This is a genomic window from Parazoarcus communis (genome assembly GCF_003111665.1).
In the GTDB taxonomy this organism is placed as follows: Bacteria; Pseudomonadota; Gammaproteobacteria; order Burkholderiales; family Rhodocyclaceae; genus Parazoarcus; species Parazoarcus communis_B.
Genome location: NZ_CP022188.1, coordinates 1532751 through 1590421, shown reverse-complemented (window position 1 = coordinate 1590421; position 57671 = coordinate 1532751). Strand labels below are relative to the sequence as shown.

At 58.9% G+C, this 57671-nt stretch carries 43 protein-coding genes, 4 pseudogenes and 2 CRISPR repeat arrays (2 of these 49 cut by a window edge); of the genes and pseudogenes, 21 read left to right on the top strand and 26 right to left on the bottom strand.

What is annotated here, in order from left to right; all coding sequences use genetic code 11:
- Together CEW87_RS07205 and CEW87_RS07200 are read left to right on the top strand one after the other, a co-directional pair.
- Positions 1-167: the end of an Arm DNA-binding domain-containing protein gene (locus tag CEW87_RS07205; RefSeq protein WP_108972073.1), read on the top strand. Its footprint begins 1078 nt before the window's first position; only the last 167 of its 1245 coding nucleotides appear in the window; its start codon lies beyond the left edge, outside the window; the stop codon is at positions 165-167.
- A complete protein-coding gene (locus CEW87_RS07200; RefSeq protein WP_108972072.1) occupies positions 160-1134 on the top strand; it encodes an HD domain-containing protein in 975 nt (324 codons plus the stop codon). The genes CEW87_RS07205 and CEW87_RS07200 overlap by 8 nt, the downstream gene beginning before the upstream one ends.
- Before the next feature lie 310 nt (positions 1135-1444).
- On the opposite strand, the gene CEW87_RS07195 is transcribed toward CEW87_RS07200, so the two are convergent.
- Positions 1445-2619 (bottom strand): IS3 family transposase gene (locus CEW87_RS07195; RefSeq protein WP_108971792.1). Its coding sequence is split into 2 segments (ribosomal slippage): positions 1445-2358 and positions 2358-2619, totalling 1176 coding nucleotides; the frame shifts between segments, so codons are not numbered across the junction.
- Between the two features lie 83 nt (positions 2620-2702).
- Positions 2703-3263: a CRISPR direct-repeat array (repeat unit 32 nt; unit sequence GTTTCAATCCACGCGCCCACGCGGGGCGCGAC).
- 91 nt (positions 3264-3354) lie between these two features.
- Between CEW87_RS07195 and CEW87_RS07190 the strand changes: the two genes are divergently transcribed.
- A protein-coding gene (locus CEW87_RS07190; RefSeq protein WP_108971792.1) for an IS3 family transposase occupies positions 3355-4529 on the top strand; the annotation gives its coding sequence in 2 pieces (ribosomal slippage) (positions 3355-3616 and positions 3616-4529; 1176 coding nt in all).
- Positions 4530-4568: 39 nt separating this feature from the next.
- A CRISPR array of direct repeats spans positions 4569-5795; the repeat unit is 32 nt; unit sequence GTTTCAATCCACGCGCCCACGCGGGGCGCGAC.
- Positions 5796-5979: 184 nt separating this feature from the next.
- On the opposite strand, the gene cas2 is transcribed toward CEW87_RS07190, so the two are convergent.
- The 8 genes and pseudogenes from cas2 to CEW87_RS07150 all read right to left on the bottom strand — a co-directional run bounded on the left by cas2 (position 5980) and on the right by CEW87_RS07150 (position 15014).
- Positions 5980-6270 (bottom strand): CRISPR-associated endonuclease Cas2, encoded by a 291-nt coding sequence (gene cas2, locus CEW87_RS07185; protein ID WP_108972071.1) that lies wholly within the window; start codon positions 6268-6270, stop codon positions 5980-5982.
- A 9-nt stretch (positions 6271-6279) separates the two neighbouring features.
- On the bottom strand, positions 6280-7320 hold the full coding sequence (cas1c, locus tag CEW87_RS07180; protein ID WP_108972070.1) for a type I-C CRISPR-associated endonuclease Cas1c: 1041 nt from the start codon (positions 7318-7320) through the stop codon (positions 6280-6282).
- Between the two features lie 3 nt (positions 7321-7323).
- On the bottom strand, positions 7324-7959 hold the full coding sequence (gene cas4, locus CEW87_RS07175) for a CRISPR-associated protein Cas4 (RefSeq protein WP_108972069.1): 636 nt from the start codon (positions 7957-7959) through the stop codon (positions 7324-7326).
- Positions 7960-7984: 25 nt separating this feature from the next.
- The gene (cas7c, locus tag CEW87_RS07170) at positions 7985-8878 is read right to left on the bottom strand and encodes a type I-C CRISPR-associated protein Cas7/Csd2 (protein WP_108972068.1); all 894 of its coding nucleotides are present in this window, start codon (positions 8876-8878) and stop codon (positions 7985-7987) included.
- A complete protein-coding gene (gene cas8c / locus CEW87_RS07165; RefSeq protein WP_108972067.1) occupies positions 8875-10710 on the bottom strand; it encodes a type I-C CRISPR-associated protein Cas8c/Csd1 in 1836 nt (611 codons plus the stop codon). Before cas8c ends, cas7c begins: the two co-directional genes overlap by 4 nt.
- Positions 10707-11381, bottom strand: coding sequence for a type I-C CRISPR-associated protein Cas5c (cas5c, locus tag CEW87_RS07160; RefSeq protein WP_108972066.1), 675 nt, complete (start codon positions 11379-11381; stop codon positions 10707-10709). Before cas5c ends, cas8c begins: the two co-directional genes overlap by 4 nt.
- A gap of 497 nt (positions 11382-11878) precedes the next feature.
- Positions 11879-14131, bottom strand: a complete 2253-nt coding sequence (locus CEW87_RS07155; RefSeq protein ID WP_108972065.1) for a CRISPR-associated endonuclease Cas3'' — start codon at positions 14129-14131, stop codon at positions 11879-11881.
- Positions 14132-14335: 204 nt separating this feature from the next.
- Positions 14336-15014, bottom strand: a pseudogene (locus tag CEW87_RS07150) (integrase core domain-containing protein).
- Between the two features lie 379 nt (positions 15015-15393).
- On the opposite strand from CEW87_RS07150, the pseudogene CEW87_RS07145 reads away from it, so the two are divergent.
- A pseudogene (locus tag CEW87_RS07145) lies at positions 15394-15681 on the top strand (IS3 family transposase); the annotation flags it as partial.
- A gap of 126 nt (positions 15682-15807) precedes the next feature.
- Entirely contained in the window at positions 15808-18381 is a 2574-nt protein-coding gene (locus CEW87_RS07140; RefSeq protein ID WP_108977010.1) for a mechanosensitive ion channel domain-containing protein, read from the top strand.
- A gap of 27 nt (positions 18382-18408) precedes the next feature.
- Here the strand turns inward: CEW87_RS07140 and CEW87_RS07135 are convergent, their stop codons facing one another.
- Positions 18409-18630 carry a hypothetical protein gene (locus CEW87_RS07135; protein WP_159098110.1) on the bottom strand — a complete coding sequence of 74 codons (222 nt, stop codon included), beginning with the start codon at positions 18628-18630 and terminating at the stop codon, positions 18409-18411.
- A 502-nt stretch (positions 18631-19132) separates the two neighbouring features.
- Here CEW87_RS07135 and CEW87_RS07130 point away from each other — a divergent pair.
- The 4 genes and pseudogenes from CEW87_RS07130 (at position 19133) to CEW87_RS22370 (ending at position 24387) form a co-directional block, all read left to right on the top strand.
- Positions 19133-20179 carry a DUF4105 domain-containing protein gene (locus CEW87_RS07130; protein WP_108972063.1) on the top strand — a complete coding sequence of 349 codons (1047 nt, stop codon included), beginning with the start codon at positions 19133-19135 and terminating at the stop codon, positions 20177-20179.
- Positions 20180-20182: 3 nt separating this feature from the next.
- Positions 20183-22447, top strand: coding sequence for a patatin-like phospholipase family protein (locus CEW87_RS07125; RefSeq protein WP_199917141.1), 2265 nt, complete (start codon positions 20183-20185; stop codon positions 22445-22447).
- Between the two features lie 160 nt (positions 22448-22607).
- Positions 22608-23575 (top strand): annotated as a pseudogene (locus tag CEW87_RS07120) (IS5 family transposase).
- Between the two features lie 548 nt (positions 23576-24123).
- Positions 24124-24387 (top strand): hypothetical protein, encoded by a 264-nt coding sequence (locus CEW87_RS22370; protein WP_159098109.1) that lies wholly within the window; start codon positions 24124-24126, stop codon positions 24385-24387.
- A gap of 202 nt (positions 24388-24589) precedes the next feature.
- Here the strand turns inward: CEW87_RS22370 and CEW87_RS07115 are convergent, their stop codons facing one another.
- Positions 24590-25675, bottom strand: a complete 1086-nt coding sequence (locus CEW87_RS07115; RefSeq protein ID WP_075146924.1) for an IS5 family transposase — start codon at positions 25673-25675, stop codon at positions 24590-24592.
- A 235-nt stretch (positions 25676-25910) separates the two neighbouring features.
- Here CEW87_RS07115 and CEW87_RS07110 point away from each other — a divergent pair, with 235 nt between their 5' ends.
- The 6 genes and pseudogenes from CEW87_RS07110 (at position 25911) to CEW87_RS07090 (ending at position 31619) form a co-directional block, all read left to right on the top strand.
- Positions 25911-26270: a hypothetical protein gene (locus CEW87_RS07110; RefSeq protein WP_159098108.1), complete on the top strand. Its 360-nt coding sequence runs from the start codon at positions 25911-25913 to the stop codon at positions 26268-26270.
- A gap of 1096 nt (positions 26271-27366) precedes the next feature.
- Positions 27367-27681: an HdeA/HdeB family chaperone gene (locus CEW87_RS07105; protein WP_108972061.1), complete on the top strand. Its 315-nt coding sequence runs from the start codon at positions 27367-27369 to the stop codon at positions 27679-27681.
- A gap of 24 nt (positions 27682-27705) precedes the next feature.
- Positions 27706-29364 (top strand): mechanosensitive ion channel family protein, encoded by a 1659-nt coding sequence (locus tag CEW87_RS07100; RefSeq protein WP_108972060.1) that lies wholly within the window; start codon positions 27706-27708, stop codon positions 29362-29364.
- Positions 29365-29509: 145 nt separating this feature from the next.
- Positions 29510-29941, top strand: a complete 432-nt coding sequence (locus CEW87_RS22365) for a hypothetical protein (protein WP_159098107.1) — start codon at positions 29510-29512, stop codon at positions 29939-29941.
- Positions 29942-29978: 37 nt separating this feature from the next.
- A pseudogene (locus CEW87_RS07095) lies at positions 29979-30143 on the top strand (IS5/IS1182 family transposase); the annotation flags it as partial.
- A 423-nt stretch (positions 30144-30566) separates the two neighbouring features.
- Positions 30567-31619 (top strand): phospholipase A, encoded by a 1053-nt coding sequence (locus CEW87_RS07090; RefSeq protein ID WP_108972059.1) that lies wholly within the window; start codon positions 30567-30569, stop codon positions 31617-31619.
- A gap of 230 nt (positions 31620-31849) precedes the next feature.
- On the opposite strand, the gene CEW87_RS07085 is transcribed toward CEW87_RS07090, so the two are convergent.
- From CEW87_RS07085 to CEW87_RS07060, 6 genes are all read right to left on the bottom strand, one after another.
- Positions 31850-32047 carry a hypothetical protein gene (locus CEW87_RS07085; RefSeq protein WP_108972058.1) on the bottom strand — a complete coding sequence of 66 codons (198 nt, stop codon included), beginning with the start codon at positions 32045-32047 and terminating at the stop codon, positions 31850-31852.
- A gap of 124 nt (positions 32048-32171) precedes the next feature.
- Complete coding sequence (locus CEW87_RS07080) at positions 32172-35159, bottom strand: tyrosine-type recombinase/integrase (protein WP_159098106.1); 2988 nt, start codon at positions 35157-35159, stop codon at positions 32172-32174.
- A 116-nt stretch (positions 35160-35275) separates the two neighbouring features.
- Positions 35276-37786 (bottom strand): site-specific integrase, encoded by a 2511-nt coding sequence (locus CEW87_RS07075; RefSeq protein WP_108972056.1) that lies wholly within the window; start codon positions 37784-37786, stop codon positions 35276-35278.
- Entirely contained in the window at positions 37779-38321 is a 543-nt protein-coding gene (locus CEW87_RS07070) for a hypothetical protein (RefSeq protein ID WP_159098105.1), read from the bottom strand. Before CEW87_RS07070 ends, CEW87_RS07075 begins: the two co-directional genes overlap by 8 nt.
- A gap of 172 nt (positions 38322-38493) precedes the next feature.
- Positions 38494-39888, bottom strand: a complete 1395-nt coding sequence (locus CEW87_RS07065; protein ID WP_108972054.1) for a Fic family protein — start codon at positions 39886-39888, stop codon at positions 38494-38496.
- A 950-nt stretch (positions 39889-40838) separates the two neighbouring features.
- Complete coding sequence (locus CEW87_RS07060; protein ID WP_108972053.1) at positions 40839-41762, bottom strand: LysR family transcriptional regulator; 924 nt, start codon at positions 41760-41762, stop codon at positions 40839-40841.
- Between the two features lie 344 nt (positions 41763-42106).
- Here CEW87_RS07060 and CEW87_RS07055 point away from each other — a divergent pair, with 344 nt between their 5' ends.
- The 5 genes from CEW87_RS07055 (at position 42107) to CEW87_RS07035 (ending at position 48148) form a co-directional block, all read left to right on the top strand.
- Positions 42107-43267 (top strand): iron-containing alcohol dehydrogenase, encoded by a 1161-nt coding sequence (locus CEW87_RS07055; protein WP_108977006.1) that lies wholly within the window; start codon positions 42107-42109, stop codon positions 43265-43267.
- 159 nt (positions 43268-43426) lie between these two features.
- Complete coding sequence (locus tag CEW87_RS07050; protein WP_108972052.1) at positions 43427-44653, top strand: TRAP transporter substrate-binding protein; 1227 nt, start codon at positions 43427-43429, stop codon at positions 44651-44653.
- A gap of 84 nt (positions 44654-44737) precedes the next feature.
- Positions 44738-45271, top strand: coding sequence for a TRAP transporter small permease (locus CEW87_RS07045; protein WP_108972051.1), 534 nt, complete (start codon positions 44738-44740; stop codon positions 45269-45271).
- A gap of 9 nt (positions 45272-45280) precedes the next feature.
- A complete protein-coding gene (locus CEW87_RS07040; protein WP_108972050.1) occupies positions 45281-46561 on the top strand; it encodes a TRAP transporter large permease in 1281 nt (426 codons plus the stop codon).
- Positions 46562-46678: 117 nt separating this feature from the next.
- Entirely contained in the window at positions 46679-48148 is a 1470-nt protein-coding gene (locus CEW87_RS07035) for an NAD-dependent succinate-semialdehyde dehydrogenase (RefSeq protein ID WP_108977004.1), read from the top strand.
- A gap of 118 nt (positions 48149-48266) precedes the next feature.
- On the opposite strand, the gene CEW87_RS07030 is transcribed toward CEW87_RS07035, so the two are convergent.
- From CEW87_RS07030 to CEW87_RS06990, 9 genes are all read right to left on the bottom strand, one after another.
- Positions 48267-49007 (bottom strand): sulfite exporter TauE/SafE family protein, encoded by a 741-nt coding sequence (locus CEW87_RS07030; protein ID WP_108972049.1) that lies wholly within the window; start codon positions 49005-49007, stop codon positions 48267-48269.
- A gap of 51 nt (positions 49008-49058) precedes the next feature.
- A complete protein-coding gene (locus tag CEW87_RS07025) occupies positions 49059-50777 on the bottom strand; it encodes an L-aspartate oxidase (protein WP_108972048.1) in 1719 nt (572 codons plus the stop codon).
- Positions 50774-51388 (bottom strand): fumarate hydratase C-terminal domain-containing protein, encoded by a 615-nt coding sequence (locus tag CEW87_RS07020; RefSeq protein ID WP_108972047.1) that lies wholly within the window; start codon positions 51386-51388, stop codon positions 50774-50776. Before CEW87_RS07020 ends, CEW87_RS07025 begins: the two co-directional genes overlap by 4 nt.
- A gap of 2 nt (positions 51389-51390) precedes the next feature.
- Entirely contained in the window at positions 51391-52266 is an 876-nt protein-coding gene (locus CEW87_RS07015; RefSeq protein WP_108972046.1) for a fumarate hydratase, read from the bottom strand.
- Positions 52267-52298: 32 nt separating this feature from the next.
- Positions 52299-52655 carry a succinate dehydrogenase, cytochrome b556 subunit gene (sdhC, locus tag CEW87_RS07010; protein WP_108950153.1) on the bottom strand — a complete coding sequence of 119 codons (357 nt, stop codon included), beginning with the start codon at positions 52653-52655 and terminating at the stop codon, positions 52299-52301.
- Positions 52652-52996 carry a succinate dehydrogenase gene (locus CEW87_RS07005; RefSeq protein ID WP_108972045.1) on the bottom strand — a complete coding sequence of 115 codons (345 nt, stop codon included), beginning with the start codon at positions 52994-52996 and terminating at the stop codon, positions 52652-52654. The genes sdhC and CEW87_RS07005 overlap by 4 nt, the downstream gene beginning before the upstream one ends.
- Complete coding sequence (locus CEW87_RS07000; RefSeq protein WP_108972044.1) at positions 52996-53709, bottom strand: succinate dehydrogenase/fumarate reductase iron-sulfur subunit; 714 nt, start codon at positions 53707-53709, stop codon at positions 52996-52998. Before CEW87_RS07000 ends, CEW87_RS07005 begins: the two co-directional genes overlap by 1 nt.
- Positions 53710-54226: 517 nt before the next feature.
- Positions 54227-55696 carry an anion permease gene (locus tag CEW87_RS06995; protein ID WP_108972043.1) on the bottom strand — a complete coding sequence of 490 codons (1470 nt, stop codon included), beginning with the start codon at positions 55694-55696 and terminating at the stop codon, positions 54227-54229.
- Between the two features lie 186 nt (positions 55697-55882).
- Positions 55883-56500 (bottom strand): SOS response-associated peptidase, encoded by a 618-nt coding sequence (locus CEW87_RS06990; protein WP_108972042.1) that lies wholly within the window; start codon positions 56498-56500, stop codon positions 55883-55885.
- 354 nt (positions 56501-56854) lie between these two features.
- Here CEW87_RS06990 and CEW87_RS06985 point away from each other — a divergent pair, with 354 nt between their 5' ends.
- On the top strand, positions 56855-57671 hold the 5' portion of the coding sequence (locus CEW87_RS06985) for an NAD(P)/FAD-dependent oxidoreductase (protein WP_108972041.1). The gene runs 560 nt beyond the window's last position; only the first 817 of its 1377 coding nucleotides appear in the window; the start codon lies at positions 56855-56857; its stop codon lies off the right edge, out of view.

Sequence of the window (57671 nt, the reverse complement as noted above, 5' to 3'; positions counted from 1 at the left end):
AGCTCGGACACACGACGACCGAGATGCTCTTTCGCGTCTACAGCCGGTATGTCCCGAACCTCACGCGCCGGGATGGCTCGGCCTTCGAGCGACTGATCACGGGCGCCATCGCCGAGCATCCGCTGGATGTCACTGTGGCGGCAAACGGAGGGGGCGACCATGAGTGATCACTACTTCCCGGTGCCCAGCGCTTCCGAAGATCTGGTCGTCCAGAAGCTGCCGCCCGCCTTCCGTGTCTGCTCGATCGAGCGATACCCCCACGGAGACGCTGGCGTGCTGTCACGTGCCGCGCTTTATCATGATGCAGCTTCGCTCTCGGTCGAATGGTCCGATCGCCACGCGGACAACCGGATTGTGGCGGGCGCACTGGTCTCAATCCGCTGGCGCGGTCGCCCAACCTCCATTGGTGGTGCGGTGAACATTGCTCGCCTCGCGGTGCTTGAGCGGCCCATGCCCTCATTGAATCTCTTCGCGACAGTGCTCCCGAGCTGGGTGCGCGATCGTGCATTGCTTAAGCGTGCTGCCAAGTTGTGGGAAGCGCTTCCACTGCCGTATCGGCATCTGCTGAACGCGATCTTCTGGGACGACAACCGCTTTCATCGCTTCGTCATGGGACCAAGCTCGCTCAACGGTCATCATAACGACCGTGAAGGCAACCTCCGGCACAGCGTTGAGGTTGCCGAGCGAGCCCTCGCACTGGCCGCCGGTGATCCCGTTGTCTGCGAAGAAGCACTTATTCTTGCAGCTCTACTTCACGATGCAGGCAAAGCCGATGAATACCGCCTGGCCAACCGACGGCTTGTGCTTTCGGACCGCGGGCGTCTCATCGGGCATCGCACCACGGTGATCGAGTGGGTCGCCGCAGCGTGTGCAAAGCACAACGTGGATATTCCCCATGATCACCGGTTGGCACTGATTCATATCCTGTCGAGCGCCAAGGGCGCGCCGCTCTGGCTCGGCCTGCGGGAACCGCAAAGCCTTGAGGCGAAATTGCTCTCAATGGCAGACAGGGCATCTGGAGAGGGCGAATTGATCCGACGGCACGCGCCAAAGAGCACGGGGTTTGGGCAGTACCATCGGCATCTTGGCATGCAGCCGTATGTGATTGTGAGCGGGGCAAGTGAGCACTTGTGAGACATCGAGCGAGGAGTATGCCTAGAGGCCCGGGCCACTGAGAGGTGAGCACGGGCTTTTTTGTATTCGGCATCGGAGGATAAGTCAGGAAAGTTCAATCCACGCGCACCCCGTGAGAGGTGCGCGACCAAGCTGCGCCTCATAGCCGATCTTGCCGCTGATGTTTCAATCCACGCGCCCACGCGGGGCGCGACCAGAGAACATCGAAGTGCTCAAGCGACAACTGGACGTTTCAATCCACGCGCCCACGCGGGGCGCGACTCAGTCCAAGGCAAAATGAGGTAGGTCGTCAATCGTGGAGTCCAACGGATTAAGCTGCCATCTGTTTTGCATAGTACTGCTGACTGAAAGCGGCAGGTGAGAGATAGCCAAGGCGTGCCTGCTTGCGTATGCGGTTGTAAAAGATCTCGATGTATTCGGTGATCTCACGCCTCGCCTGCTCGCGGGTGGCATAGGATTGGTGATGGACCAGTTCGTTCTTCAGAGAACCCCAGAAGCTTTCCATCGGGGCATTGTCCCAGCAGTCCGCCTTGCGACTCATTGATGCGCGCATGCCGAATTGCCGCAGCGATGTCTGATAGGTGTACGCGCAATACTGACTGCCGCGATCCGAATGGTGAATCAGCCCTTTGGTCGGTCGCTTCGCGACGACTGCTCGGAATAATGCTTTCGTAACCAGCTCTTTGGTCATCCGCTCAGCCATGGCGTAGCCGACCAATTCGCCGTTGAACAAATCCTTGACGCCAGCAAGGTATAGCCAGCCCTCATCGGTCGCAATGTAGGTGATGTCGGCCACCCAAGCCCGATTGGGCGCTGCCACATCAAATTGACGATCCAGCAGATTAGGCGCCAGCGGCAGTGAATGATTCGAATTCGTTGTCGCCTTGAATTTGCGTTTCTGCTTGCAACGCAGTCCCAGCTTTGTGCGTAACCTTTTGATGCGATACACGCTGGCCGGGATGCCGTGATCCGCAAGATCTGATTGCAGGCGTTGTGGCCCGTAGGTTTCTCGTGTGCGTCGATGCGCAACCTTGATCTCGGTCTCCAGGTGCGCATTCTCTTGCGCCCGTAACGAGGGTGGGCGTTGGCGCCAGGCGTGATAGCCGCTCTCCGAAACACTCAGCAGCCGGCACATCACCGCCACAGGGTGGTGTAGTCGCAGTTGGTCAATCTGTGCGTACTTCACCGCGACTCCTTCGCGAAATACGCCGCACATTTTTTTAGCAGATCGCGCTCCAGCTTCACTTCCGCCAATTCCTTGCGCAATCGCGCCAGCTCAACTTCCGTCTCTGTCGGCAACCGTTGGCCTTGCCCCACTTTGGCAAGCTTGCCCGCACGCGAGGCCCTGACCCAGTTGCCAAGACTGCTCTTCGGCACCGAAAGGCGCTTGGCCGCTGCATCCACCGAAAGCCCTTCTGCCTCCACCAACTTCACTGCTTCCGCCCGAAATTCCGGCGTGTAAATCCCTTTCGGCATCCGTTCCATGTGCGTCCTCCGTTCGTGCAATTTTACAAAACGTTGGACTCCATTTTTTTCAGCCTACCTCAAAACGCGATACCGCACGTCAACGTTTCAATCCACGCGCCCACGCGGGGCGCGACCAGTCCAACCCCAGCACTGCGCCCGATCGTTTGTCGTTTCAATCCACGCGCCCACGCGGGGCGCGACGTCGTTGCCCCGGCTGCCGTGGCGGCCTATGGATTGTTTCAATCCACGCGCCCACGCGGGGCGCGACTCACCACAGCATCCGGTGGAGATGCGCTGCAATGTTTCAATCCACGCGCCCACGCGGGGCGCGACGTTTCACCCGCAGCGCAGGCTTGGACGTTATACCGTTTCAATCCACGCGCCCACGCGGGGCGCGACTTTATCAGGTTCTTGAGACGCAGATTCGCGGGAAGTTTCAATCCACGCGCCCACGCGGGGCGCGACCACTGCAAAAAAATCCAGATCAACGCACCAAGCAGTTTCAATCCACGCGCCCACGCGGGGCGCGACGCCCTGCGCCGTCGCCGAGCATCCCTCAACGCAGTTTCAATCCACGCGCCCACGCGGGGCGCGACATGATCCCGCTGTAGCGCCTGACAAATTGAACTGGTTTCAATCCACGCGCCCACGCGGGGCGCGACTAATGCCCATCAGATGCGCACCTGCAGTTTGAGGTAGGCTGAAAAAAATGGAGTCCAACGTTTTGTAAAATTGCACGAACGGAGGACGCACATGGAACGGATGCCGAAAGGGATTTACACGCCGGAATTTCGGGCGGAAGCAGTGAAGTTGGTGGAGGCAGAAGGGCTTTCGGTGGATGCAGCGGCCAAGCGCCTTTCGGTGCCGAAGAGCAGTCTTGGCAACTGGGTCAGGGCCTCGCGTGCGGGCAAGCTTGCCAAAGTGGGGCAAGGCCAACGGTTGCCGACAGAGACGGAAGTTGAGCTGGCGCGATTGCGCAAGGAATTGGCGGAAGTGAAGCTGGAGCGCGATCTGCTAAAAAAATGTGCGGCGTATTTCGCGAAGGAGTCGCGGTGAAGTACGCACAGATTGACCAACTGCGACTACACCACCCTGTGGCGGTGATGTGCCGGCTGCTGAGTGTTTCGGAGAGCGGCTATCACGCCTGGCGCCAACGCCCACCCTCGTTACGGGCGCAAGAGAATGCGCACCTGGAGACCGAGATCAAGGTTGCGCATCGACGCACACGAGAAACCTACGGGCCACAACGCCTGCAATCAGATCTTGCGGATCACGGCATCCCGGCCAGCGTGTATCGCATCAAAAGGTTACGCACAAAGCTGGGACTGCGTTGCAAGCAGAAACGCAAATTCAAGGCGACAACGAATTCGAATCATTCACTGCCGCTGGCGCCTAATCTGCTGGATCGTCAATTTGATGTGGCAGCGCCCAATCGGGCTTGGGTGGCCGACATCACCTACATTGCGACCGATGAGGGCTGGCTATACCTTGCTGGCGTCAAGGATTTGTTCAACGGCGAATTGGTCGGCTACGCCATGGCTGAGCGGATGACCAAAGAGCTGGTTACGAAAGCATTATTCCGAGCAGTCGTCGCGAAGCGACCGACCAAAGGGCTGATTCACCATTCGGATCGCGGCAGTCAGTATTGCGCGTACACCTATCAGACATCGCTGCGGCAATTCGGCATGCGCGCATCAATGAGTCGCAAGGCGGACTGCTGGGACAATGCCCCGATGGAAAGCTTCTGGGGTTCTCTGAAGAACGAACTGGTCCATCACCAATCCTATGCCACCCGCGAGCAGGCGAGGCGTGAGATCACCGAATACATCGAGATCTTTTACAACCGCATACGCAAGCAGGCACGCCTTGGCTATCTCTCACCTGCCGCTTTCAGTCAGCAGTACTATGCAAAACAGATGGCAGCTTAATCCGTTGGACTCCACGATTGACGACCTACCTCAGTTTGTTGTTTCAATCCACGCGCCCACGCGGGGCGCGACTCACCCAACCCGGCAACTTGGCCACGTGACCGAGGTTTCAATCCACGCGCCCACGCGGGGCGCGACGTGATCAAGGGCTATGAGGGCGATCTCAAGGGCGCAGTTTCAATCCACGCGCCCACGCGGGGCGCGACTTCGAACAGGATGCGGTTGGCCTTTCGCATGGCCTCGTTTCAATCCACGCGCCCACGCGGGGCGCGACGACACCACACTCAACCGCGATGCGACCAGCGGAGTGTTTCAATCCACGCGCCCACGCGGGGCGCGACACATGGCCGAGATTGATCTGAGACTCCCTCAGAGGTTTCAATCCACGCGCCCACGCGGGGCGCGACCTTCTGCCCGTACCGGATGGCTTGCTCGGATGCGTTTCAATCCACGCGCCCACGCGGGGCGCGACTGTGCTCGCCTATGACTTTGATGCGCTGCTTGTGTTTCAATCCACGCGCCCACGCGGGGCGCGACGACGGTCAAGCGCAACGCCATCGGCTATCTGATGTTTCAATCCACGCGCCCACGCGGGGCGCGACCTATGTATATGTCATTCGTGATGCACATTGGGATGTTTCAATCCACGCGCCCACGCGGGGCGCGACGCCCTGTTGCGTGTAACAAACGCAACGTGTAGCTGTTTCAATCCACGCGCCCACGCGGGGCGCGACCCGTACTGGATGTTTGTAGCGGGGTTGCTCACGATGTTTCAATCCACGCGCCCACGCGGGGCGCGACCTGAGCTTCTGTGCATGACGTTTCGCGTTGCAGATGTTTCAATCCACGCGCCCACGCGGGGCGCGACTTGCAGACGTGTTGAACGCTCTGTCGCAGCATATGTTTCAATCCACGCGCCCACGCGGGGCGCGACGCGTCCGTGCCGCGCACTTGCGCCAGATCGCCTTGTTTCAATCCACGCGCCCACGCGGGGCGCGACTCCATCTTTGAGATGTACCTGCGCACATCGGTGTGTTTCAATCCACGCGCCCACGCGGGGCGCGACATGGTTCAAAAGGTCGCCTCGGAACTGCGGCTGGTGTTTCAATCCACGCGCCCACGCGGGGCGCGACCTGGCGGGCGGGCGAGCGTGATGCCATCGGCCGGGTTTCAATCCACGCGCCCACGCGGGGCGCGACATGCGCGCAACGCGCGCGGTGCAACGACCGACCACGTTTCAATCCACGCGCCCACGCGGGGCGCGACAGTGCCCTCACAACTCCATGAGAACAATACGAAAAATACCGGATATCTGCGAACTCTGGTGAGAGTTACCGTAAAGCAGGAGTAAAAGGCTGACATCTGCAGCCAGATACTCGAAGAATGGGAGACTTTGACCTATTGCGAACCTCCCGGGGTTTTCCCGGACGCTTCAGGTTCGCGCCGTTATTCAGAGAATGAGCGGACCATTCAAGTCAAGAACCGGTTTTGCACCGACATGCTCAACCTTTGTCTGCCAATTTTTACCAAGATAATAGAAGCGCAGACTGTCCTGCTCTGGGTCGATCAGCTCACACAACTTGCTCTTGAGAAAGGTCCACTGGGCAAAATCCACTTCGATCTCGAACACGGAATATTGCACGCGCTGGCCGTAATCGCGACACGCCTTGGCCAGTCGCCGTAGGCGTTTCTGTCCGCTCGCTGTGATCGTACTCACGTCGTAGCTAACGAGGACCATCATGATGAAACCCTACTTCCAGAGAAAAGGAGGGTAAGCATCAAGATCGCCTCGCAGGTGCCTAGCAAGCAACTGTGCCTGGATAGCGGGAAACAGCCCGATGTCGATTTTTTCGTCGATAAAGGCGTGGCGCAATTGCTCTCTCTTACGCTCCTGGTAGGCGGTGAGAACGGTCTTGCGCGCGTCCTCCTTAAGCAGGACAGCGCCATTGTCCATACGCGTGAAATCACGCGCGGACACCTGTTTACGATTGATCAGCGACAAGACCAGACGATCAGCAAACACGGGGCGGAACTCCTCAACAAGATCCAGTGCGAGACTAGGGCGACCGGGGCGGTCTCGGTGGAGGAAACCCACGGCGGGATCAAGCCCCACTGTTTCGAGCGCCGACCGGCAATCGTGGGTCAATAATGTGTACAGGAAGGACAGCAGCGCATTCGCCGAATCAGTGGGAGGACGGCGGCTACGCCCGCCAAAACGCATCGCCGCATCAGGTACTCGTATCAAGTGGTCAAGCACTCCGAAATAGGCCTGTGCTGCTTCTCCTTCCAGGCCACGCAGAACGTCGACCGGCGCATCGGCAAGCAGTCGCACGCCGATCCGCTTCAAGCGCTTATCGGTATGCAATAGCGCTGCGCGTGCCTCCGGCGGCAGAACTTCGCCGTAATCACGCAGTCCGCGTGACACCACGGCGCGCTGGTTATGCACCTTGCCCACAAGAACGTTGCGCACGATGGCGGCACAACGCGGCCCGTCGTCGCTTCGTCGGTACTGCTCGCGGCGCAGCAACACATTGCCGGAAACCGGCCCTTCCACGCGGGCGAGGAACTTGCCGTTGGGGCTCAGATAGCTCACGCAGATCCCCTGCTCGGCGCAGTAGCCGAGCAACGGCGGGGAAACTAGGACGCGGCCGAAGCACACCAGGCTGTCGAGCATGTGTGCCGGCAGGCGGGCGCGGGTTTCGCCTTCCACCTCCATGACGATGTTTTCGCCATCCTTGCGCAGCCACGCGCCTTCGGTAGTTACATACACGGTGTTGAGCTGGCGACGCATGCGTTAGGGTTCCTCAGCAATCTGCTCGCGTAGCCAGGCTTCGACATCCCGCCCCTTGTCGAGCAGCTTGGGTTGGCACAGTTCGATGAGCGAACAGGCGTCGCAGCGTTTCGCCAGATAGCTCGCCGTTGGTGTTTGCCCCGCGCGGATCATCTCGCGCGTGGCCTGTATGGTTTCCAGAGTCAGCTGACGAAGCGCGTCGTCAAACACCACAGTCTGCCGGCGACGTGTCTGACCGTAGAACAAGACGCCCTCCGCCACCCGGCAGCCGAACATCGCTTCCAGGCACAGCGCCTGCGCGCACAGCTGTACCTCGTCGGCACGGTGGGCTTTGGGACGGCCGCGCTTGTACTCGACCGGCACGGGATGCTCGCCTCCCTCTTCCGCCCGAAACTCGACGACATCCGCCACCCCGGCGATGCCCAGTTCCGCTCTGGACAGCGGCATCGCGGTAATCGTGCGCACGCCGTGGCGGCGCTCGATCTGCGGGGTGTCGGCGCGGTCGTGCAGCAAGCGCCCTTCCGCGGTCTGGCGGTTCTCGGCCCACAGGCGCTCGACATGGATCAACGCGCACTGCCGCGGGCAGTAGAGATAGTGCTGCAGCGCGGACAGGGGAACGAGGTCGTCGGATTCGTCCATGCTTCGCCCCCCTTCGCCCGCTGCCTTACAGCAGCTCGCGCACGCTCACGCCCTTGGGCATAGCTCCGGCATCGACGCGGACGCGATAGTCCGCAAAGTTGCGCGCGGGTCGGTCTTCCGTGCCCTCGGCGCGCTGCACCTTGACCGCGTCGAACAGCACGTGCGCCGGGGCGTTGCCCATGGCGTTTTCGTGTTCGAACACGATCAGTTTGCGCGCCGCCATCTCACCCCGCGCAGCGGAGCGGTCGTGCTCGAACATGTTGATGAGCGCGTTCCACAGCAGTCGCAGGTCGTCGTCGGAAAAGCCGGTGCGCTCGGCCAGCTTGGCGGAGACAAAGCCGTGCGCGCGATACAACCCATAGGGCAGGATGTGCTTGCGGCCCATGGTGCGGTTGTCGCCCGACTGCTTCTCCGCTTCCTCCGCAGTCGTCACTGCCATACGGGTAATTGAGATTTCCAACGGAAGGACTGGCTCGACTGATGTCGCAAACGCCAGTTGTACCGGCCCCCGTACTTGGCCGGCATTGACACCCGTAGTCATCACCGCGCCGAAGGTGCGCACGTCGAAGAAGTTCGCGCACATCCACGCGGTGATTTCGCGTGCCTTGGCCTCGTCTTTCGGCAGCTTCTTCAGTTCTTCCTTGGTTTCATTCGTTAGACCGACGCCTTCGCGGCCCAGAAGGTGCTGTGCGTTGAGAATGGCCTTTTCTTGCATATAAATCGCGTAGCCCGATCCGCCGTTTCTATCCAAAGCGACGAAGTTGCGGATCTTGCGCTTGAGCGCGACGTCGGTCACCAGGCCGCAGTTGGTTTCCGGGTCCAGGCGCGGCAGGTTGCCGGCGTCCGGGTCGCCGTTGGGGTTGCCGTTGATGACGTCGAACAGATAGACGAACTCGTAGCGGTGGGCGATGGCGGTCATTGGTCGGCTCCTTCGGTTTCGATGTCGGTGGGTTCGGCGGATTCGTCGGCGGGCGCGTCCCCGACCGCGTCGCGGCGCGTGAAGTAGGACTGCGACTGGTGGTAGTAGCCGATGGCGAAGCGGCCCTGGTCTTCGATCTTGAGGCTGCGCGGGAACTGCTCGGGCAGGCCGCCGACGATCTCGCGGATGTCCTTCTCCAGGTTCACCGCCTGGCCCATGCGTTCCTTGCGCAGTTTGCCGAGGTGGTTCTGGGTGTTGCGCAACAGCACCGGAAAGATCGAGGCCGGCGTTGCCGATGCCGCGCCGTAGAAGCGGTCGCGAATCGTGGCGTTGACCTGGCCGCCCAGGGCGGCGCGCTGCACGTTTTCCAGCACTGCGAACAGCCGCCCGAGCAGGTAGCCGGGTTTGGTGGATTGCTTGTCGAGACTCACGGGGATTTCCTCCTCGGATGTACGAATGTCCCGGCGCCGTTCACGCGCCAGAACGCCCTTGCACAAGGCCACGCGCAGGCCGGAAATGTCTCCGTCCGCCCGAAACCGCATGATGGTGTTGGCCAACAGACTGCGTGGATACGGCCCGCCGCTCAGAATGGCTCGCATCGTCTCGCCAATGACGATGTTGATCGCGTCGTCGGCCTTGGGCTTGGCGCCCTCGCGATGCGGCACGGTCGCCAGCACCAGCCGATACGCGGATGGTTCGGTGCGCCACGGCAGCGGTTCGAGACGCAGGTCTTCAGCGTGCTGGGCGATACGGCCAGCGAGCACGCCCAGCGTATCCACTTGCCAGAAGCGCACCGACAGACGCGACGCGTTGGGCGCGAGGCCCAGCACGTACATGCGGGTGCTGGGTTCGAGATTCGGGGCGAGGTCCGCCACCGGGTGGCCTTTCGCGATGCAGTCCAACACCGCACGCACCCGCGCGGCCTCCGAAGCGTCATCGGCGGGCGGGCTGAGCATGGAGGCGAAGAGATCCTCGGCGGCGCTTGCTTGCTTTGCATCGACCGCTTCGGCCCAGAACACCACTGAGGCGTCGCCCACCTGCAGGCGTTGACGGTTGTGTTCGCCCCGGCGTAGCAGGTAGTTCAGCGCCGTGGTGTAGGCGAAGGCGGCTTGTTCGGATACCGGTGCGTTGTCGCCCTGACTCTTGGCATAGGACGTGAAGGCATCGAGATTGAAGGAAACGATGGACGCACCCGAGCTCTGCGCTCCGTTCACCCCCTTGATCGCGGGATGCAGGCGGGCCACCGGTGCCACTTCCCCGCTGACCAGGCAAACCGTCCCGCTTGCCGCCGCTTCCTGTCCCCCGTCGCCTGCGAGCAGCCGGGCGCGCACCGCCCGTGCGGCTGGCCGGTCGTGCAGGAAGCAATGCTCGCCGTCCATCCGGAACACGAGGTTGGCGTCGACCATGTCGGCAGGGAAACCACGTGCCTCGAACTGATCCGGCGACCAGCCGCGCAGGAAGCTGAGCAAGGCCTTGAGTCCGGGGTCGTCCTCGCCGGCGAGCACAGTTTCGTGCAATTCGACGAAGTCCTCATGCTCCTTGTCGGTGCGCTTGCTTGTGTTGCTCACACCAAGCACGTAGCTGGTCTTGTCCCAAAGGAAGTTGGACTTGATGCCGACGGTGCGTTTTTCGGCCTGCGGCACGTTGAGCATGCGCGGCAGGGGCTTCTTGCCGGAGGTGTCGCGAATGTCGTTGACCTGCGCCACATCGCCATCCGGCGTGAGCAGGATCTCGAAGCTGATCTTTTCCGGGCTGCAGCCCGCAGGCGCCACATCCTCGGCCTGTTGCTCGATCAGCCGCTCGTAATAGCGGTTCAACGCCTGCAGGATCATGACTTGACCCCCTCGCCCTGCCATGGCGGCACCTCGATCACGCCTGCCTTCAACTGCGCGCGAAAGAAGCGCGGCGTCATGTCCCGGGCGAAATCGATGTCGTGCAGCATCCAGCCCAAGTCCTTGTCCGCATCGCGTGCGGGGTGCGCGTCGGGCAGCGGCTGGCCGTCCTCGATCAGGCTGAAATGGGCGGGAAACTCGCGCACGCCCAGGCAGGGGGCGTGGAAGTGCTGCCCCTTGCGGGCGCGGCGGTTGAAAATGTCCAGATGCTTGCCCACCGAATCGTCCGGCCCGGCTTTGTCGGTGAGTTCGAAGTGGGCCTCGATCACGTAGGCCACGTCGCGCAACACCGTGGCGGCACGCTGCTGGCGGTCTTCATCGACATAGGTCGCCAGCCCGGCGGTGGTGCCCGCCTTCATCGCCCTGCTCACGTTGCCGGGTGACAGCTTGCTGCCAACCTCATTGCGACGGATGGATTCAAAGCGCACCGGCTTGAGCACATGGATGCGATCCACCACCCAGCGGATCGCCGGCTTCCAGTGAATGGCCTCCAGGATGCCGCGCGCGGCCGACGGCGTGATGACGTCGTAGCTCACCCGCTCCACCTTCATTTCCGGCCGCGTGAAGCAGGCCCGATCGCCCCAGACGTGCAGGCGGATTCCGTAGCTCATTGACACCCTCCCTCCCAAATCGGGCTGTGCGTATGTCGCGAACGTGCTCGACGCAGTTAACGACAAGGCTGCTCTTCTGGGTAGTGCCTCCGACAAGATCACCTGCCGGAGGCACGGTTTCATCAAACGCTTTCGGCTAACAGCTCAATGTTTCAATCCACGCGCCCACGGAGGTGCGACGAGAACTGCAAAGTACGGTACAGTTCAAACGCACCTTGATTGGCAGGCGAGGTGCGAGTTGAGTCGTGGGTGATTGAGTTCAATCTCCTATCAGGGTCATATGGGTTCTAGCCATATACGAGCCCTCCTTACTAGCCCCAGACGCTAGCTCTGCCGCGTGGCAGCGGTTGCTACTTGAAGGCCTCGGTGTTGGCAGACACCGGGGTCTTCGCCATTTCGTAGCTAGCGTACACAGACAATGGGGATGCCGTCAAATTATATCATCGCTTTCAGCTAACAGTTCAATGAACAAGTTTATCCAATAGCTCAACGAACGTTCACCAAAGCAGTCGCTCTGTGCTTAGGAAGGAAGGATCGTCCCAAGACAGCCCAGAATGTTGGTTGTACAAGTCTTCGTTCACCAGTTCCATGAACTGTTCCCCCCATCTCTCCGGCGCAACCGGCTGAATCGCGCCCGCCTTGCGCAGCGCATCGAAGCCGTTGCGCGGCAACTGCACCAGATACGGCTGCAGCTTGCGTGCGAGGCCGCCGCTCTTGTCCACGTGATGCAGGCTCTTCAGGTACTCGCGGGCGTCGTCGTCGAAGGGTACGATCACCGGCATCTGCACGGTGTCGATCATGCGGAACTTGGCCGCCAGCGTTTCCAACGGCAGGGAATCGATGCGGCTTTCCGCGCACAGGCCAAGCAGGTTAGCGGCATCCAGTTCCTTGTCGCCTTTCTGCCAGTAAAGGAGTCGGAAGTAGGCTTCGATCGCGGACGGCGACAGCGGATCGTCGCGGAACCGCGGCTGGCGCATGACCTCCTGCGCGGCCTGGGCAAACTGGCGCAGTTCCGGCGGCGGTGCCCAGTCGCTGTTGGCGGTGCCGAACACGCGCACCTCGCTCAGCTCCGCTGCGCGCTCGCCGTTGCGGTTGCAACGCCCGGCCGCCTGGGCGACTGAGTCCAGGCCGGCTTCGGCGCGGTAGACGGTGGGCAGCGAGATGTCGACGCCGGCTTCGATCAGCGACGTCGACACCAGCCGGCAGGGCTCACCGGCCTTGAGGCGTACCCGTACCTCGGCGAGCACCTGGCTGCGATGCTTGGCGCACATCAGCGTGGTCAGGTGGCGCGCGCCGGGTTGGTAGGCGAGTGCCTGATACAGGGCGCGGGCGTGGCGGCGGTTGTTGACGATGCACAACACTTGATCGAGATCGCGGAGTTGCGCCGCGAGCGCGTCATCGTCGAGCGTGCCGACATGGCGCACACGTACCCGGTCCAACTTGCGGAAGAGTTCCGGCGGATTCGGGGCGAGTTCACGCACGTTCTCCAGTCCGCCGCGAAAATCCGGCGCGTTCAAGGCCGGCTGGGTGGCTGTGCACAGGACGACGCTGCTGCGGTAGTTCCGGGCCAGTTCGTCGATGGCCGCGACCGCCGGCCGTAACAGCTTCAGCGGCAGGGTCTGCGCCTCGTCGAGGATGACCACGCTGCCGGCGATGTTGTGCAGCTTGCGGCATTGCGACGGGCGTGCCGCGAACAGACTCTCGAAGAACTGCACTGCTGTGGTGACGACGATGGGTGCATCCCAGTTCTCCATCGCCAGCCGCAGTTTTTCCCGGGCCTGGTAACGCTCGGCGTCCGAGCGCGGAAGTGGCGCTGCGACGAAGGCGCTGTGGTGTTCAAGCACCGCCGCTTCGCCCAGATCGCTCAGCGCGGAACGGAATACCGCAGCGGTCTGCTCGACGATGCTGGTGAAGGGAATCACGAAGATCACCCGCCGCAGCCCATGCTTAATCGCGTGATCGAGCGCGAAGGCGAGCGAGGCAAGCGTCTTACCACCGCCGGTCGGTACCGTGAGCGAGAATAGGCTGGGCGCATGCTGCGCGGCTTGGCGCGTATAGGCGAGAATGTCCGCGCGGATGCGATTGACGTCGGAGTCGGCTGTGAAGCCCAAAAGATGAGTATCGAGGCGCTCGCGCAACGCTTGCAGGGAGGGGACTTCGAGCGCGCGCGATGCGTTGCGGTCGTTGGGCTGTCCGGGAGGGGCGACCCGATCGTAAAAGGCCTCGGTATCGAGGTAGTCGGCATCCACCAGGCTGGAGAACAGCATGCGCGCAAGGAATGCGAACTGAAACATGCTGCGCTCTTTGTGGAGCAAGAGTTTCGGTGCGTGCAGTTGCTCCGGCAGGAATATCTCCTGTGCCCAGTCGTCCTTCAGCGGCGGTAAGCCGATGCCCTTCATGCGGTCGCGAAGTCCCGTGCGTTCACCGCCCTCAGCTCCGTTCGCCAAACCTGCGTGATGGCCGGCGATGCCATAGGCGAGCAACATGCCGATCGGGCCGAAGCGCTCTGCAGCGATCATCGCACCTCGGGTGGCGTGATCAACACGAATCGCATTCCCCGCGATGCGTCGTTGAAAGTCTTCCGAATACTTGCCGAGATCGTGAAGTAACCCGGCTACCTCAGCCAATGTTGAAGCGCCGAAGGTCGCCGCGTTCTTACCGGCAATCTTGCCGACGCTATGAAGATGCTCCGCTAGGCTTTGCCAATCGGATTTATCCACGCTCGGCGTGGAATGCGCGTAGTAAGCCATCACGGAACACGCCAAAACGGCGATAAGTTGTCACTCATGCCATCATGATATCCATTTTCCTTAGGCGATAAAGTCCTGCGAAAACAAACTTGACCATACGACCTGACGGAGAGACCGGTAATTGGAGGACAGGTCGGCAGATTCGCGGCATAGGAGGCATCCAGCCGAGGGGCATTGACCTGCCCCGATTCTTCGGACCACGAGTTACTTGAGACGGATGGCCTCGTGGTCGTTGCCTGACTGGTTCTGAACGTACTGCGCCGGGGTCAGGTATCCCAGCGCAGAATGCGGTCGTACTTCGTCGTAACGACGGCGCCACTGCTCGATGACGACGCGTGCCTCAAGGCGGTTGCGAAAGTATTCCATGGATAGGCACTCGTCGCGGAACTTGCCGTTGAAGCTCTCGTCGGTGCCGTTTTGCCATGGCTTGCCCGGCTGCGACAGCGCCATTTGCAATCCCTCATCGGTCGCCCACTGGAGCAACCGCGTCGAGACGAACTCCGGGCCGTTGTCCGAGCGCAATGCTTTCGGCGCTCCGCGTTCGCTGATCAAGCGGCTCAAGACATCGAAGACGCGCTCCGAGCGGATGCTGCCCGCGACGTCGATCGCCAGCGCCTCGCCACCATTTTTTTGCCGTGATCTCCTTCATCACGTCGATCTCCAGATCCCGCTCGGCCAGCATCTTCTTGAGCCGCGCGTTCTCGGCCTCCAGCTGCCGCAGTCGCTTGACCTCGTTCGAGCTCATGGCGCCGAAGCGCTTGCGCCACGTATAGATCGTCTGCTCGCTCACTACGTGCTTGTTTGAGACATCCGCGACCGGCGTGCGGTCGGCCTCCCGCAGGATCTTGACCATCTGTTCTTCTGTAAAACGGCTCTTGCGCATGACTTCCTCTTTTCTCTGGAAGCCATCCTCTCAAGTTTCAGCTGGCCCGAAAAGCCTGGAGCAGGTCACTGCTCTGTTTCAATCACACCCTCTTCAAGAACATTACTCACGCGGTATATCGGCCATCTGTAACGCAATCAATACCAAAACTCATAACCTGAAAGGCATAATCCACTCTTTCCCATCGTTATCACCAAAATCCAGACGGTCAAACCCAAAGAGCCACAGATGATCGCTCACTAGGCTGTAATGCTTCAGAGCGAAGTGGCATTGTGAAACACCCCGAGGTTTGATGGAGGCTCCAACTCTTGAGAAGATGTAGCGAAGAACAAGTTAAACAAGTCTTCCCCAGAGGTGCGCGAGCGTGCGATGCGGATGGTCCCAATACGTCTCTATTCGCTATACAGACCGTCTTGCAGCAGCTGGCGTGGAGCCGTCAGTTGGTAGAAGGGGCGAAAGCTACGATAACGCTTCGGCAGAGACCATCAACGGGCTCTGCAAAGCCGAGCTCATTCACCGCCGCGCACCATGGAGAAACAAGGCAGCATTAGAAATGGCGACGTTGGAATGAGTGGCCTGGTTCAATAACCACCTACTAATCGCACCCATCGGCTATATCCCGCCTGCGAAAGCTGACGCAAACTACTACAGGCAACTCGCCAATCAAATAGCAATTGCGGTCCGATTTAAACCAACCGGCCTCCACATAAACCGAGGCGCTTCAGTTAAGCTGGGCTCTTTTGATGCTAAGTCTTCATTTCGAAAAAATATTTTTTGCAGGACCGCTAATTCCATGAATTCATTCTTGTCGCCTTCCCGGAAATTGTGGTCAGTTTTCCTGATTACCTGGACTGGGCTAGTGCTGGCCTTGCCGGCCGCTGCGCAAATGTCTGTGCCATTTATGAATGCACCTGCGGCAACCGCACCCGAGAGACAGGTAGAAGCGCCGCAGAAGGACATCACGGTCGAAGAGTTAGACAAATTGCGTAAAAGCGTACTGGCTGACATTGCGCGCATCGACAAATCGCCCGGTCGGCAAGGGGGCGCACCCCAAGGCGCATCAGACAAGGAATTGTCCGATCGCTACAATTTTCTGAAGTATCTGGCTTTTTCCTATCAGCAGCATATCAATGCGCTGAACGATCGTGTCGAACAGGAAAAGCAGAGGCAGCAGATTGAGTCGCGCATACAACTCTGGCAGGGATTTTCTGATCCCCCACCGTATTCGATTTTACTGGTCGATCGTTTGCGCGCGGAACTGCAGAATAACCTTCTCACCCTGCGCGGTCAGGAAGCACAACTGCAAATCATCGATGGACAAATCGAAAATGCTCGGCTGCTTACCGCCAAGAGCCAGGTTCGGGAGCGGCAAGCGCGGGAGCGCATGGAAGAAAGCCGGCAAGAAAGAGATGAGGAACGAATGCGTTGGCAATATCAACTGGCTGAGCTTGAGGCGCGTGCGAATGCCGCCTATCTGGCTAAGTTGGTTGTCGAGCGTCAGGCAGTTGATGCCCGCCGCGCTGGCGATCAACTGGAGGTTGATCTGAGTCGCCGGATGATTGAGGCAGCAGAAGCTTCTGTCAGCTTTTCTGAAACGGATATTCGGTCCATCAGAGAGCGTATTGCCGAGCGACGGGACGACTATCTACAGCAACTCGAGACCAATTCCACGGCGCGAGAAGCGGCGAACAAGACGGTGGCGGACCGGCGCGCACAGTTGAATGCGTTGACTCGAAAATTGGCTGATCTGCGTGGTTCGCTCTACAAGGGTCGACAGGATCTGGCTGCAGAAGAGGCGAAGCTCAAGAAGGAACAGGAGGAAAACACCGGGTTGTTGCGAAAGATCAACCCGTTGCGCGCCATCGAACGAAGCAAGACCGAAAGTGTGATCAAGCGCATGAAGGGTCAAGTCGCTGATCTTGACAGAAGGGTTGCGACAACAGAGGCCGACGTCGCAACGACTGACCACGAACTGACATTGGCTGAGGCACGCAGGAATAATGTGGCAACCTCACTGGAGATGATCAGCAACCAGTTGATAGGACTGGATATCCAGTTGGCCTTTTGGGAGATGCGCTATGACGTGGCCCTCGCCAGTCAGGGTCAACATCCCGATTTGCGCAAGATCTACGAGGGCAGTCTTAGCCTGATAACAAAGCTCGATCCGGTCATTCGACATATCGAGGCACAACTCAAGCTGACACTGGACTCGATCAACAAACATGAGCGGGTACGTCATGGCCAGATCGAGCACATGGAGCAAAAGTTCCATCAGCAGATGTTGGAGATTCTTACGGATCGCCAGCTGGTTTACTTGAATGGATATAGTGAACTCGAGGAATTGCGGCAACTGGTGCAACGCGGGAGAGCGGAATTCGAGTCCGTTTCAAAGGGGTTGGGATTGGGCGACAAGGCTCAGCAAGGGCTGTCCAGTTTCGTCAACGGAGCGCGCAAAGTCTGGTATTACGAACTTTTTTCTATCGAGGATACGCTTGAGGTTGACGGACGCAAGATTACCGGGACACGAAGCATTACTGTTGCCAAGGCATTCGTGGCTGTGGCGATACTGGTGATTGGTTACTTTCTGATAGCGGTGCTGACACGCTGGTACTTCCGTGTTGCCGTAAGGCGCATGACAATGGATGCAACGCAGGCACGGATTGCCCGCAAATGGATTCTCGCCTTGAGCATTGTCATCCTGCTGCTGGTCAGTTTGGCGATTGTCAAAATCCCTCTCGCAGCCTTCGCCTTCCTTGGCGGTGCTATTGCCATCGGCGTTGGTTTTGGCATGCAAACAATGCTGAAAAACCTTATTAGCGGCCTGATGCTTCTGATTGAGCGCCCATTCCGGCCCGGCGATCTGGTTGAGGTTGGAACCGTCCTTGGTGTAGTTACCGACATCAATGTGCGCTCATGCACTATCCGTAACGTCAACGGCATTGATACTCTGGTGCCGAACAGCACCTTCATCGAGCAGAATGTCACCAACTGGACACATAGTAGTCGCAGCGTGCGCTTTGCGGTAAAGGTTGGTGTCGCCTATGGGACATCGCTCCAGAAAGCCACCGCACTTTTGCTGGAGTTGGCCGTGAATCATCCGCAGGTTGCTCGGACACCCGCCCCAGAGGCTTTGTTCGAGGATTTTGGCGACAACGCCCAACTGCTTGTCCTTTATGTCTGGCTAGAGATCAGCGCCAACATGCCGACAACACGGAGCGTGCTCAGCGAGTTGCGCCTGTTGATTGCTGCGAGATTTGCCGAGCACGGCATTGTCATTGCGTTCCCGCAGCGTGACGTGCATCTCGACGCCAGTGCGCCACTGGTTGTGCAGGTCATGCCGAGTACGGAAACGGGAACCGATAAATAAAAAGTCGGTGCAGGTGGGACGGCACGGTTAGCACCGCTCAGCGGGCAGATAGCCTTTCGGGTATTCCTTCAGGCCGGGTAGATAGGTTAAGGCAACGATGTTACGCATATTCATAACGACTAAGCCGCCTTGGGGATGAGGTAGGGCATAGAAAGGCAGATCGTAGATATGGTTAAGTTTCGAGAACAAATCGGGCTGGCTTGCGAGTTCGCCCTCAAGATTCACCAGCAGCCGGTGGCTGCCGGCCATCTCGAAAAGCACGTGGCCTTTATAGTTCTCGCCGGGGTTTGCTCCCGTTAATTGGGTAAAACCGCCGTCGGTCGCCCAATTGCTCAGGGCGGCAGTGTTCTCGGTAAGTCGTCGTTGTGGGGGGCTTCGAGCAGGGAAATGGGCAGGGCAGTGAGAAAAGCGATGCGGCTGATTGCCGCGGACTGCAATACGGTACAGGTACGCTCAGAGTCGAGAATCAGCGTCTTGTTAGCGAACAGGCGCCAGGACTCAAGCTGGTGATGATTTCCTTTTCCAGTGCGGTATCATTCTGCGCGAACTCGATAACCCCGTCGGGGACTGCATGCGCACGTATTTTCATGTCCACACTCCTCACATCGAAATTTACAGGATGTATGCTACCTCAAACTGGAATGTGGTATTTGAATGCCGTATGCCGTACGCCGTATGCCGTATGCCGTATGCCGTATGCCGATTGTTGCACTTCAGACTTGAAACCGCCAAGTTAATTTTAGAGTGAGGAATGCAGACATTGCTATTACGCTTTTTCCGCGTGTTAAGCACGCTGCTGTTCGGGATGCTGGTGCTTGGGAGTGCAGTATGGGGCGGAGGGTTTATTGCCTATGCGGGGCCAGCCAATAGCTTTGCACGTTTTGGCCTGATTGCCGTCCTGGCTCTGTTTGCCATCTTTGCCGTCTTTGCAATTACTCGACGGCGCTGGGAGCGGGTTGCCCCCTACTTTGTCCTGCTCTCCCTTCTCATGGTTTTGTGGTCGCAGCTGGAGCCTAGCAATACGCGCGATTGGCAGGATGAGACGTCCTTGTTGCCCCATGCCAAAATCGAAGGCGATTTTGTGACAGTCTATAATATCCGCAACTTCACCTACCGCAGCGAAACGGACTTCACGCCATCTTATTACAATAAACGTTTCGATCTGCGGAAACTGGAGGCGGTTGATCTGGTGACATCTCACTGGATGGGGCCAGCGATTGCGCATGTGTTTTTAAGCTTTGCCTTTGCCGATGATGAGTACCTGGCGATTTCGATCGAGGTGCGTAAGACCAAGGGTGAAGCCTACTCCAACCTCAAGGGGTTCTTCCGCCAGTACGAGCTCTATTACGTGGTGGCGGATGAGCGGGATGTGATTGGCGTGCGCACCAATTATCGGCAGGATCCTCCGGAAGACGTTTATTTGTACCGCACAAAGACTTCGCCCGAGAACCGGCGCCGCCTGTTTCTGGAGTACATGAACAGAATCAACGCACTGAGCGTGCAACCGGAGTTTTATAATTCGCTTACGACGAACTGCACGACCGCAATATGGATGAATACTCGTGTCAATCCGCAGCAGCTTCCATTTAGTTGGAAAATTATTGCAAGCGGTTACGTTCCAGAATATCTCTTTGAAATGGGCAGGCTGCAAATGGACGATTTGCCATTTGTGGAGATTCAAACGCGCGCGCACATCAATGCCAGGGCACGAGCCGCAGGAACGGATCATGAATTCTCGAAGCGAATCCGGACATTGATGCCGGGTGCAGCCGTAGAGGCCCTGCGTTTTGGTGGCTAAGGAATGATTCTTAAAGGGCTTGGAATGCACGGTCAGTGTATGCGTGGGATGGTGGCTTTCTGGATTGCCGTGGCATCCTTATTCTCGGGAATGACTCCGCTGGCAAAGGCGGATGAGCCGCGTGGTGAAACCGGATCTGCCATGCGTCCGAAAATCTGCCTGGTGCTGTCCGGTGGCGGTGCGCGGGGTGCGGCGCACATTGGCGTGCTCAGGGTACTTGAGGAGTATCGCGTACCGGTTGACTGCATTGCCGGCACCAGTATGGGGGCCCTGGTCGGTGCGGCCTATGCAACAGGACTCACTTCGCCGGAAATGGACCGGATCGTGGCAGGGATGACTACCGGTTTTTTGATCAAAGAAAAGCCGCCGCGGCAGGAACTGAGCATGCGACGCAAGCAGGATGACTACCTGAGCTTTTTCGGTCCTGAGTTCGGTGTGGGCGAGGGCGGCCTCAAGCTTCCCAAGGGTTTGGTTAGCGGTGTCCAGATCGAAACCGTATTGCGGCGCCTATCCAAGGTGCAGGGCTTCTACCGGTTTGATGACTTGCCGATTCCTTTCCGAGCGGTGGCCACGGATCTGGTGACTGGTAAAGCGGTCATTTTCAAGGAAGGCGTGTTGGCGAACGTCATGCGTGCCAGCATGGCTGTGCCTGGTGCGGTGGCGCCTGCTGAATTCGACGGGATGATTCTTGCTGACGGCATGTTGACCAGCAACTTACCTGTGCAGACCGCACGAGAAATGGGGGCGGACATTGTAATTGCCGTTAATGTCGGCACCCCGTTGCTGAAGCGTGAGGAATTGAGCTCCATTTTTGGTGTTGCAGGACAGATGCTGAGCATTCTTACGGAACAAAATGTGCAGGCATCGCTGGCGTCGATGAAGCAGGATGATATTCTGATTTCACCGGAACTCGAAGGGTTTTCAACAGGTGATTTTGATCGCTTGGCAGAAATCTCTCCACTAGGAGAAGCTGCGGCGCGTATGGTTTCCGAGCGGCTGAAAGCACTTTCCATTCCGCAAGAAGAATATGCTGCATTACGCGTCCGCCAGACGCAGGTTATGGCATCCGATACTCGCCCCATTGACGATATACGCTTCAGCGATTTCAAACACATCAACCCGCAAGTGGCGCGACAATCCTTGATTACTGAAGTAGGCAAACCAGCGGACCAGGCAACGCTCGACGCTGATTTGCGCCGTCTCTATGGTACAGGCGATTATGAGCGCGTGGCGTACCGCTTTATCGATGACTCCGATAAGCGGGTCCTGATGGTCGATGCGATCGAGAAGTCTTGGGGGCCAGATTATGTACGTTTCGGTCTCGGACTGTCGTCTGATCTTAATTCTGAGTCGAATTACAACCTGCTGGCCAGCTATCGCAAAACCTGGATCAATTCCTTTGGAGCCGAGTGGCGCACAGTTTTTAAAGCTGGCACCCCCAATGGTTTCCTCAGCGAGTTCTATCAACCACTCAGTGCGGAAGGTCCCTTTTTTGTCGCTCCTTACGTGGGATATGAAAGTCGTAAGACCGACGTTTATCAAGGAGATAACCGCATCGCGACCATTAGTTACCGTACCAGCAAGGTCGGGTTGGATCTGGGGACGCAGTGGAAGGAGTATGGTGAGGCGCGGATCGGTCTGCTAAAAGGCGTCCGCTATCCGAAACTTGATACCGGCCCGACCAGCCTTGCGCCAAGTGCATCTAGCATTGCTCAAGCGGCGTTCAGGGCGAGCTTGCTGCTTGATCAGCTTGATAATACATCGTTCCCTCGAGATGGCTGGTCAGTTAGAGCAGAAATATTTAAATCGCATAGGTCGCTAGGCGCTGACGACAACTATACGAAATGGAGTGCCGATAGCACTATTGTTCGTTCATTCGGTTCACATAGTTTTAATCTTTCGTTTAAGGCCGGGGGACATGTTGGTCAGGGCCCGTTGCCACAGTACGACCTGTTTCAACTGGGTGGGTTTCTGAGCTTGTCTGGCTATACGACGGGCCAGTTGCTCGGAGAGAGACTCGCGTTTAGCCGACTTATGTACTATCGGCAAATATTTGATAGCGGACTGCTTGAAGGGGGCTATGCAGGCGTATCACTTGAAGCAGGAAAGGTTGGTAATCCGCTTGTGAGGGGAAGTCCCACAGGTTTGCTGAAGTCTGCCAGTATTTTTACAGCCATAGATACCCCGCTCGGGGCAGTTTATCTTGGGTATGGGCGCGCGGCGGCCGGTGATTCCAGTTTCTATTTCTACCTTGGCAAGCCCTACTAACGTGTGACGGCATTCAGCATTATGCAGGGCGCTAATTGTGCATGATAAGAAAAGGAGAACAGGGATGGTTCGACGTACTAACAGGATGATGCAAAAGTCAGTGAACGACCCATCAAGCTGCTTGTCATAGAACCATCTCCAAACTCCCGGTACTGCAACGATGCGCGGCCAACTAGACCCCCAGTCCTCGATGTTCCATTATTTCTCGCCGGAATCGCGTGTGCCTGCCGATCATCCGCTGTGACGAGTGAAGCGTTTGGCGGATCGAGCCCTTGGTGTGATTTGCGCGGAATTGGATGCGCTTTACTCGTCGGTCGGCCGTCCGTCGATTCCGCCAGAGCGTCTGCTCAAGGCGCAACTGATTATCGCGCTGTATTCGGTTCGCTCCGACCGGCAGTTCTGCGACCAACTCGACTACAACATCCTGTTCCGCTGGTTCCTCGACATGGATCTCGAGAGTCCGACGCTGGACCAATCGAATTTCAGCCGTCTGCGTGAGCGCCTGGTCGCCACTGACGTAGCCCGACGCTTCTTCGACGAGGTCGTCAAGCCGGCCCAGAAGCAGAATCTGCTGTCCTCGGACCACTTCACGGTAGACGGCACGCTGATCGACGCCTGGGCCTCGTTCAAGAGCTTCAAACGCAAGGACGGCACCCCGCCCAATGACGTTGTCCATGGCACGGGGATGGTCGACTTCAAAGGCGAGAAGCGCTCGAACGCCACGCATCAAAGCACAACGGACCCCGAGCACCGTGCGGCCCGGCAGTTGCTCACGTGAGCGCGACGCAGGCACATTCACCCCGAGACACTGGATGCGGACAAGGGCTATCACGTGAAGGCGTTCGTCGAGCATCTGCGCGAGCTTCAGATCCGTCCGCACATTGCGCGCATCAAGGATCGGAAGACGCCTGGACTGGATGGGCGGACCACCCGGACCGAGGGCTACCGGGTCAGCCAGCGAAAGCGAAAGCGCGTCGAGGAAATATTTGGCTGGTTGAAAACGGTCGGCGGGTTGAGAAAGACCCGCTTCATCGGCCAGGCGAAGACCCAAATGGCGGCCTTTATTCCGGCGCTGCATACAACCTGCTCCGAATCGCGAAATTGAGCGTTACGGAGGTGAAGGCATGAGCACAAGAGCTCAAATGGACCTTCGCGGCCGCCGTTGCGGCCACGACGGCACTTCGAAAGCAGCGACAAAGATATTTCGGAAAACGATGTCACGATGAAATTCGACCTGAACCTCAGTGCTGACGCGGTATCGCCGGTTTTTGCATCATCCTGCTAACTCATGCACCGATTAATAACTCCGGAAGGCTGACCAGAGTGAATTCGAGCACCAAACGACAACACTTTTCGATAGCGTTTGCTGAGCAAGTGGGAGATACTGCGAAAATCAGACAACCGATCCTTGCTGCGCTCCTTGGCTTTCTCCCGCCAGTTGGTTGCGGCGGAGGGTGCGAATGTGCAGGTGCAAGGAACATCGACGGTACCCACTGGAATGGAAATGCAGAATCTGCAGCACGCGTTGAATGAAAGAGCGATTAGCCAGCAGCAGTTTGATGCGGTACGAATAAATCGCTGAGTCGATCCAGATAGTATTGTGCCAATATCGGTATTTAAGGTATCCCTTACAGCTATACGGGTAATTCATTTTTATTTTTTGGAGGGGTTCCTCGATGAAACATTTATTACCTAAAACCGTGTTTGCCGTCACTCTCGGTGCTTTCGGCGCTTCCTCTTGTCTGGCAGAAGAGGTGAATAACGGCACCAACCCGACAGTTCTGTCCTCGTCCGCTGCTGTGCAGTACAAGCACAACAATTTCCGCGATGGGTCATCGACGGGTTTGTTTGAGGCAATCTACTCCCAGCCGCTGGGTGAAAGAAAGAACATGGCCCTTGCGCTCACCGTGCCCTATGCATCGGGTTTAACAGGGTGTTGAAAATCTCGGGTTCACCTTCGGTTTCCAGTCCCCTGGGAAAAATCGACTTTGAAAATCGCCCGCTTTCCCCGTGATCATGCCGATTCAAGCTGACTTTTCCGTCGATTGTGCTACCGCAAATCAGCAGCGCTCCTGTCGCCGCAAAGACATGGTTTTTCGACTACAACGTTTCCCATCCGCAGGGCGCCAGGGCGCCCGCGAATTACGGCGCCAGCAGATTGCCCAATCTCGTCAGGTTATAAGCCGAGAAATTGAGCAACGCATGCGCACGGATTCGATCCAGCCCACGCGCCATCGCATGGCGCAGCGTGCCGATATCCTTCGCCCAGCCAAAGGCCTCTTCGATCATCTTGCGTCGGCGCAGGCTGACCGCGTAACCGGGGGACGACTTCACCTCATTGGGCACGGCGCTGCCCTTGACCTTGGCCGCGACATGCGGGGCAATGCCCAGCGGCTCGAGCGCGGCGATGAACTCGGCGGTGTCGTACCCCCGGTCGGCCGCCAGCGTCGGCTTGTGCGCCGAATTGCCGGGCTTGATGCTGCGCCTGGCCATCACCAACGCCGCCTCACGCTCAGCGGTTCCGGTGGCGGTCGTAGTGTGGACATCGACGATCAGACCGTGACGATTCTCGGCCAACGCATGCGTGGTGTAGCTCAGGTACGCCACGCCGCCGCCCTTGCTGGCGAGCAGGGCCTGCGGGTCGGTGCGCGAGACGTGCGTCTTGTTCGAGCGCTTCTTGCCGCGAAAGTCCACCTCGGGGTTGCGTCCCTGATCCGGTCCGGGCGGCTCGTCGGAGCCGTCCCGGGCCATCATGCTCTTGTGCGAGGCCCACGCCCGCAACAGCGAGCCGTCGACACTGAAATGCTCGTCCGACACCAGCTCGGCCCATTCGGCGATCGCCACCACGCCACCGAAGAACTCGCGCATCACGCTCTCCTTGAGGAGCCGCTCGCGATTGGCGCTGAACGTCGAGTGATCCCAGACCGGCTCGTCCAGCGTCATGCCGACGAACCACCGGAACATCATGTTGAAATCGATATGCTCGACCAGCGCACGCTCCGAGCGAATCGAAAACAGACATTGCAACAGCGACGCCCGCAACAAGCGTTCCGGTGCAATCGACGGGCGGCCACCATCGGCATACAACGCATCGAATTGCGGCGACATCGTGCGCAGAACCATATCGGCCAGCGTTTTGATCCGGCGCAACGGATGATCCCGGTCAATGCGGTCTTCGATATTGACGTAGCTGAACAGGGCGTTCTGTTTATGGTCGATGCCGCGCATGAGAATAATCAGTTTCTTAATGCAGATGTAATTATATCAGCCTCACAACCCGCATGGATGCTGGAAAACCTATTAAATCAACATCCTGTTAAGGGACAGCGACTACGATCTGGGCGATCTGAGTGTAAAATTTACTCACGTCCTCAATGTTGATAAAGAAGGTGGCAGCGCCTATACCGCCGAGGTTTTTGCAGATACGGCTGGCCGCGCGGAACTTGGTGCGGGACATACCTGGTTGAAGGCGAGCGGGTTTTACGCTTTTTTCCTTCCCGCCAGCATATTGGCGCCCTCCCTCGTGCATCAGGTCAGCTTGGACAATCCTGGCAACCGCGCGCGCATCAATAACACGACATTCGATTTGTACTACGTGCCAAAATTGGCCAATCCCAAATACTATGTTACGTATGACCCTGCGCTGGTACATGACTGGGAAAACGAAAAGTCGTACGCCAGTTTGACCATCACCTTTGGACGAATGCTCGGCAAGGCTTTCGGCGGTGACAGTCAGGTGTACATCAAACCGCAGGTGCTTGGTGGCAAAGATCGACCGATCGATTTTACTGTGCAAGTGGGGTACAAAGTCATCGGCTTTTGATTAAACACTAGGTCTCTGGCGATAATCTGACATAAAAAGATTGCAATGACAAAGTCATGCAACTTTAACTCTGGCAACGCCACAGCTTAGGTGTGGTCAGCAGTTGTTGTGACAGCACTGATCGGGATGTCGAGTTCGGTGTTGCCGCAGATGATACAGCCGCGCCAGAGAGACAACTTGAAGAACAGCGTGCACTATTCAAGAGCAGTCGCTCAGGCTCCAATCGCAACAGCGCACACTCAACGAACAGGACCGCACGTTGAAGAATTTGATTGGCTGTCTGGGCAAGATTGAGACGGTGCAAGGTAGAGCTGACACGTATGACTTTGCATCGGAGTCCATATATGCTCCCCAGCAGACAGTTGCACCCGCCGAACGGAAGGTGCGCGACACGGTTGGCGATCTCAAATCAGCGAGCGTTACCGGCAAAAATTTTCGGGTTCTTTCAAGCTGCTGGGGCCCAACTAAGTGTCAATCGCCATCGGCGGCATGATCAATGCAGTGGCAATTCATGACTCGAATGCTGAAACCCTGAGTCCCGCATTTACTGTGGCCCAACTCGGTTTCAACCGACCTAGCCGCGACGATCGTAATGGTTCCATGTCACTAGATGGCTAGCTTTTCTCTTGTACAGCCTGTGTCAACGTTAATGTGTTCTAGTTTGTATCAAACAGCGGCAACTCAGCATATTTTTGTCGCAACGTAACACTGTTTGAAGGAGGGTGAGATATGTATCGAATTCCTAACAGATATCGAGGCTTGGCACTAGTTGCCATGGCGAGTCTTTATTTTGCTGCACCAGCGACGTATGCGCGAAGCGCAGCCGATTGCGCTGCTGAAGCGGACCGAGCCGTGCGTGACAGAGGGTCAACCCTTGGCGGTGCTACGCGTGGAGCCGTCAAAGGCGCACTTTTTGGCGCCATTGTAGGAGGTGGAGACTCAGCAGGCCGGGGTGCCGCATTGGGGGGCATCGTTGGCGGTGTGAAGCGGCACGGCGACAATGATCGAGTGTATCGCCAAGTTTATGACTCTTGCATGAGCAGAGCGCGCTAAATCTATTTACACCTTAAATTTTTAATCCATTGAGGAGTTGATCATGATAAAAACATCCCGTGCCCTGGTTGTCTTCGCTGTTGCGGCATCTGCATTGACGTTTGGTACGACCGCTTTCTCCATGGAGGAGTCGACAACCACTGATCTGAATGCAATCCTTTGTAAGGATCTGATGCGATTGTCCGGAGAGGATCGGGCCATTGCAATCGCTGTCTTGCACGGTTATGTACTGGGCAAGAAGGGCGCAACCACGTATGTTTCAGAGAAGCTTGGTAAGGTGTCGGATGATTTCACAGACTATTGTCTGGATAATCCTACAAGTAAGGCACTTGAGTCTTTCAGCAAGATTGCCAAATAATCGCTGCCCATTAACATCAGAGCCATGTGCCTGTTCCGCCCGGGAATTTGGCAACGCATTGCTATAACTGCGTTGCTTTTTTTATTTGCTCATGGGGCCAGCTTCAATAGTTGGGCAACCTCTGCCGAAGAGTCGGCAGAAGCCACCAAGCGCGCATCCGTTAGCGTTGTATTGGATGGCCGGGAGTTGTTTTCTGTAATTGGGGTGGCTGCATATCCTGCGGAGGTGCGGGCAAAAGCTTTCGTCGAGCGCATCCGTGCGCTGGCTGATGACCCTAGCTTTACGATTGACCAGTTGCGTATTGAAGAAGGCCAGAATGAGACGGTGATTCTGGCAGGCGATAGGCGAGTCATTTATCTGGTTAATGCAGATGCCAAAATGGAGGATATTGAGCGCCCTCTTCTGGCGAAGGCAGTTAAAAGTGCTGTCGCGGAGGCTGTCACTCAGTATCGGAAAGAACGCAGCCAAAACTACCTGCTGAGAAGTCTGGCAATCGCCTTGGGCATGATGACGGCAACAGCATTACTTTTGCTGATATTTCGCCAGATGAAGCGCTGGTTATTGCATATGATCCAGACGCACCAACGTGCGAAGTTAGAGGAATTGGGGTCGAAGGCCTATGGCGTGATTGGCGCTCAGCAGTTCGAGGCGGCGCTAAAGAGTTTGATTAGTTCCCTGTGGTGGCTGTTGGTTATGGTCACGCTTCTGGTGTGCTTTGCTGCTGTCATGGAGATGTTTCCCTGGACACGCCAGATCGCCCGCTGGGAATTCGAACTGTTTCTGAACCCCCTGAAAGAGATGTGGAGAGCGGTTTCGACTGCGTTTCCTGACCTGATCTTTCTGGCGATACTGTATTTCGTCGTTCGTTATCTGCTTCGTTTGCTTTATCTGTTCTTTTTCGGCGTCGCGCGCGGGACGATCAGGCTGTCTGCTTTCGATACGGACTGGGCGATTCCTACCTTCAATCTCTTACGGGTGGGAATTCTCGCTTTTTCGATCGTTATCGCGTACCCCTATATTCCGGGTTCCGGCAGTGAGGCGTTCAAGGGCATTTCACTGTTTATAGGCGTTTTGTTTTCGATCGGTTCGACCAGCATGATCACCAGCATGCTGGCGGGCTATAACCTGATCTATCGTCGCATCTACAAGGTGGGCGACTATGTGAAAATTGGCAGTCACACGGGCTTGGTCAAGGAGGTCGGGCAGATGGTGACCCGCCTACATACCTTCAAGAACGAAGAGGTTGTATTGCCCAACTCGATGATTCTTTCCTCCGAGGTATTGAACTACAGCAGTTCTGCCCGAGCGGGAACTCTGGTTCTGCACTCCACCATCACCATCGGATACGACGCCCCCTGGCGCCAGGTTGAGGCCATGTTGATTGAGGCTGCCAAACGCACGGAAGGGCTGCTAAAAGAACCCAAGCCATTTGTTCTGAAAAAGACGCTAGGGGATTTTTACATCGAGTATGAGATTAATGCATATTGCGGAGATGCTTCCCGCATGCCCCAGCTGTATTCTCAACTGCATGCGCACATTGCGGATGTTTTTAATGAATACGGTGTCCAGATTATGTCGCCGCACTTCGTGTCGCAGCCGGATGTTAATATTTTCGTGCCGCAGGATAAATGGTTTGCGGCGCCGGCTGAGCGACCTAAGGACATAGATCTGCCTGGCACGTGATCAGGTGAATGCCGTGTGAGTCGGGCTTGCCAAATTAGCTTGGATATCTTCGAACATGGCTAATAAAATACTTAAGATGGCTTGCAACCTGCTTTACTCGTTTATATTTAATGTGAATCTGATTTTGCGTTCTTAGGAGTGTCTTATGAAAAGGGATGCAAACTTAAATGCAAGCGAGCCGAGAATTGCATATATTAAATATGCAGGATGGCTGGTCATCTTAACTTCACTCGCTTTTCTCGTTTTGTCCATTTTCTATAGTTTGTTCGCTGGCGTATTTAGTGTTCTGTTTCAGCTAGTAGGGGCCAATGTTCAGACAAGTGTTTTTTTGCCCAAGGAGGGCCTTGGTTTCTGGTTCGGAGTGCTTGTCTTTTTTGGTGGCTTTATCTCAGGTCTAGCTGCGCTCAAGCAACCAAATTCTTCCGGCATAGCGATAATTGCAATTACAATCATTTGCCTATTATTTGGCTCAACAGCTGCTCGAATTTTCGGGATCATACTATTGATTCCAGGCATTATCTGCGTGTTCGCAAAACGGCGCCCGGAATGTTTGGAGCAGCAAGAAAGGACAGCGTAAAGCCAAGTACGTGCAATGCAGATAACGTCGGACGCCTCGAAAACCGGTGGAGAGAATCTTCGTCTGGCTTAGAACGGGCGGCGGAATGCGCAAGCGTCGATTTATCGGGCAGGTAAAGACCCCGATTGCGGCATTCATCTCTGATGCGGCATACAACCACCTGAGATTCGGGAAGTTGAGTGATTCGGAGGTAAGGGCTTAGGCGGAGAAAATGGCATCTTCGGCACACGGCGGTGGCTGCTTTGGTAATTCGAGCTGTATTGCAGATCTAACTCCGGCGAGAAAGTCGCCATGAATATCACTCCATGCCCATAGTATGTGCATGGATCACGCGACAACCATCTTGACTTGCGCCGAGATCACTGAAGCGTCCGGCGAGATTTTTGGTTACCAAGCGCGCTGCTATGCACGTATATCTTCGACCTGCGCAGGGTATCGGCGTGAATTCGGACCTATCTGTTTTATGCAATCTGCCAATTTATGTGGAAGGCATTAGAAAGTGAATTATCAAGGGCTGGGTTTTCACACCGGCGAGTTACGGGGTTGCTTAGATTTTTAGCTTTTCGGAAGTTACCAAGCATCTGGGTTTCTAGATGTCTTGTTGACCAATAATGAGGAAGTCATCATGAAGGTAGCTCGATTTTCTCGGGCGTTGCTGGTTGGATCGAGTTTGCTAGCCCTGTCGGGAGCGGTTCGATCTCAAGGCGTCGGCGATTGTGTTGGAATCGAGAATGGAAACCAACGGCTTGCCTGCTACGATCGTAAAGTGGGTCGTAGTGCTCCGGAAGGAGCTTTGAAATCCGCTATTAAGTCCATGCCGGAATCTGAGCAGCAACGGCCGTTCGGCTCAACCGCCCAGGGCGTAACCTTGCTCGACTCCCGCTGGGAACTCTCCCCAGAGACCAAACACCCGGTGTTCACCTTACAGCCCTATAAGCCTATTTATTTCATGCCAGTCTTTCACAGCACAAAGGTGAACGAGGCACCGTGCAGTGCGGCAGGGGGCCGTAGCTGCGTCACGAACCCGGTTAATCTAGACAGCACCGAGGGCAAATACCAGCTGAGCTTCAAGACTAAGCTTGTCACAGGGCTTTTTGATGGCAAGGGCGATATCTGGGCAGCCTATACCCAGTCGTCACGTTGGCAAGTTTACAATGGTGACATCAGCCGCCCGTTCCGTGAGACGAACTATGAGCCTGAAATCCTGATGACCTACGCGATGGACTACGATTTCTTCGGCTGGAAAGCGTCGATGGTGGGGTTCGGTTTAAACCATCAGTCGAACGGTCGAGCCGACCCCCTCTCTCGTAGCTGGAACCGGATCCCCGCTTTCGTTGCCCTACAGAAAGACGACTGGGTTGTCGCTGTACAAGCGTGGCATCGCATTAAGGAGGAGGCGGGCGAGGATGACAATCCGGATATCGAGGATTACGTTGGTCGTGGCGAGTTGCTAATTAACCGCAGACTGGGAGATCACAATTTTGCCCTTACGTTGCGCCATTCGCTGCGTTTCAGCGAGAAGACGAATCACGGATCGGGTATGTTCGAGTGGACCTTCCCGATTTCAGGCTATCTTAAAGGCTATATGCAGATTTTCAGCGGATACGGTGAAAGCTTGATCGATTACAACTTTCGCAAAAACGCCATTGGTCTCGGTATTAGCTTAGTTGACTGGTAGGCCACTAAAAGTGCGTTGCGTGCCATAGATTATATCCGGGCTCGTAGTGGCCCGGATGGACAGCTGAACGATGCGCCGTTGAACATTATCGACCGGCGAAGTGGCTCGGAACGGACGGCTTCTGGTGGTTGCGCATGCTCCAGCAGGGGGGCGAACTTGGCGTAACGCCGCATTTAACGGATCGATGAACTGATCGCCCAAGCCGAGCAATGGGCCGGTACGCTCGACGATCAGGATGAGGGCGCAAGCACCGGGGACGCAAGCTCGGAGAGCTTACGGACTCCATTGACTTGCAGGTTGGCTTGCCAGATACGCTTGATCTCGGGGATCAACGCCTCATCGCGTTTCCCTCTCTCACCCAGTAGTTCAGTATTACGCTTCTTGGCAGCATGGTGCCCGTAGCCGCACGGGGCGATCTGCAGTTGCATACCGCCAGTCCTAGCTGACGAAGTAGCGGATGCTGGCCGACGCGATTCTTGGTTCGATGGACGCCAAGTTTTCGGCGGCGTACGCGAATACCGGACGCCCCTCGATTGCGCAGGCACCGACAGTCTACGAGGGCAAGTGGTCAATCAAACGTATCCACGCTGCCGCATGATTCAACCCCCGAACACGCCCTTCCCAGTGCTGCCCCGTAGGCCGGGTATCTCGGATATCCAGTCGCAAGAGCACCCCCTTCATCTCTCGCTTTTCCCATTCGAGCGGTTGATAATCGATCGCCACACGCAAGTTGTTTGCGTGATTGACCGCGTGAGTGATGAAATCCGGAGACTCCCTGATAACCTCTGGACACCGGACGACAAGCGTCATTTCGGCGACATCGACTCCCAGGAGTAAAAGGCCCTTCAGGATCATCTCGAAGTCGCGACCCTTCGACCCAAAGTAAAGCTTTCCCGTCCTGGGGCCCGTGCGCTGAATCAATGCCTCTGCAACAGCGCTCATTGCCGAACGATTCTGTGCATTGACGGCTGAGCCGTACGCTTTATTGACAATTTTGAAGTACTCCTCCTGCTGACTCTTGGTGCGCGGAGGACGGGGAACGGGGGTCGTAAGCTTTGCGTGTTGGACTGATTGCTTCGCGTACATGCGGCTGTATGCTTGGGCAGAGGCCTTGATGGCATTGGCTGGGATCAGGTAGATCGCCTCTAACCTTTGGATGGGTGTTCCCGAGAAATATCGACGAAGCAGCGTTATCAACAACGACGGTGTGGGTAGGGTCGGTTTGATCAGGTCATTGAGCCCGGGCAGTACCGGTGGTGTGGGTGTCTGCTCAAATATGGGTGCAAGCGTTTTGGCGCGCACCGCGACATGGTGACGTAGGAATGCCGCCGCGCTATGTGTGAGATCCCGATACTCCCGCTTGTAGGGCATGGAACTCGATAGTCCGCAGAGGCGGCCAAGACCCGGTCCGCCCAACTCGCGCAAGTGATGATCCAGTCTCAGGTCGAGATATCGCCCGCTGATCCAGTCGAGTAAGTGAATGTAGCTTTGACACGTTGTGCTCGGACTCAAGTGACCCATCAATGCCGCCACCTGAAAGAGATGGCGGCGCTCGGGGTAGCGCTCGGAACCTGGAATCGTCGGATAAAAACATGCGTGCAACAGGGCTAGACGTTCACGATCGAGCAGGTGCGAGTCGAGAAACGGCAGTTTGGGTGTCAGTAACTCTGGCGCATCTGTTGAGAGCAATGCAAGCAAGAGCCAGTTGGCAAACGAATGCCGCAAATGATGAAAGCGAAAGCGCACCCCAGTCTTCCCCGTGATGGCGGTAAAGAGTGCTGTTACCGGATCGATCAGCGTGGAATACGGCGTGGGTATCCAAGGGGCATCGGGGCTCGCGAAGAGCAAGCCATCTTGCTCGTCAACCTGGGCTTTCCTTCGTTCATGGAAAGCCATCAATGTTTTCAGCTCATCAGCCGGCAGCAGTGCGCGAAGGGGGATCCTGCGCTTGGATGCATTGGATTTGAGAGATGCAAGCCGCGATGGTCGAATCAGCAGAAAGGGTTCTGGTCCTGGATGGATGTCCTGGACCCTGAGCAACTGAATTTCACGTCGTCGCAGACCTGTGCGGTAACCCAGCGTGCCGGCAAGCAAGACCGTTTCTGCTGCGGGATGAATCTGCTCCGCCTCAAGAGCCTGTGCGAAGCGTCGGAAATCACTTTCCGTGACGAGATTCGCTGATACCCTGACACTTCCAGTGGCCACCCAACCGTCCAGTTCGCGCAGATCAATATCAGGGACTCCCCCCAGAAAAAGGTAGTCGTGGAAGTCCCGAATGCGGCCCCAGAAGTACGCCCGGCGGAACTCAGAGTCGACTCGCCTGGCGGCGAGTTCATACAACGTCTCGAAGTCATCGATCTCAAGATCAAGAAGATCGAGATCCTCCGCTTCAAAGATTAGATGCACTGCCAGGGTTCTGAAATAAGTTTGCGCACTGGATGCCTTGATCTTTCCAGATGAACAGTTAGGGTCCAGTCGCCACATTGCCCAGCCGATCAGCGCATGGGTGATCGGCCACAACCGCCCTTGGTTCTCCTCAATAATCTCCTTCAGACGATCGATTGCCCCTTTCCTGTTGTTGAGCGCCTTGCACACGAGTCGGGCGATACTCATCTGGCTTTTACGTGGCAAGTCAGGATCGAAATTGACACTTAGTTCGATGGTGACTGACTTGCCTAGGTAAGACAGATCGTTTTTCACTGAAGGCTTGTCGGGCGGTTTGTCTTCCGCTGAAGGTTCATCGCCACCTGGAAGACTCGCGCCCAACACTCGTTGGAAAACGAGATCTGGCAGGGAGTGACTTTCCAGGTCGTCTGCAAGATAGGCCGCAACGAAGCCAGGCGTTGAAAGCGCGGTGGCGACGCGCACGGCCCGCAGCAGGTCTCTAAGCTCCCCTTGCCATGGTGGAAGCTCGAGTCTTTTGAACGTCAGCTCAAGACGGGTCCAAAGTGCAGCGCGATCCGTGCCGGTAGGGTTGGCCGGATGAGACAGCTGGCCACTCTCAAGCGCTTTGGTAAGCAAAGTTGCTGTGAGTGCGTCGGGATACCACCGGAGGGGGCGCGCGCGCTCCGATCCGGGCACCGGCAGGTTGAGCGTTGCCCAGAGCACACCATTGATCGCTTGCACGGCATCAGCGCGCAGGCCAAGAAGCGCGTCAAGTCGCCCCAGGGAGAGTATTCCGCCATTCAATAAGGCGGAAATCAGAAACGCTTCGTAGCGTTGTCTTTGGTCAAGCGGGCGGCAGAGTCGATCCAGAAAAGCAGCTTCGATGGGACGAAGGTGCGTGAGGAGTTGGAAGTCTCGCCTCACGAAGGCGGCTCGCTCGGGAGGGAGCTTGACTCGTTGCGACCCCGGACGAATGTTCCAGCGCTTCAGACGGTGACCTTCTGAAAGCAGCGTGTCCCACCAGTTCCCGAGAATCCGGTGGGCGTTCAGCTCGGATGAGATGGCGAGAAGGCTGGATAAATGGCGTTCGAGCATCTCCGGGGTATAACCGGGTTCTGATGTTCCGCTCCAAAGGTGCGGCACGTTTGTAGCCATCCAGGTACAGAAATCACCGAACAGGGATTTTCGTTTCCTCAGATCTCTCGGTGTGGCGTCGCTCGCCCACTCTGGCCAGCCGGTGTTCCGTTCTTGGGCCGATCGAGTCATGTGGCTCAAACGCTGCGCAAGAGCGGACTGGAAAGAACCCGAAAGCCCGATGCGTCACATATTTTGGTAATGGCCGCGCCGGCCAGGCGTTGCCATTGCAGGGGCGGGAGCGAACTGAATCGATCCCAAGGTCCCTCGCCACGCTCGGCATGCCCCAGCGTCGCGTTGATTACCGGACCCGGAACGCCAAGGTGAAGCATCTCTGTTCGGAAGAAATGGCGAAGTGCTCCGATACGTAGTTGCCAGGTGGTGCCGAGTAGGTGTTGAAGATCTGCCGGGAAGGTTGGCGTGAGCTTGCTGTTTTGTTTGCTCAAAAGGAACAGGGTGGGGATGGTGGCGTCGATAAGTTCAATATCCCGGTTCCGATCCGGGCTCGCATGCGAGGACAAGGGGGCAAGCCGCTCGCGGGCATCGAGGTGATCGATGCCTTCCGGGTTGGTGAGGGCAAGATACTGCCGAAGGCGCGTCACGTGATCGCCGTATGCGTTGAGTTGATCGAGGAGCATCGGATGGATCCAGACGATTCGTGATCGTTCGTAGCGCTCGTTATCCTTGTCGCTGATGAAGCACAGGCCCGTCCCAGGGTCGATGTCGAAGCTGGCAGGCAGCAGGCTCGATACGCCGCGCAGCCCCGTTGTTGCGAGCAGGAAAAACGCGCAATAGGCCGTGTAGGCGTTATGTCTTTCGATGAACATCGCCCCGGGTTCCGATGCGAGCGTCGCCACGGCATCGATGGCGGTGAGGACGGTAGTGCGCACGCTCGTGCGTGTTGGTACGTGTAGCGAGCCAACATGCATCAAGCCAAGCGCACGAGCGCTTGTAGGTGATATCGATGCGGTGGAAGGCGGCGGCCGTCCGGCGAGTCGGTAGAGGTGGGAGCAGGCATTTGCATGAAGGCTCTGGAGGCGACTCACAGGGACGCCCGAGTACACACAAGGATTATGCTGATTAGGTGGCATGCCGCGAAAGTAGAATTCGAACACGCGGTCGTACCCGCCGAGTTGGGCCATGAACTTGGCAATCAAACGCCCGACGCGTTCCGGGTTTAGATTCGTTCCGCGCGTTTTGTTGAGGCCTGCGAGCAGCTGTGCAAATTCGGGTTCGTAAGATCGTTGAAATAGCTGCTCCCCCGCAGGCGCAAGCTGGCCCAGTGTGTTTGCAAGTGCAGGCGGTAGCTCAAGGTCGAAGCCTTTGGCTGCGGGCAGGGTTCGCATTGGCGAATCGCCCTCGATACGCGGTGCTACATGCCTCGGAGATTCGACGGGAAGCCAGATACGCGCAGTTGCTCGCATCCAGACCATATTGGACGGAACACGGGACGAGTTGCGTTTCGCTGTGCGCGCATTTCTGACCTCCAGCGCTTTTACAGCTTCCGGCGTTCTTGACAAGAACAGCCGGCATGCTGCCCAGGCGGCCACGAGCGGTCTGTCGGCTTCGCGGATTTCTCGCCAGTCCTCGGAGCACATGTCACCGATCAGAGCCAGCATCAGATCCATCTCGAACCCGGACAGCGTAGCATGGGTGATGGGGAGTTGTTGGTTCGCCAAGGTGATGGCCTGGGCAGTGTAACGTGCAACATTGCGTGCCAGTGTGCGACGGTCGGCTCTGTTGGCTGCAGAGGCTGCCCGTGGCGGAACGGTGAGCAGCATGCCTCGCGTCGGTGCATCCTCCGGAGGAGAGAAGTCTTGGTCACGGTCGCCTTTATGGCTCAAGCCCTCATCGTCGGCGAACTGCGTGACGTCGATATCAGGCATGGCGTCGTCTGATTCAAGCGTGCGCGAGATGGCACGAGTGGCTTCAGACCCGCCGATGGCGCCATGCCGGCCAGCCTTGTGCGTTTTGGCTTTGCCGCCGGTCCAGCCGTGGCCGTGCACCTCCCAAGTGCCAGTCTCAAACCATTGCAGTGCCCGGTGCAAATATCCAAGATTCCTCAGTTCCCCGGTCACCTGTGGTTTAAGTCCCAGTTTGTGCATGTGGGTGTCGAAGTCCGCGAGTAGCGCCTGCGGATGCATCGGCTCAGTGGAGAGTTTGTAGAGAAATGCACGCAACGCTTCGTCCGGCCGATCAGTCAGTTGGCGCAGACTGAGGCCGACCATGTAGGCAGCGGTGGGAGCAGTCTGGATGAGCGCTCGGTCTCGCTCAAGCTTGATCTGAACGGGGAACATTGATGCGAGTAGTGCACCGTACTGTTGCACAATCTCAGTGTCCGCACAGTAGTGCCAGAAGACGCAATAGTGGGGGTGGGACGTGTAGTAACCTTTGAGGGTTTTTTGGCCGCCTCCGGATGCGTCCGGAAAATACTGCAGGACGCAGGATTCGGCATCGATGATCTGCTCAAGCGCTGACACGCTTTGGCTTAGCAGGTCCTTGTGCTGTTTATCAATCACGAACATGAGTGACCGCAATACAGGAGCAAGTCGCCTGGCTACGACCAGAATCCCGACCAGGTCATCTGGGATCCGCATCATGCGGGCGAGTGGCGCAAGTAGGCTCATAATCTCCTCGCGGCTATTCATCGGAGATGCCTCGGTCGCTGGAGGGCTGCTCGATCGGTGACGGCTCTGCGTCCTCGAGAAAGTCAAGCGTAACGCGTTTTTCCGGCGGTGCTGTCCCGGCAGCGAGGGTCGGTACGGTACGTCGGTGCATTGTGGTGCGCGACATGTTGACAAGGCGTCCAATCGCAGCATCATCCGCGACATCCACGTAGCGATCAGCCGTGGCGCGCAAGGTCTGGTCATTCTTCAGGGCCGTGGCGATCATCGCGAGATCGTCGGGGTCGGGTCTGCTGATAAGCTTTACAAGCAGCGTGTCAAATACCTCAAAGTCCTCTGTGTTGGGCAGAGAAGCATCGTGCGCGACACATAGCGCCCAGGTGCGGTAGTCACGGGGATACTGTTCCAACAGGAGTTGCAGGGTCCGTCGGCCGGCGAGTAGTTTGAACCGTTGCTGGTTTGAGGTTTTGCGGTCCGAATCCTCGGAGACAACAAGCGGTTGAAGCAATAACAGCAGAGGAAGTGCCGCAGGCCGCACGGTTGGAATGGTTTGGGGCAAGTGCCGTAATCCAACGCACCAGGGTCGCGTAGGGGACGGAACATCGATCTGACTCAGGCGTAACTTTACAGTCCGAGGTATATGCATGGTCCAGGCTTCCGGGGTGTGGGCGTTGCGCGTTAGCGGTAGTTCGTCGACTAACGTTGCCAAATCGGCGGTATCAGATTGCCCGTCAGTCTTCTCCGCGCACTTGTTGCCAGGCCAGGTACTCCGAACGGCGCAGACGATAACGGGCGACGCTGCCTTCATGCAAATGCGCAATCGCCGCCGTGAGCAGATCTGCGAAGGCTTCCTCGTCGGACGCCTGCGCGTTTTGCGCGGCGAGTCGAGCGATCACCGCTTCGGTTGGCGGTTGCAGGCCCTTGACAACGGCTTGTACGGCTTGAATCAAGGCTTCCCGATATTTGATCTTCAGCGGATCAGGCTCGACCATGGTCTGGGTCATGGCCAGATAGCGCTGACACGAGCGCTCATAGGCCCAGACGAACACGTCCCTCAGAAGCTCGATCTGGTTCAGTTCGTACACGCCCAGCGTTCCTTCAACGTAGGCGCGTTCGGGGACGTCGATGAACGACATCGGACACAGGTTGCCCTTGATTAGCGGGATGTTGGCACCGATTCGCGAAACTCGTTTGTTCACGTCTTCGAATGGCTGCAGGTAGGGCAACTGCACCATGAGAAAGAACGCTTGCTCAAACGGGTCCGGGATGGCGGCGGCCTTGTCCAACAGCACGGTGAAGCAGTCTTCGATCACCTGCGGCATGGCCACGGGATGAAACACCGTGCCGGAAATATCCACCGGCCGCCGGCGCAACCGGCCGCTGGCGCCCGGGTCGCGCATCAAGTCTTGCGAGAGTACAGCGTGGAGGTTCGTGAACGTGAAGACGTCGAAGCCCACCTCGTCGGTGTTCTCGACGAGCATCTCGATGGCCGCCTTGTGATTCAGGATCATCTGCGTCTCAATGGCATCCTTGCCCTGCGCGATCTGACCGAACTCAATCAGGTTCTGGGTATCGAGGCGGCTGTAGGTGTTGCCTTCCAGTTTGGAGGAGGCCCAGGACAGATCCACCAGCAGTCGGCCAAGGATTTCGCGGGCATAGGTGCCCGCAGGACGTTCGCCGACTGGGGTATGTCCCATTTCGTGAAGCTGGCTGCGCAGTGACTCGGGCAGATAGAACGTGGCGCCCGGCCGATAGGCGTCGAGGAACTCCCGCCGATAGCCGACCGGCTTACGATGCATCAGCGGCAATCTGACCCGGTCCCGAATGGCGGCCGCGTCAGGGGAAACCGGCACATACAAGTCTGCCTCAGGTACCTTCCCACTCTTGGCTCGGGCCACTGCATCAGCGCTCGGCTTATAAACCAGCGCGATACTTTCGCCTTCGGTCGTCAGTCGCTGCGCGTCGATAAGCTTTTGCAGGCGACGCTGCAGTGTTCGACGGTTGGGTTTCGAGCCCTGACGACGCTCAAGGTTTGCCTCGATGGCGGATATACCCAACCCCTTCGGGTGATCCGCGACGATGGACTCGATGAGTTCGAGTTCTTCAGTAGGGGTAACCCGCGGCATCAGTCCATCCTCCAACGTGTGTAATGACCTGTAATGGCGCCAAGGCGCGACATTGTTGCGTCGCGCTAAGTGTCGCTGATCAAGCGAATAGTGTCACGAGGCAATCGGAAGTTCTGCTTGGGTGCCATTCTCGGGTGGCGTATGTGGCGCCTGAGGGGTGCTGGGCTTGCTCTGGTGAGGCGATCTAGCAAATATCCCCAGCGACCCGCCCCGCTCATGTTCCATAATGGAACATGCAAGATTATACCCATTGACTTTGTTTAGCTGTTCAAGGATTATCGCAGCAATGGAAAGCAAGGGTCATCCTCAGCCGACCGGCGAAGTAGCACAGTTAGCCGTGAATGCGTTGTTAAGCGTTATAAAACAAGACAATGCAATTTAGCTCAGCCCTCTTCAGGCATCCCATAAGCCCTGACTTCGTAAGAAATTCATCCCCTAAGCAGGTTTAGCGGCTCATGTGCCCCTCTAATCGGCGAAGTCTCCGAAGGCAGGGGTCGGACGTTCGAATCGTCTCGGGCGCGCCATATTTTTCAATGGGTTAGGTCATATCGGCCTGACCCATTTTGTTTTGGTGCCCACGCTGCGCCCAAATCGTGACGATGCCGTGACCAGTCACATTCTGACCTCACCCGCTATTTCTGATCGTAGCCCTTCCGTTCCGTGACTGCTGAGCTCGGCAAACTATTGAAAATACTCGCTACAGCATGCGGGCATCTCTGACAACGAACGTATCGCAGCGCTTTCACCCAGGCAACTCCCTCGGTCCCAACTGACGTTGAGACAATATCTCCGACACAAGACCGGCGCCTGAGTCTCGGAGACAATCGGCCCCACGCGAGCGGAGCAAACTCGGAAGGATCGGCGCGCAAAGGAAACCCGGAACAGCGCCGCTGGACTGCGCTGGAAGGCAGCCCCGGCACTGCAGCCTCGTCAGAGCCCCTGGCTGATATTCAACGCGCGCGACTGGATAATTTCTGACGCGGGGCGACACGTGGCCCCCCCTCGCGGAAGTATTCCTTGATTGCCGCGGTGAAGCGCATGCGGCCATGGCGTGTGCGCTCGAGCAGACCTACCCGCCGCTCGACTTCGATGCCGGGCAAGGGGATGACGCTGAGGTCCTGGTCGCGCTCCCAATGCACGTTGGTCAGCTGCGGCACGATGGAAACGCCAAAGCCCTGGCGCACGATCTCGACAATGGCCTCTACGGAGTTGAGCTCCATCTCGTCGCACGCCTTCACCTTGCACTGGCTGAGTACGTCCTTGACCAGATCGCCGGTCCAGGTATGGCGGTCGAAGCGGATGAAGGGGGCACGGCGCAGGATGTCCAGTGGCGTGTCCGGCAGCGTGAAATGGGGCTGGCGCGGCACGATCAGCACCATCGGCTCGGTGTAGAGGGGCGTCCAGATGAGGCTGGTGGGCAGCGATCGGGGCGACTGGGTGACGACCGCGGCATCGATCTCGCCGTGCTCCACCTTGTACGCAAAGTCGCTCGACATGCCGGCGAACAGGCGCACTTTCAGCTGCGGATGCTCGCGCTTGACGCTCCACAGGGCGTCGGCGAAGGCGCCCATCAGGGCCGACACCAGGGCTCCCATGACGACCGTGCCCGACAGTTCGTCGCTGTCGCCCCCGGCGACCAGCGCTTCGTAGCGCAGCACGAGTTCCTCGATCTCCGGAATGATGTTGCGCCCCGCCACGTTGAGCACGACGGATCGCGGCCCGCGGTCGAACAGCACCTGATCGAGCTCCTCTTCCAGGCCACGGATCTGCAGGCCAACAGCAGCGGCCGTCAGGCCGATCTCCTTGCCGGCGGCGGCAAACGTGCCGTGGCGGGCCACAGCGAGAAAGGTCTTGAAAGTGCGAATGGAAGGCATCGTACAATAATAAAGCGATTCTTTACCTAAGGAAAACAAAGACTAGCTTTTGTTTTCATAGACAGGATTCCACAATGCACACGTTGGCACAAAGCGCACAGAGATGAACCGGCAATGCACAGAGCGATAAGCGTGTGAGAAGAAATACCGATACTCTCAAGGTCACCGCCTGGCGCGCCCTGGAAGCGGGCGGCTTCATGCCTGGACCAAGCAGCAGACGTTGTCACGACAGCTCGCCTCAAGCCTCGTCCGCAGATTGCCTCATTCCAATGGTCAGCCTCGATGTCAGCCCGCAGCGCTGCGCAGCCTGACCATTTACCTAACTTGTTCCGGAGACAATGAAGATGGCCCAGATTCGATACCTCAACACGATGGAGCTTGAAGCCGGCGCACTGCGGCACCTTGCGACCGGCTGTGCAAGCATCGGCATGAAGCGTCCACTGCTTGTGACCGATGCAGGCGTTCGCGCCGCGGGACTGGTCGACCGCGCGCTTGATGAGCTCAGAGGCGTCGAGCATGTGGCCGTTTTCGACGCTACACCGTCCAACCCGACGGAGGCCGCCGTGCGCGAGGCGCTGGCGGTTGCGCGAGAGCACAAATGTGATGGCCTGATTGCGCTGGGTGGGGGCTCGTCGATCGATTGCGCCAAGGGCACCGCCATCGCAGCAACGCACGAGGGTCCTCTCTCGCGCTACGCCACAATCGAGGGCGGCTCGCCCCTGATCACCGATCGTGTCTGGCCGGTCATCGCGATACCCACCACTGCAGGCACCGGCAGCGAAGTGGCGCGAGGCGCCATCGTGATCGTCGAGGACGGACGCAAACTGGGCTTTCATTCGTGGCACCTGATGCCCAAACTGGCGATTCTCGATCCGGACCTCACGCTCGGCCTGCCGCCGTCCCTGACCGCGGCCACCGGCATGGATGCCATCGCGCATTGCATGGAGGCCTTCATGGCGCCCGCATTCAATCCGCCAGCCGACGGCATCGCCCTCGATGGGCTGGAGCGAGGCTGGGCAAACATTGCGACCGCGACCCTTGATGGCGGAAACGTCGAGGCAAGGCTGCAGATGATGAGCGCGTCGATGCAGGGCGGGCTGGCATTTCAAAAAGGCCTGGGCTGCGTCCATTCGCTCAGCCACAGTCTTGGCGGCGTGAACCCCGGATTGCACCACGGCACCCTCAACGCCATGTTCCTTCCTGCCGTGATCCAGTTCAACGCGCAGGCTGAATCGGTGGTGCGGGAGCGTCGTCTTGAGCGCATGGCGGCAGCCATGGGGCTGGGGCAGATGCAATCGGCCGAGCATGCCGCACACGCACTTGGCGAGACCATCAAGGCCATGAACCGGCAACTCGGCCTGCCCAGCGGGCTCGCGGCCATGGGGGTCGAGATCGGTTGCTTCAACCGCGTGATCGACGGCGCACTGGCCGATCACTGTCACAAGCTGAACCCCCGCCTCGCATCAGCGGACGACTACCGGCACATGCTCCACGCATCCATGTAACGCAAATTCCGGCGGAACTTCGCCGATCACCGCAGCGCACGAATCAGTCGCGCAACCAAGAACTGGATCGCTGCGGTAGCCCTGAAGCAAAAAAATGACTATAAGCCCAGCACTTCATGGGGCTCTTATGTCCACCCGCCACCTAGAGGAGACACTCAAATGGCAAAAGACACACCGATCGATCGCCGTGGATTCTTTCGCATTGCCGGCCGATATGGATTGACGTCCACCGTTATCGCCGCCTCCAGCTTCGCAGGGCCGCTCACACTCAGTGGTCTGGCAAGGGCCGCATCGCAAACGGCCGACGCACGCAACGCCAGCACCCCGCTGTATACACTCAAGTTTGGCGCAGCCGGGTTCAACGAAGAGAACCTGAAGATCCAGGAATCGGGTCAGCTGTGGTTCGCGCGAGAACTCGAACAGCGCAGCAACGGCGCGCTCAAGATCGACTTCATCGGCAGCAACGCCATCTGCAACCAGCTCGACTGCGTGAAGAAAACCCAGCAGGGCATCATCGACCTGTTCTCTGCCAGCACGCAGAACTCGGCTGGCGCCGCACCGTATTACAACGTGCTCGACTTCGCGTACATGTTCCCGTCGCGCGCCGCACAGCACTACTTCCTCTATCACCCGAAGAGCGAAAAGCTGTTCCGCGAGCCGATGCGCAAGCGTCACAACATCCAGGTCCTGTTCAGCCACTGCGAACTGCGCGGCATCATGCTGGGCAAGAAATTCGCCGACGCGCCGCTGATCACCAGCGTGGAGCAGCTCGCCGGCACCAAGAACCGCGTCACCGGCACCCAGCTCGGGCGCATCGCGATGCAGCTGATGAACCTCAACCCGGTGCCGATCTCCTGGGAAGAGACCCTCGACGGCCTCAAGCAAGGCCTGATCGATGGCGCAGAAACCTGGATGGGCGCAGCCGCCTACGCCAACATGGCGCCCGTGCTGTCGCAGGCGGTGGATCTGAAATTCTTCTGCGGTACGGACCACACCGCGATGAACAACAAGACCTTCGAGAAGCTGCCATCGAACCTGCAGGACGTGGTGATGGAAACATCGTTCGCCGCCCAGCAATACACCCAGCGTGAGCAGGAAAAGGCACTGATCGAAGTCGTCGGCGCCGAGGCCAATCCCGGCCCGGACACCGTGTTCGGCAAGAACAAGGTGCGTGTGGCCACGCTCTCCGACGCGGAAATTCTCAAGGCCGAAAAGATGTGCTCGCCCGAGTACAACCCGAAGCCGTGGGAAGAGTGGCGCGAGCGTCTGTCCAAGATGTCGGGTGGCCAGGATGTGTACAAGGAAATCTTCGACATCGCGCGCGAGATCCCGAAGAACACCGCAGTAGCCGACGTCCAGGCCCGCCGCTGGTGGCAGACCGCCTGACTGGCGCAAGCCCGCAGATAACAGACTGCCGACCCCGCCCAGTGCGGGGTCGGCGTTCACCGTCGTGTTTCTGGAGCCACTCCAATGTCCTACCTGATGGCGCTACTTCGGTGGCTTGACCGCAACACCGAACGCACACTCATCCTGATCGCATACTCCAGCATGGCCCTGATCATCGTGTATGCGGTCTTCGAACGCTATGTCTTCAGTACCCAGATTCCATGGAGCACCTCGATCCCCATTTACCTTTTCCTGTGGGTGGCGTGGGTCGGCTGTGCGTACAACGTCAAGAAGCGCACGCACCTGGTGTTCAACGACTTTCGCCTGCGCATGCCTTACGGCATGCAGTTCGCCATGATGTGGCTCGACACCATCCTGTGGATCGGCTTCGGCTCCATCGTTGCCTGGTTCACCATCGAACAGACTCAGCTCGCCTATGACAACTTCTCCATCGTGCAGGGCACGGACAACGTCATGCAATGGTGGTTCTATCTCGCGACGCCGGTTGGCTGGATCCTGCTGATGTTTCGCGCCTTGCAGAATCTGTACGAAGACATCGGACGCTTCCGCCGGCGTGAACCCTTCATGGTTGATATTCAGACCATCGGCGGCGACTGAGGAATCATCATGGACAACTCATTACTCATTACCCTGGTCACGCTGGGCGTCGTCGGTCTCTTCCTCGTCGGCGTGCCGATCTTCCTGGTCATCGCCTTGTGGGTCACGGGCGTTTCGCTCGTCATCGATTTCACCCTCGCCAATATTGGCGTCACCCTGTTCGAGGGTCTGAACTTCTTCGGCCTGCTGTCGCTACCGCTCTTCATCCTGACGGGCGACCTGATTGCCTCGGCGGGCATTGCAACCCGGCTGGCCAACTTCGCTCACGCATGCCTGAGCTGGATGCGCGGCGGCCTCGGGCTGGCCACAATCGGCTCCTGCGGCCTGTTTGCCGCCATCTCCGGCTCGAACTCGGCAACCACCGCGACCATCGGCGGCATCATGCATCCGCTCCTGGTGAAGGACGGCTACGACACCCGCTTCGCCGCCGCCACGGCCGCTGCCGGGGGTACCGTCGGCATCATCATCCCGCCCTCGATCATTTTCATCGTGTACGGGTTCCTGATGAACCTGTCGATCTCCGACCTGTTTCTTGCCGGCATCATGCCGGGCATGCTGATGGTCATCGCGATGCAGGTGGTGTGCTGGTGGATGTGCAGGAAGAATGGCTGGGGTTCGGTCACGCCGCTCGACATGAAGCGCGTGTTCCGCACGGCACGGCAGGCTTACCTCGGCTTCTTTGCCATCTTCATCGTCATCTTCGGCATCTACTCGGGCATCTTCTCGCCGACCGAAGCCGCAGCGATCACGGTCGGCTTCTGCCTGGTCGCGGGCCTGCTGATTACCCGCGAGATCAAGTGGAAAGCCCTGCCTGACATTCTGCTGCGCTCGGGTCAGCTCACCGGCATGCTGGCGCCGATGATCGCCGTGTCCATCGTCATGCAGCAGGTGTTCGGCCTGCTGGGTGTGGCCGACACCGTGGCGGCCTTCATCGCCTGGTTCGGAAGCGGCGATACGGTGGTGCTGCTGGTGTGCATGGCAATCGTCATGGCCGCAGGCTGCATTCTCGAAAGCCTCCCGGTAACGGTGATCTTCGCCCCCATCCTGGCGCCCATCGCCGTCGCGACGGGTGTCGATCCGGTGCATTTTTCGGTGATCTTCCTCGTCGGCGCCGCCATCGGCTTCATCACCCCGCCATTTGGCCTCAACCTGTTCGTCGCCAGCGGCGTCACCGGTATCCCCTACTCCAAGCTGGTGCGCTTCGCGGTGATGTACATGGTCGGTCTGGTCATCGCGTGGCTGCTCATCGCCTTCGTGCCCTGGCTGTCGCTCGGTCTGAGCGTCAACTGATGCTTCCCGCACCATCAACTGCGGCGGCTGAGGCCGCCGTAGCTGATGGTGCCTTCAACGCATGAAATTTCCATTCACAACATCTCGCCGGCCGCGACCGGCGCACAGGAGACACGCATGACGCTGGCCCTCGAGAATCCGCAGCTGCAACGCAGCGCCCATTACATTGACGGAAAGTGGTTGTCCGACTGCGACCGTGTGCTCGACGTCACCAATCCGGCCGACGGGAGCCTGGTCGCGCAAGTGCCCGACGGGCGGGCCACGGATGCGCGCGCCGCGGCGGATGCTGCGCATGCGGCCTTTGCCACGTGGTGCGAGGTACCGGCGAAGGAACGTGCGCAATGCCTGAAGCGCTGGAACGATCTCGTCGTCGCTCACAAGACCGACCTCGGCCGCATTCTGTCGCGTGAGCAGGGCAAGCCGCTGGCCGAGGCAATCGCCGAAGTCATGTACGCGGCCAGCTACATCGAGTGGTTTGCCGAAGAAGCCACGCGCGCCAACGGCGATGTCATTCCCGCTCCGGTCCCGGGGCGGCGCATGCTGGCGCTGCGGGAACCGGTCGGCGTCGTCGCCGCGGTGGCCCCGTGGAACTTTCCGGCGGCGATGATCGCGCGCAAGATCGCGCCGGCGCTGGCCGCGGGCTGCACTGTGGTGTGCAAGCCGGCGGAGGACGCACCCCTGAGCGCGCTGGCCCTGGTCGGGCTCGCTGCAGAAGCAGGCTTCCCGGCGGGTGTGCTGAACATCGTCACCGCGTCGCGCGATCGCACCCCCGAGGTCGTGGACGCCTGGCTCGACGATCCGCGTGTGCGCAAGATCAGCTTCACGGGCTCCACCGCCGTCGGCAAGCATCTGGCGCGCCGCTCGGCCGATACGCTCAAGAAGGTCTCGCTCGAGCTCGGCGGCAACGCCCCCTTCATCGTCTTCGAGGATGCGGATCTGGATGCGGCAGTCCAGGGCCTGATGGTTTCCAAGTTCCGCAATGGCGGTCAGACCTGCGTCTCCCCGAACCGGGTCTTCGTCCATGCGTCGGTGCACGACGCGTTCATGAGCCGGCTTCGCGCGCGCATCGAGGCCTTGAAGGTCGGCCCGGCTGCGCAGGCAGATTCCCAGATCGGCCCGATGATCAATGAACGTGCAGTGGCCAAGATCGAGGCCCATGTGGCCGACGCCCTGGCCAAGGGCGCACGCCTGGTGAGCGGCGGACGTCGCCTCACGGAACTTGGGCCGCAGTTCTACGCCCCCACGCTGCTCACCGACGCGGACGCAACGATGGCCTGCGCATGCGAAGAGACCTTCGGCCCGGTGGTGGCGGTGACACGATTCAGCGACGAAGCAGACGTGATCGCACTCGCCAACGACACCTCCTACGGCCTCGCGGCCTACTTCTACACCAACGACGCGAAGCGGATCTGGCGCGTGACCAAGGCGCTGGAGACGGGCATCGTCGGCGTCAACGAGGGTGGGGTGGCCTCAGAGGCCGGACCCTTCGGTGGCGTCAAGGAGTCCGGTTATGGCCGCGAGGGCTCGGTGCATGGTCTTGCCGACTACCAGCACATCAAGTACGTCTGCGAGGGCGGACTGGGCTGATCAAACGCTCACGCCCATTGCCGGGTCGGCAATGGGCGTGGCTCAGGTCAGACAGAACAGAAGTGGCAAGACAGAACGCGATGCGCGCACGAACAAGGCTTGAGACAGGGCGTGTGCGTCACATCCCGGCGGCACGGACAATCAGGTTCAGTCCGCCAACCACAAGGACGACATAGACTGCATGCACGACCCTGCGGGCGGGCAGCCGCCGGTACAGCAAGGTCCCGGCGTAGAGGCCGAACAAGGCGCACGGGATGAGCATTGCAGCCAGCCACAACACTTCACTGTGGTACAGGTCCGACACTGAAAAAATGCCCAGACGCACCAGGCCGCTCAGCAGTATGGCGATCGCGATGGTGGCACGAAGAGTGTCCTTGTCGCGCAGCCGACGCGCCAGATACATCACATAGACCGGCCCGCCGGTGCCGAACACGGCGCTGAACATGCCGCCGACCAGGCCGCTTGGTGCGGCCCAGGCGGCGGAAGCCAGCTGCTCGCCTGGCTTCGACAGCAGTGTCCAGCACACGTAGGCAAGCACGAAGCCGCCCAGCCCAAACAGAAGGATCTGTTCGGGCACGGTCACAAGCACGATGCTTCCAACCGCCATGCCGCACAGCAGGAACGGCAGCATGCGCAGAATCTCGGGCCTGCTCACCGCCCGGTGGTTTCGAGTCCCGAACAGCAGTGCCACACACGGCTCGAGCAAGGCCATGAGCGGCACCACGAAGTGCAGCGGGAAGAACTGCGCGAGAAAGGGCACCGCCACAATCGATGACCCGAACCCCGTGAGTCCGAAGACTGCGAAGGCCGAAGTGATGATGAGGGCAGCGAAGAGAATCGTGTCATAGGGGATCGTCATCGCGACACCACGCCGTGCGTGCTGCGCGGTGACGATCCCCGGCCAGCCGGATCAGACCTCAAGCAAGGACTCCCCCGGTCGAACGCGGGAGAACTGGACGGCTTCCCGCGCCAGCACGATTTCGTCACCGACCAGGCGCGCGACGGTATACGACGACGCTTCGAGATCGCTGGTCGAAGGAAAATCCTCCCTGAAATGCGCACCGCGCGAGTCCTCGCGGGCGAGTGCCGCCTTTGCGATGACCTTGCTGACGGAAACCAGACTCTTGAGATTGAGCCAGTCATGCCAGGTCAGATTGAAGCTGCGATCCTCGGTGCCCACGCCCGCGCTGGACAGCTCGACGTCCAGTTCGGCAAGTTTCGCCTGTGCGCGAGTAAGCCCTGCAGCGTCGCGCAGAATGCCGACGTCGGTCCACATGCATTCGTAGAGCGCTTCACGAATGGCCTCGAGATCACCTGAGGGCTGCTTGAGCGGCGCCTCATGTGCGGCGATGCTGCGCATGATCGCCGCCTCGTCCGGAGCGCGCTCCGCAGGGTTGTCCTTGACCCAGCGGGCCATGCTGTCGCCGGCGATGCCGCCGAATACCGTCGAGTTGGCAACACCATTGCCGCCGAGGCGATTGGCCCCATGCACGCCGCCGGTATCCTCCCCAGCCGCAAACAGCCCGGTCAGATGTGTCGTACAGTCAGGACGGAAAACCAGGCCACCCATCATGTAGTGCGCGGTCGGCACCACCTCGACGAGATCGCCGGCAAGATCGAAGCCGCAGTCTGCACAGCGATCGACCATGCCCTTGAACTGCTTGCGCACCTTCTCCGGGCCAAGGTGGCTCATCTGGATGTATGCCCCGCCGTTCGGCGTTTTGCGGCCCGCGCGCATCTCCGAGAAGATCGAGCGCGAAACGATGTCGCGCGTCGCCCGCTCTTCGCGTGGGTCATAGTTCACCATGAAGCGCTCCTTGTTGCCGTTGAGCAACCAGCCGCCGGCGCCGCGCAAGCCCTCTTCGAGGACGGTCCCCGTCATCCGGGTGTGGGTGCCGGCGAGCAGTCCCGTCGGATGGAACTGCACCATTTCCATGTCCCGCAGCGGCAGCCCTGCGCGCAGCGCCATTGCCAGGCCGTCGCAGCTCTTGTCGCCAGACGGCGTGTGGAAGCGATACATGGTTGGCCCGCCGCCGGTTGCAAGCAGCACCGCTTTCGCCTGAACGAACACGAACTCGCCGCTGCGCATGTCGATCATCAGCACCCCGGCAAGTGACTTGCCATCGGCCGTCTTGATCAGATCGACTGCCCGGTGCTCTTCGAGCCGGTTGATCCCGCGTGACCAGACCTGCTCGGCCAGGCGGTTGATGATCTCGATACCGGTCAGGTCGCCCTTGTGCACCGTGCGGTCGAAGGTCTGACCTGCGAACGCCTTCTGATGCACCGTGCCGTCGGGGTTGCGGTCGAAGAAGCAGCCAAGTTCGTTCTCGAGTTCGTGGATGCGCTCGACCGACTTCGTGACCAGGGTCCAGGCCAGATCCTGATTGGAGAGCCACTTGCTGCCCTCGATCGTGTCCATGAAGTGACGCTCGACGGAGTCGCCCGTCGCCAGCGCGACGTTGTAGCCGCCCTGCACCATGCGCGTGCAGCCGCATTTGCCAAGCAAGCCCTTGACTGCGACGGTAATCGACAGCTCCGGCGCCTGCTGATGCGCGTGCAAGGCGGCAAACAGCCCGGCACCGCCGGAGCCGAGAATCAGGATGTCGGTGGAAACTCGCTTGATGCTCATGACGACTGGACTCCAAGGCTGGCCAGCGCGCTGGCACGGTTGCGCTCGACGTCACTGCGAACGACGTTGTAGAGGCTGTTGCCGTGGCTGTCCATCGCCACCAGCAGCGGCCCGAAATTCCGGATGCGGAATTTCCACAGCGATTCCGGATTCAGATCATCGAGGTCTACATCCTCGATCTGCTCGATCCAGGTCGTCTCCAGCGCGGCCGTGCCGCCGACGATCGCGAGATAGACGCCGCCGAGTTCCTCAAATGCAGCAAGCGAGCCTTCGCGCATGCCGCCCTTGCCGACGATCATGCGCACGCCGTATTGCGTCATCAGCGGGCGGGTAAAGCGCTCCATGCGATCGGAGGTCGTCGTGCCGATACACACCGGCGCGTAGCCCGCCGGGTATTCCGTGCTCGGTTCGACCTTGCGCACGTTCGGTGCGGTATGGATGACGGCATGGCCGGACAGGTCGAATCGCGTGCTGCGACCGTGATCGAACAGGTGGATCTGCGTTGCATCGCGGATGCCGAAAAGGGTTGTGTGCAGGGTAACGGTGTCGTTGACGCGAAGCTTGCGGATCTGCGCCTCGCTCACCGGCGTTTCGAGTTCGTAGTGGGCCATGGTCAGAATCCGTAAGTGACGCCTGCCGGCGAGAGGGTGGCCTTTGCGCGGCGCGCCGAATGGCACTGCATGTTTACCGCGATCGGGTTCATCGTGATGTGCGTATGCGCGAGCTCGATATGCACGGCAAACGCCGTCGAGTCGCCGCCGAGCCCCTGCGGGCCGACGCCGAGGCGGTTGATTGCCGCCGACAGCTCGGCCTCCAGCTTCGCGCCTTCGGGGTCTGCGCAGACAGTGCCAAGCTGGCGCGTCGAGGCCCGCTTGGCGAGCGCGACGCACAGATCCGAGGTGCCACCGAGGCCAACGCCGACAATGGTCGGCGGGCAGGTCTTGCCGCCCGCATTGATCACGCAGTCGATGACGAAGGTCTTGATCGCATCGATGCCCTCGGCGGGGATGGCCATCTTCAGGAAGGAGTTGTTCTCCGAACCACTGCCCTTTGGCACCATCTTGATGGTCAGCTCATCCGGCGTGTCCGAGTAGTCGATGTGAATCACCGGCACCTCGATGCCGCACGAGGAGTGATTGTTCTTTCGCGTCAGCGGATGCACGACTGAGGAGCGCAGCGGGTGCTCGCGGGTTGCACGTTCGCAGCCCCGGCGAATGGCCTGCATCAACGCATGACCGCTGACCTCGACGCCGTCGCCGATCGTCACGTTGTAGATCGGCACGCCGGTGTCCTGGCACAGCATGTTGTTGGTGTTCTCGGCGACCTCGATATTGGTCATGATGGTCGCGAGTACGCTCTTGGCCGTCGCACCGGTTTCAGTCGCGGCGAGCTGGGTGAATCCGTCCTTGATATCGGGAGGCAGCAGCTTCAGTGCCCGGATGTAGAGCTCTTTCGAGACCTCTTCAACGGTGTTCAAATCAACTTTCATAGCGTGTCTTCTCCTGTCTTCTTATCCTGGGTCTAGCGAATCAACGCCAGCCCGAAAGCCATACCCGTTGCGAGGCTGAAACCCACTGCGCCGGTGATCCAGTTCTTGCGCAGACCCGACCACGGCCTGAGTTCGATCAGCAGCAGCCGCACGCCGCACATCATGTGCAGGGACAGGAGCACGACCAGCCCCCACTCCGCGAACTTGAACAGGGGCTGATCGGCGAACTGCAGGAAACCATCCAGCGCTGCCGTCCCTTTGATCGCCTGTCCGAGCGCCCAGAAATGCACGGGCAGGAACAGCGCCAGCGCCAGTCCCGACACGCGGTGCATCAGGAAAGCCCAGTACGCGGCATGGTTGCGCGCGCGTGAATCATTCGTTCGCTTCATGATGCGATCACTCCCCATACGGCGCGCAGGCCGAGGATCAGGATTCCCCAGGTGAATAGCTGCGCGATCAACACCGACTTGAACCCTCGAACACCAAACCACTCTTCAGCAATGTTGGTCACACCGACCGGCACATGGGCGGCGCAGCCAAGGACGAACACCGCGTAGAAGGCCCCGAACAGCCAGCTGCCCTGGGTTCGCTCCAGAATCTCGGCGCCGCTCAGACCGCCTCTCACCGCGTAAATCATGATCGCCAGATGCGCCACCACACAGCACGCGAGCACCATCGCGCTGATGCGCTGGACATACCACTGGCGTCTTTTTGTCTCGGCCTGACTCATCACTTACCTCCGGCACTGGACGTCATCAGCAGGCGCTTCAGGCCTGCGATGCTTGCGGTCGGGGCCAGCTGCTTCGGGCAGCGCTCGGTGCATGTGCCCTGCGTATGGCAGGAGTGACAACCCGCATCACCCGCAACGACGCTCAGGCGCTGCGCCGACTGCACGTCACGCTGGTCATTGACGAGGGTCCATGCGCGATTCAGCGCCGCAGGGCCCAGATAGTCAGGGCGCCAGCTCACCACATCGCAGGAGCCGTAACAGACACCACAGCCAATGCACTCGATGCCGGCATCAGCGGCCTTTCTGGCTTTCGAGTCGGGCTGGACCTTTTCGAAATCGTCGTTGCGCGTCCGGCTACCCTTGAACTGCCCCATGCCGCGCGCCCACTTGTCGAAAAAGTCGCGCATGTCGGTCACCAGATCCTTGACGACCGGCAGGTTCGACAAGGGCGCGAGTTCGAGCTTGCCGTTGTCGGCGACCTGCGACACATGGGTGCGGCAGGTCCACATTGCCTTTCCATTGACCGTCATCGCGCACGAGCCACACATCCCCACGCGGCACGCGAAGCGGTACGACAGGGTGTGATCCACATTGCGTTGAATGTGGGTAATCACGTCAAGCACAGTCTGATTGTCGCGGCGCGGCACTTCATAGGTAACGAAGTCGCCCTCCTCCTTACCCCGCCACACGCTTACCGCAAGAGTTTTCGTCATTTTTTCCCACCTCGCCAAGCATTCAGATTCAGATTCGCGATGTCCGCAGCAGTCAGCTGAAGGATCACCAGCGAATTCGGCAGCGATCAGCCATGTGGCGATTCTGGGCATGGGCATGAAAAATAAAAAGCTAATCTTAATTTGCACGAGCTAAATAAACTCTTTATCTAAAAGGCGCATTGCCTGCGAGCACCGGCCGATGGCTTTGGTCACCGGTCACTGACGATGTGAGGTGCGACGGACGTGCTTATGGATGCGCAGGAGTCGCGGTGGCGTGACATGGAAGCGTTTCGGGTCGAAACGGTCCGGCAGATCGCAGAACGCGACCGTCGGATTGCCGAGGCCCCGTGCGGCTCGGGGTGAACACGAACCGCCGTTGCAGGGGGACCAGAACGGTACTCGGAGCCCCCCGGCACAGGGGACTCCGAGCGCAAATCAATTGAACGAGATCCGCCGACTCAGGCCGAGTAGCGGTGCGTGACGCGGCAACGGGTGCACCGCTACCGCAGCCTTGCGCTTACCAGTAACCCAGCACTTTCCACCACAGGCCGCCGATGACGGCCCAGATGGTGAGATTGACCACGCTCACCACAAAGCCCACCTGCCACCATTCCTTGAGCGTGACATAGCCTGAGGCGAAGATGATGGGTGCAGTGCCTGTGCCGTAGTGCGTCAGCGACATCATCAGCGAGGACGCACCGGCCATCAGGAGCGCCAGATACATCGGCGGCGCACCAAGTGCGATGCCTGCAGTGAAGAAGGCGCCGAACATGGCCGTGATATGTGCGGTGGTGCTCGCAAAGAAGTAGTGCGCGTAGAAATACACACCCACCAGCAACAGGGTCGCACCGACCCAGCCGACGCCCGTGCTTTCGATCCCGCCCTGGATCTGCTCCGAGAACCACTGGATGAGGCCGAGCTTGCCGAGGAAGCTCGCCATCATGACCAGTGCAGCAAACCACACGATGGTGTCCCAGGCGCCTTTCTCCGTAAGGACGTCGTTCCAGGTGAGCACATTGGTCACGAGCAGGATCGACAGTCCAAGAAACGCTACCGTCGTTGCATCGAGCGCGTATTCCTTGCCGAAGATCATCGCCGGAATGCCCGCCCACAGCACCAGCAACAGCGCGAACACGCTGATCATGATCATTTCGCTGCGATTCAGCGGCCCCATCTCCGCGAGTTTCTCCCTCGCGAACTTCGGCGCCTCTGGCGTTTCCTTGAGCTCGGGCGGGCACATGTAATACACGACCAGCGGCATCAGGATCAGCGCGATGATGCCGGGCACCAGCGCCGCCAGAGCCCATTGGCCCCAGGTGATGCTGATCCCGGCACCGGTGGCGTCCGAGATCAGCTTGACCACAAGCGGATTCGGTGCGGTTGCGGTGATGAACATCGCGGATGTGATGGGGTTGGTGTTGTAGTTCACGAGCGCGAGAAAGCGCCCCATCTTCTTCTCGGTGCCCTGCTCCGGATCGGAGCCAAACCCTGCTGCGATCGGCCGCATGATCGGATGGATGATGCCCCCGCCGCGGGCCGTGTTGCTGGGCGTCACCGGGGCGATCAAGGTCTCCGACGCGGCGAGTGCATAGCCGATACCGAGGGTCTTCTTGCCAAAGATGGAGATGAACCAGTACGCGATACGCGACCCCAGTCCCGACTTGGAGAGACCGCGGGAGATCATGATAGCGATACCGATCAGCCAGATCAGGCTGTTGGAAAATCCGCTCAGCGCATCCTTGAGCGCATCACCTGGCTTCGGGCTGGTGACGCCGGTGATCGCCACAAGCATGATTGCAACGATCGCGATCGCGCCGATCGGCATCGCCTTGCCGATAATCGCCGCGATGGTGCCCACGAAGAGCGCCAATAAATGCCACGCCTTGGGATCGACCCCCTCGGGTACGGGTATCACAAACCAGATGATCAGGGTCAGCGCGACGGAAATCAGCGCGGATGAGAATTTGACGCCAGCAGGCTCGGCCATGTGTTCCTCCCTTTCTGTTCGGAGTGTTCTTTTTCAGAAAGGCAAGCAGCACACCGGAGCAACCGACTGCGCCGCCTGACTCGCTAACCACCACTCTACGCACTCCCGGGCCACTTGGCCAATGGATCCATGCGTGCGCCTGTCGCGCAATGCCGCGCGCAGCCGCGGTTTGAGGCCCCCAGTCCGCTATCTGGGTGAAGCCTCCACGCTCAGCGCATCAGCCGGATAAAGCCGCAGCATCTCCCGGGCTTCCTGCTCGGATCTGGCACGCAGCCAGTTACCCCACAGATCGTCCGGCAGGATCACCACCGAGCGCTTCTCATCCTCAGGCTTGTGAAAGCGCTGCATGACCGGGTCGTTGTCTGCATTGATGGTGAGCATCGACATTGACCAGGCTGGCAGCTCGCCCGCGTCCTCTCGGTGCGCCCAGATTCCGGCAATGCCCATGGGTTTTCCGTCCGCCCTGGCAATCCGCCAACGGACGGCCGTGCCGGATTCGTAGCACGGTTCGTAGATCTCAGTCGCCGGGATGATGCACAGTTGCCCACGCCGCCACGCATCCCTGAAAGAGGGCTTTTCGCCAACGGTTTCGGCCCGCGCGTTGTAGGTGGAGCGGGCGATCCTGGCGTCCTTCGCCCACCCCGGCACCAGGCCAAAGCATGCCGGCACCCACTCCCGCGGGGCGAAGTTGCTCACGATCGGCACGATCGAGCCAGGGTAGGCCTCGCCATAGGGGAAGTCTGGCGGCGGCAGCGGAAAGGCGGACAGCGCGTCCCTGCTGGCGGGTCTGTAGTTGGCGCACATGGGCCAATGTTATGCCCACCGTGGTTCACCGTGCCAGCACTTGCCGCAGGCCCCGTAGCGCAGAGCAACATCCACCTCATTTATTCACACATAAGAATATCTAATTCATAGACAGCAAATTGAACGTTTGTCGCGTGTCACCGGTTACCCAAGAATGCAGGCCAAGGCAGAACTCATCAGCGGGATGCGTTCGGTGCAGCCGGCATCAGCCGCGCTCAGAACGCAAGCGTCGTTCTTGCCTCCGGCGATGCAGCCGCATGGGAACAACGCGTTTCCTGAGCCAGGAAGCCGTCGATATTTCAACGCGGAGCGCGCGCAACAACGCGATCTGCACTGACAAGGTGAACAAGCCGTATGCGTACCCCCAGACCCTACGATCCGACCTACGATCCCCTGTATGCCAAGTCACCTGGCACGGCGACCGACTACTCACCGACCTACTGGCGTTTTCACGCAGGCGAACCGCCCGCAGACGATGGCCCGGTCTCCGGCGACATTGAAGCCGATGTCGTGCTCATCGGCGGCGGCTTCACCGGCCTGGCAACCGCCCTGTTTCTGGCACGGGAGCATGGCATCAAGGCCGTTGTTCTCGAGGCGAACCAGATCGGCTGGGGCTGCACGAGTCGCAATGGCGGCCAGGGACATCTGGCCTGGGGGCGACTGAGCCGAAGCCAGTGGGTGCAGAAGTGGGGGGCAGATGTGGCGCGCCGCCTGCACAACAACAGCCTTGAAGGTTATGAGGTGTTCCGGGCGATGACCGAGGATGCGGAGATCGACTGCGAGCCGCATGGCGAGGGCAACCTGCTGATCGCACACAGTCCGAAGGCGATGGCGGGGCTCGAAGCCGAGTCGCGCCTGTGCAACGAAATTCTTGGCTACAGGACGCGCCTGCTGACACGCGACACGGTCCTCAACGAATACATCGGCGATCAGGAGTGCCAGGGCGCGATGCTTGAACCGGTCGGCATCGCGGTGCAACCGCTGAAGCTGGCCTATGGCTATGCGCGGGTCGCACGCCGGCTCGGCGCCCGGATCCACACCGGCAGCCCGGTTCAGAACTGGACCACGGTCGATCGCGTACATCATCTGCGCACGCCGGGCGGCACGGTACGGGCGAAGGCGGTTGGCATCTGTACCGCCGGCTACACCAGCCCGAACCTGCACAAGCTGA

What these genes read in the sequence shown, in the direction of transcription:
- CEW87_RS07200 (WP_108972072.1), top strand. Translation starts at nt 160, where the DNA reads ATGAGTGATCACTACTTCCCGGTGCCCAGCGCTTCCGAAGATCTGGTC.
- cas2 (WP_108972071.1), bottom strand. Translation starts at nt 6,270, where the DNA reads ATGATGGTCCTCGTTAGCTACGACGTGAGTACGATCACAGCGAGCGGA.
- cas1c (WP_108972070.1), bottom strand. Translation starts at nt 7,320, where the DNA reads ATGCGTCGCCAGCTCAACACCGTGTATGTAACTACCGAAGGCGCGTGG.
- cas4 (WP_108972069.1), bottom strand. Translation starts at nt 7,959, where the DNA reads ATGGACGAATCCGACGACCTCGTTCCCCTGTCCGCGCTGCAGCACTAT.
- cas7c (WP_108972068.1), bottom strand. Translation starts at nt 8,878, where the DNA reads ATGACCGCCATCGCCCACCGCTACGAGTTCGTCTATCTGTTCGACGTC.
- cas8c (WP_108972067.1), bottom strand. Translation starts at nt 10,710, where the DNA reads ATGATCCTGCAGGCGTTGAACCGCTATTACGAGCGGCTGATCGAGCAA.
- cas5c (WP_108972066.1), bottom strand. Translation starts at nt 11,381, where the DNA reads ATGAGCTACGGAATCCGCCTGCACGTCTGGGGCGATCGGGCCTGCTTC.
- CEW87_RS07155 (WP_108972065.1), bottom strand. Translation starts at nt 14,131, where the DNA reads ATGGCTTACTACGCGCATTCCACGCCGAGCGTGGATAAATCCGATTGG.
- CEW87_RS07140 (WP_108977010.1), top strand. Translation starts at nt 15,808, where the DNA reads ATGAATTCATTCTTGTCGCCTTCCCGGAAATTGTGGTCAGTTTTCCTG.
- CEW87_RS07135 (WP_159098110.1), bottom strand. Translation starts at nt 18,630, where the DNA reads ATGGCCGGCAGCCACCGGCTGCTGGTGAATCTTGAGGGCGAACTCGCA.
- CEW87_RS07130 (WP_108972063.1), top strand. Translation starts at nt 19,133, where the DNA reads ATGCAGACATTGCTATTACGCTTTTTCCGCGTGTTAAGCACGCTGCTG.
- CEW87_RS07125 (WP_199917141.1), top strand. Translation starts at nt 20,183, where the DNA reads ATGATTCTTAAAGGGCTTGGAATGCACGGTCAGTGTATGCGTGGGATG.
- CEW87_RS22370 (WP_159098109.1), top strand. Translation starts at nt 24,124, where the DNA reads ATGAAACATTTATTACCTAAAACCGTGTTTGCCGTCACTCTCGGTGCT.
- CEW87_RS07115 (WP_075146924.1), bottom strand. Translation starts at nt 25,675, where the DNA reads ATGCGCGGCATCGACCATAAACAGAACGCCCTGTTCAGCTACGTCAAT.
- CEW87_RS07105 (WP_108972061.1), top strand. Translation starts at nt 27,367, where the DNA reads ATGATAAAAACATCCCGTGCCCTGGTTGTCTTCGCTGTTGCGGCATCT.
- CEW87_RS07100 (WP_108972060.1), top strand. Translation starts at nt 27,706, where the DNA reads ATGTGCCTGTTCCGCCCGGGAATTTGGCAACGCATTGCTATAACTGCG.
- CEW87_RS22365 (WP_159098107.1), top strand. Translation starts at nt 29,510, where the DNA reads ATGAAAAGGGATGCAAACTTAAATGCAAGCGAGCCGAGAATTGCATAT.
- CEW87_RS07090 (WP_108972059.1), top strand. Translation starts at nt 30,567, where the DNA reads ATGAAGGTAGCTCGATTTTCTCGGGCGTTGCTGGTTGGATCGAGTTTG.
- CEW87_RS07085 (WP_108972058.1), bottom strand. Translation starts at nt 32,047, where the DNA reads ATGCAACTGCAGATCGCCCCGTGCGGCTACGGGCACCATGCTGCCAAG.
- CEW87_RS07080 (WP_159098106.1), bottom strand. Translation starts at nt 35,159, where the DNA reads ATGGCTACAAACGTGCCGCACCTTTGGAGCGGAACATCAGAACCCGGT.
- CEW87_RS07075 (WP_108972056.1), bottom strand. Translation starts at nt 37,786, where the DNA reads ATGAATAGCCGCGAGGAGATTATGAGCCTACTTGCGCCACTCGCCCGC.
- CEW87_RS07065 (WP_108972054.1), bottom strand. Translation starts at nt 39,888, where the DNA reads ATGCCGCGGGTTACCCCTACTGAAGAACTCGAACTCATCGAGTCCATC.
- CEW87_RS07060 (WP_108972053.1), bottom strand. Translation starts at nt 41,762, where the DNA reads ATGCCTTCCATTCGCACTTTCAAGACCTTTCTCGCTGTGGCCCGCCAC.
- CEW87_RS07055 (WP_108977006.1), top strand. Translation starts at nt 42,107, where the DNA reads ATGGCCCAGATTCGATACCTCAACACGATGGAGCTTGAAGCCGGCGCA.
- CEW87_RS07050 (WP_108972052.1), top strand. Translation starts at nt 43,427, where the DNA reads ATGGCAAAAGACACACCGATCGATCGCCGTGGATTCTTTCGCATTGCC.
- CEW87_RS07045 (WP_108972051.1), top strand. Translation starts at nt 44,738, where the DNA reads ATGTCCTACCTGATGGCGCTACTTCGGTGGCTTGACCGCAACACCGAA.
- CEW87_RS07040 (WP_108972050.1), top strand. Translation starts at nt 45,281, where the DNA reads ATGGACAACTCATTACTCATTACCCTGGTCACGCTGGGCGTCGTCGGT.
- CEW87_RS07035 (WP_108977004.1), top strand. Translation starts at nt 46,679, where the DNA reads ATGACGCTGGCCCTCGAGAATCCGCAGCTGCAACGCAGCGCCCATTAC.
- CEW87_RS07030 (WP_108972049.1), bottom strand. Translation starts at nt 49,007, where the DNA reads ATGACGATCCCCTATGACACGATTCTCTTCGCTGCCCTCATCATCACT.
- CEW87_RS07025 (WP_108972048.1), bottom strand. Translation starts at nt 50,777, where the DNA reads ATGAGCATCAAGCGAGTTTCCACCGACATCCTGATTCTCGGCTCCGGC.
- CEW87_RS07020 (WP_108972047.1), bottom strand. Translation starts at nt 51,388, where the DNA reads ATGGCCCACTACGAACTCGAAACGCCGGTGAGCGAGGCGCAGATCCGC.
- CEW87_RS07015 (WP_108972046.1), bottom strand. Translation starts at nt 52,266, where the DNA reads ATGAAAGTTGATTTGAACACCGTTGAAGAGGTCTCGAAAGAGCTCTAC.
- sdhC (WP_108950153.1), bottom strand. Translation starts at nt 52,655, where the DNA reads ATGAAGCGAACGAATGATTCACGCGCGCGCAACCATGCCGCGTACTGG.
- CEW87_RS07005 (WP_108972045.1), bottom strand. Translation starts at nt 52,996, where the DNA reads ATGAGTCAGGCCGAGACAAAAAGACGCCAGTGGTATGTCCAGCGCATC.
- CEW87_RS07000 (WP_108972044.1), bottom strand. Translation starts at nt 53,709, where the DNA reads ATGACGAAAACTCTTGCGGTAAGCGTGTGGCGGGGTAAGGAGGAGGGC.
- CEW87_RS06995 (WP_108972043.1), bottom strand. Translation starts at nt 55,696, where the DNA reads ATGGCCGAGCCTGCTGGCGTCAAATTCTCATCCGCGCTGATTTCCGTC.
- CEW87_RS06990 (WP_108972042.1), bottom strand. Translation starts at nt 56,500, where the DNA reads ATGTGCGCCAACTACAGACCCGCCAGCAGGGACGCGCTGTCCGCCTTT.